This is a genomic window from Alloalcanivorax venustensis (assembly GCF_047495515.1).
Classification (GTDB): domain Bacteria; phylum Pseudomonadota; class Gammaproteobacteria; order Pseudomonadales; family Alcanivoracaceae; genus Alloalcanivorax; species Alloalcanivorax venustensis.
Genome location: NZ_CP179934.1, coordinates 3,267,805 through 3,325,475 on the forward strand (window position 1 = coordinate 3,267,805; position 57,671 = coordinate 3,325,475).

The 57,671-nt window shown below is 59.5% G+C and carries 44 protein-coding genes, 1 tRNA gene, 3 rRNA genes and 1 pseudogene (2 of these 49 only partly in view); 25 read left to right on the forward strand and 24 right to left on the reverse strand.

The genetic code is table 11. From position 1 onward, the window contains the following. The 3 genes in view from ACMG4O_RS15300 to ACMG4O_RS15310 are tightly spaced (at most 17 nt apart) and all read right to left on the reverse strand, a layout consistent with a single transcriptional unit that may run on beyond the window. On the reverse strand, nt 1-824 hold the start of the coding sequence (locus ACMG4O_RS15300; protein WP_414434104.1) for a GMC family oxidoreductase. 826 nt of this gene lie to the left of the window's left edge; the window shows 824 of its 1,650 coding nt (coding positions 1-824); the start codon lies at nt 822-824; the stop codon falls past the left edge of the window. A gap of 17 nt (nt 825-841) precedes the next feature. After that, nucleotides 842-2,254: a cytochrome P450 gene (locus ACMG4O_RS15305; protein ID WP_414434105.1), complete on the reverse strand. Its 1,413-nt coding sequence runs from the start codon at nt 2,252-2,254 to the stop codon at nt 842-844. 12 nt (nt 2,255-2,266) lie between these two features. After that, a complete protein-coding gene (locus ACMG4O_RS15310; protein WP_014994420.1) occupies nt 2,267-2,587 on the reverse strand; it encodes a 2Fe-2S iron-sulfur cluster-binding protein in 321 nt (106 codons plus the stop codon). Nucleotides 2,588-2,710: 123 nt separating this feature from the next. On the opposite strand from ACMG4O_RS15310, the gene ACMG4O_RS15315 reads away from it, so the two are divergent. The 13 genes and pseudogenes from ACMG4O_RS15315 (at nt 2,711) to ACMG4O_RS15375 (ending at nt 15,894) form a co-directional block, all read left to right on the forward strand. Further along, nucleotides 2,711-3,775 carry an AraC family transcriptional regulator gene (locus tag ACMG4O_RS15315; protein ID WP_014994419.1) on the forward strand — a complete coding sequence of 355 codons (1,065 nt, stop codon included), beginning with the start codon at nt 2,711-2,713 and terminating at the stop codon, nt 3,773-3,775. A 191-nt stretch (nt 3,776-3,966) separates the two neighbouring features. Beyond that, on the forward strand, nt 3,967-4,899 hold the full coding sequence (locus ACMG4O_RS15320; RefSeq protein WP_014994418.1) for a metal-dependent hydrolase: 933 nt from the start codon (nt 3,967-3,969) through the stop codon (nt 4,897-4,899). Then, nucleotides 4,896-5,735: an SDR family NAD(P)-dependent oxidoreductase gene (locus tag ACMG4O_RS15325; protein ID WP_116028213.1), complete on the forward strand. Its 840-nt coding sequence runs from the start codon at nt 4,896-4,898 to the stop codon at nt 5,733-5,735. The genes ACMG4O_RS15320 and ACMG4O_RS15325 overlap by 4 nt, the downstream gene beginning before the upstream one ends. 20 nt (nt 5,736-5,755) lie before the next feature. Next, the gene (locus tag ACMG4O_RS15330) at nt 5,756-6,751 is read left to right on the forward strand and encodes an alpha/beta hydrolase (RefSeq protein WP_228234744.1); all 996 of its coding nucleotides are present in this window, start codon (nt 5,756-5,758) and stop codon (nt 6,749-6,751) included. Between the two features lie 32 nt (nt 6,752-6,783). Beyond that, the gene (locus ACMG4O_RS15335; RefSeq protein WP_414434106.1) at nt 6,784-8,433 is read left to right on the forward strand and encodes a flavin-containing monooxygenase; all 1,650 of its coding nucleotides are present in this window, start codon (nt 6,784-6,786) and stop codon (nt 8,431-8,433) included. Then, the gene (locus ACMG4O_RS15340; protein WP_414434107.1) at nt 8,430-9,935 is read left to right on the forward strand and encodes an acetyl-CoA acetyltransferase; all 1,506 of its coding nucleotides are present in this window, start codon (nt 8,430-8,432) and stop codon (nt 9,933-9,935) included. Before ACMG4O_RS15335 ends, ACMG4O_RS15340 begins: the two co-directional genes overlap by 4 nt. 19 nt (nt 9,936-9,954) lie before the next feature. Further along, the gene (locus tag ACMG4O_RS15345; protein WP_089033102.1) at nt 9,955-11,139 is read left to right on the forward strand and encodes an acyl-CoA dehydrogenase family protein; all 1,185 of its coding nucleotides are present in this window, start codon (nt 9,955-9,957) and stop codon (nt 11,137-11,139) included. 10 nt (nt 11,140-11,149) lie between these two features. After that, the gene (locus tag ACMG4O_RS15350) at nt 11,150-12,025 is read left to right on the forward strand and encodes an alpha/beta fold hydrolase (RefSeq protein ID WP_232802237.1); all 876 of its coding nucleotides are present in this window, start codon (nt 11,150-11,152) and stop codon (nt 12,023-12,025) included. Between the two features lie 17 nt (nt 12,026-12,042). Further along, nucleotides 12,043-13,224 (forward strand): lipid-transfer protein, encoded by a 1,182-nt coding sequence (locus ACMG4O_RS15355; RefSeq protein WP_116028215.1) that lies wholly within the window; start codon nt 12,043-12,045, stop codon nt 13,222-13,224. 12 nt (nt 13,225-13,236) lie between these two features. Further along, the gene (locus ACMG4O_RS15360) at nt 13,237-13,695 is read left to right on the forward strand and encodes a MaoC family dehydratase N-terminal domain-containing protein (RefSeq protein ID WP_014994410.1); all 459 of its coding nucleotides are present in this window, start codon (nt 13,237-13,239) and stop codon (nt 13,693-13,695) included. After that, a complete protein-coding gene (locus ACMG4O_RS15365) occupies nt 13,692-14,111 on the forward strand; it encodes a MaoC family dehydratase (protein WP_116028216.1) in 420 nt (139 codons plus the stop codon). The genes ACMG4O_RS15360 and ACMG4O_RS15365 overlap by 4 nt, the downstream gene beginning before the upstream one ends. A gap of 38 nt (nt 14,112-14,149) precedes the next feature. Further along, nucleotides 14,150-14,974, forward strand: coding sequence for an SDR family NAD(P)-dependent oxidoreductase (locus ACMG4O_RS15370; protein WP_116028217.1), 825 nt, complete (start codon nt 14,150-14,152; stop codon nt 14,972-14,974). A 4-nt stretch (nt 14,975-14,978) separates the two neighbouring features. Then, nucleotides 14,979-15,894 (forward strand): annotated as a pseudogene (locus tag ACMG4O_RS15375) (acyl-CoA dehydrogenase family protein). A gap of 203 nt (nt 15,895-16,097) precedes the next feature. Here ACMG4O_RS15375 and ACMG4O_RS15380 read toward each other — a convergent pair. From ACMG4O_RS15380 to ACMG4O_RS15395, 4 genes are all read right to left on the reverse strand, one after another. Then, complete coding sequence (locus ACMG4O_RS15380; RefSeq protein WP_116028219.1) at nt 16,098-17,882, reverse strand: AMP-binding protein; 1,785 nt, start codon at nt 17,880-17,882, stop codon at nt 16,098-16,100. 340 nt (nt 17,883-18,222) lie between these two features. After that, nucleotides 18,223-19,842 (reverse strand): class I adenylate-forming enzyme family protein, encoded by a 1,620-nt coding sequence (locus ACMG4O_RS15385; protein ID WP_414434108.1) that lies wholly within the window; start codon nt 19,840-19,842, stop codon nt 18,223-18,225. Between the two features lie 125 nt (nt 19,843-19,967). Beyond that, nucleotides 19,968-21,011: a BtrH N-terminal domain-containing protein gene (locus tag ACMG4O_RS15390; RefSeq protein WP_414434109.1), complete on the reverse strand. Its 1,044-nt coding sequence runs from the start codon at nt 21,009-21,011 to the stop codon at nt 19,968-19,970. A 93-nt stretch (nt 21,012-21,104) separates the two neighbouring features. After that, nucleotides 21,105-22,745, reverse strand: coding sequence for a 3-(methylthio)propionyl-CoA ligase (locus ACMG4O_RS15395; RefSeq protein ID WP_414434110.1), 1,641 nt, complete (start codon nt 22,743-22,745; stop codon nt 21,105-21,107). A 686-nt stretch (nt 22,746-23,431) separates the two neighbouring features. Between ACMG4O_RS15395 and ACMG4O_RS15400 the strand changes: the two genes are divergently transcribed. From ACMG4O_RS15400 to ACMG4O_RS15425, 6 genes are all read left to right on the forward strand, one after another. Continuing rightward, the gene (locus ACMG4O_RS15400; RefSeq protein WP_221929751.1) at nt 23,432-24,712 is read left to right on the forward strand and encodes an OmpP1/FadL family transporter; all 1,281 of its coding nucleotides are present in this window, start codon (nt 23,432-23,434) and stop codon (nt 24,710-24,712) included. A gap of 35 nt (nt 24,713-24,747) precedes the next feature. Further along, entirely contained in the window at nt 24,748-27,825 is a 3,078-nt protein-coding gene (locus ACMG4O_RS15405; protein ID WP_138774255.1) for an Ig-like domain-containing protein, read from the forward strand. Between the two features lie 118 nt (nt 27,826-27,943). Beyond that, nucleotides 27,944-28,909, forward strand: coding sequence for an alpha/beta fold hydrolase (locus ACMG4O_RS15410; protein ID WP_202552920.1), 966 nt, complete (start codon nt 27,944-27,946; stop codon nt 28,907-28,909). Further along, complete coding sequence (locus ACMG4O_RS15415) at nt 28,890-30,392, forward strand: flavin-containing monooxygenase (RefSeq protein WP_080530902.1); 1,503 nt, start codon at nt 28,890-28,892, stop codon at nt 30,390-30,392. The genes ACMG4O_RS15410 and ACMG4O_RS15415 overlap by 20 nt, the downstream gene beginning before the upstream one ends. Before the next feature lie 24 nt (nt 30,393-30,416). Further along, the gene (locus ACMG4O_RS15420) at nt 30,417-31,280 is read left to right on the forward strand and encodes an SDR family NAD(P)-dependent oxidoreductase (protein ID WP_080530901.1); all 864 of its coding nucleotides are present in this window, start codon (nt 30,417-30,419) and stop codon (nt 31,278-31,280) included. A 32-nt stretch (nt 31,281-31,312) separates the two neighbouring features. Continuing rightward, nucleotides 31,313-32,224, forward strand: a complete 912-nt coding sequence (locus ACMG4O_RS15425) for a metal-dependent hydrolase (protein ID WP_194855024.1) — start codon at nt 31,313-31,315, stop codon at nt 32,222-32,224. 72 nt (nt 32,225-32,296) lie between these two features. Here ACMG4O_RS15425 and ACMG4O_RS15430 read toward each other — a convergent pair whose 3' ends face one another. The 11 genes from ACMG4O_RS15430 to lptF all read right to left on the reverse strand — a co-directional run bounded on the left by ACMG4O_RS15430 (nt 32,297) and on the right by lptF (nt 43,415). Beyond that, complete coding sequence (locus ACMG4O_RS15430) at nt 32,297-33,895, reverse strand: GMC family oxidoreductase (protein WP_233918099.1); 1,599 nt, start codon at nt 33,893-33,895, stop codon at nt 32,297-32,299. Next, nucleotides 33,888-35,000 carry an acyl-CoA dehydrogenase family protein gene (locus ACMG4O_RS15435; protein ID WP_138774259.1) on the reverse strand — a complete coding sequence of 371 codons (1,113 nt, stop codon included), beginning with the start codon at nt 34,998-35,000 and terminating at the stop codon, nt 33,888-33,890. Before ACMG4O_RS15435 ends, ACMG4O_RS15430 begins: the two co-directional genes overlap by 8 nt. Before the next feature lie 9 nt (nt 35,001-35,009). Then, complete coding sequence (locus ACMG4O_RS15440) at nt 35,010-36,170, reverse strand: acyl-CoA dehydrogenase family protein (RefSeq protein WP_089033112.1); 1,161 nt, start codon at nt 36,168-36,170, stop codon at nt 35,010-35,012. A gap of 43 nt (nt 36,171-36,213) precedes the next feature. Continuing rightward, nucleotides 36,214-37,764: a long-chain-fatty-acid--CoA ligase gene (locus ACMG4O_RS15445; RefSeq protein WP_138774260.1), complete on the reverse strand. Its 1,551-nt coding sequence runs from the start codon at nt 37,762-37,764 to the stop codon at nt 36,214-36,216. Between the two features lie 49 nt (nt 37,765-37,813). Next, nucleotides 37,814-38,209: a PaaI family thioesterase gene (locus tag ACMG4O_RS15450; protein WP_067604878.1), complete on the reverse strand. Its 396-nt coding sequence runs from the start codon at nt 38,207-38,209 to the stop codon at nt 37,814-37,816. 43 nt (nt 38,210-38,252) lie between these two features. Continuing rightward, nucleotides 38,253-38,714 carry a PaaI family thioesterase gene (locus ACMG4O_RS15455; protein ID WP_035451349.1) on the reverse strand — a complete coding sequence of 154 codons (462 nt, stop codon included), beginning with the start codon at nt 38,712-38,714 and terminating at the stop codon, nt 38,253-38,255. A 79-nt stretch (nt 38,715-38,793) separates the two neighbouring features. Then, nucleotides 38,794-39,810, reverse strand: a complete 1,017-nt coding sequence (locus ACMG4O_RS15460; RefSeq protein ID WP_204427021.1) for a BtrH N-terminal domain-containing protein — start codon at nt 39,808-39,810, stop codon at nt 38,794-38,796. Continuing rightward, entirely contained in the window at nt 39,811-40,680 is an 870-nt protein-coding gene (locus ACMG4O_RS15465; protein WP_185956922.1) for a metal-dependent hydrolase, read from the reverse strand. 395 nt (nt 40,681-41,075) lie between these two features. After that, nucleotides 41,076-41,162, reverse strand: a tRNA-Leu gene (locus tag ACMG4O_RS15470). A gap of 76 nt (nt 41,163-41,238) precedes the next feature. Then, nucleotides 41,239-42,300: an LPS export ABC transporter permease LptG gene (gene lptG / locus ACMG4O_RS15475; RefSeq protein ID WP_142949014.1), complete on the reverse strand. Its 1,062-nt coding sequence runs from the start codon at nt 42,298-42,300 to the stop codon at nt 41,239-41,241. Next, nucleotides 42,297-43,415: an LPS export ABC transporter permease LptF gene (lptF, locus tag ACMG4O_RS15480; RefSeq protein ID WP_370211875.1), complete on the reverse strand. Its 1,119-nt coding sequence runs from the start codon at nt 43,413-43,415 to the stop codon at nt 42,297-42,299. Before lptF ends, lptG begins: the two co-directional genes overlap by 4 nt. 45 nt (nt 43,416-43,460) lie before the next feature. Between lptF and ACMG4O_RS15485 the strand changes: the two genes are divergently transcribed. From ACMG4O_RS15485 to ACMG4O_RS15505, 5 genes are all read left to right on the forward strand, one after another. Further along, nucleotides 43,461-44,942, forward strand: coding sequence for a leucyl aminopeptidase (locus ACMG4O_RS15485; protein ID WP_414434111.1), 1,482 nt, complete (start codon nt 43,461-43,463; stop codon nt 44,940-44,942). 4 nt (nt 44,943-44,946) lie between these two features. Further along, entirely contained in the window at nt 44,947-45,372 is a 426-nt protein-coding gene (locus tag ACMG4O_RS15490; protein ID WP_142949016.1) for a DNA polymerase III subunit chi, read from the forward strand. 75 nt (nt 45,373-45,447) lie between these two features. Beyond that, nucleotides 45,448-48,234 (forward strand): valine--tRNA ligase, encoded by a 2,787-nt coding sequence (locus ACMG4O_RS15495; RefSeq protein WP_414434112.1) that lies wholly within the window; start codon nt 45,448-45,450, stop codon nt 48,232-48,234. A gap of 36 nt (nt 48,235-48,270) precedes the next feature. Further along, on the forward strand, nt 48,271-48,855 hold the full coding sequence (locus tag ACMG4O_RS15500; protein ID WP_142949018.1) for a TetR/AcrR family transcriptional regulator: 585 nt from the start codon (nt 48,271-48,273) through the stop codon (nt 48,853-48,855). Nucleotides 48,856-48,865: 10 nt separating this feature from the next. Beyond that, a complete protein-coding gene (locus ACMG4O_RS15505) occupies nt 48,866-49,663 on the forward strand; it encodes a class I SAM-dependent methyltransferase (protein WP_414434113.1) in 798 nt (265 codons plus the stop codon). Between the two features lie 4 nt (nt 49,664-49,667). Here ACMG4O_RS15505 and ACMG4O_RS15510 read toward each other — a convergent pair whose 3' ends face one another. Continuing rightward, nucleotides 49,668-50,354 (reverse strand): TetR/AcrR family transcriptional regulator, encoded by a 687-nt coding sequence (locus ACMG4O_RS15510; protein WP_142949020.1) that lies wholly within the window; start codon nt 50,352-50,354, stop codon nt 49,668-49,670. Nucleotides 50,355-50,430: 76 nt separating this feature from the next. Beyond that, a complete protein-coding gene (locus ACMG4O_RS15515; RefSeq protein WP_414434114.1) occupies nt 50,431-50,646 on the reverse strand; it encodes a DUF2061 domain-containing protein in 216 nt (71 codons plus the stop codon). Nucleotides 50,647-50,865: 219 nt separating this feature from the next. Between ACMG4O_RS15515 and yegS the strand changes: the two genes are divergently transcribed. Then, complete coding sequence (gene yegS, locus ACMG4O_RS15520; protein ID WP_414434115.1) at nt 50,866-51,780, forward strand: lipid kinase YegS; 915 nt, start codon at nt 50,866-50,868, stop codon at nt 51,778-51,780. 374 nt (nt 51,781-52,154) lie between these two features. Here the strand turns inward: yegS and rrf are convergent. The 4 genes from rrf to pssA all read right to left on the reverse strand — a co-directional run. Further along, a 5S ribosomal RNA gene (rrf, locus tag ACMG4O_RS15525) occupies nt 52,155-52,270 on the reverse strand. 213 nt (nt 52,271-52,483) lie between these two features. After that, a 23S ribosomal RNA gene (locus tag ACMG4O_RS15530) occupies nt 52,484-55,375 on the reverse strand. Nucleotides 55,376-55,653: 278 nt separating this feature from the next. After that, a 16S ribosomal RNA gene (locus ACMG4O_RS15535) occupies nt 55,654-57,193 on the reverse strand. The 16S, 23S and 5S rRNA genes sit together here, the layout of an rRNA operon. Nucleotides 57,194-57,632: 439 nt before the next feature. Next, on the reverse strand, nt 57,633-57,671 hold the final stretch of the coding sequence (gene pssA, locus ACMG4O_RS15540; protein WP_067608480.1) for a CDP-diacylglycerol--serine O-phosphatidyltransferase. 750 nt of this gene lie beyond the right edge of the window; only the last 39 of its 789 coding nucleotides appear in the window; the start codon falls outside the window, past its right edge; it ends in the stop codon at nt 57,633-57,635.

Here is a 57,671-nt window from a genome sequence, read left to right on the forward strand (position 1 = left end):
GGCCCGATTCCAGAAAGCATCAGCAGCTGCGGAGAATTAAACGCGCCGCCGCAGAGAACTACTTCGCGCCGGGCACGGACCTGAGCCAGCCCCTTCCCGCTCCGATATTCGACACCGGTGGCATGGCCGCCCTGGAGCAACACACGCGTGACGTGCGCTCCGCTGCGGACAGTCAGGTTGGACCGAAACGCCGCGGGTTCGAGATAGGCACGCGCATTGCTACAGCGCGCGCCGTCCTTCTGATAAACATAGTAGTAGCCCACGCCTTCCTGTTCACGTCCGTTGAAATCCGGGTTGCGCCGGTGGCCCGCCTGCATCGCCGCCTTGACGAACGCCGTGCTCAGCGGGTTGGTATAGCGGCGCTCGGTAATATTAAGCGGACCACCCCGACCATGAAACGCCGTTTCAAGAGCCGCCAGCTCCGGCTCGAAATGTTCGGATCTTCGGAAGTAAGGCAACACATCGGCATACGACCACCCTTCGCAACCGAGCCGTGCCCACTCGTCGTAGTCCCGGGCATGTCCGCGAATGTAGACCTGCGCGTTCATGCCGCTGGACCCGCCGACCATCTTACCCCGTGGCTGATACAAGGCACGGCCATACATGTGCTGTTGCGGCTCGGTATTGAACTGCCAGTTGACGCGACGACTGAAAATCAGCTGCAGAAAGCCCAAAGGCATATTCACGAACGGATTGCGGCGGCTCTCCGGACCGGCCTCAAGCAACAGCACCGAATGGCGGCCGCATTCGGATAGACGGTTGGCGACGACGCATCCGGCCGAGCCCGCCCCAACCACGACATAATCGAACTGTTCGGGTGACATCGGCTCCGGACGTAAATTCAATTTTTTGCGGTCAACTTGACCATTAGCTTGGAATAGCCCCGCACAAAGTTGGACTGCACACGCTCGGGCTCACCCACGACCTCTATGTTATCAAAGCGCTTGAGTAACTCTTCCCACAAAACCCGCAATTGCAACTCAGCCAGACGGTTGCCCATGCAACGGTGAATGCCGTAGCCAAAGGAAATATGATTGCGCGCGTCCTTGCGATCAATAATAAGCTGGTCGGGATTTTCGAACTTTCGTTCGTCCCTATTACCCGAGGCATACCACATCAACACGCGGTCCCCTTTCTTAATGGTCTGACCACGCAGCTCCACGTCCTGCGTGGCAACCCGGCGCATGTGCGCGAGTGGAGTTTGCCAGCGGATAATTTCCGAAACCATGTTCGGAATCAATTCCGGGTTTTTCTTCAGCTTGATGAATTCCTCGGGGAACTGATTCAGGGCCAGCACACCGCCGCTCATGGAGTTGCGGGTAGTGTCATTGCCGCCAACAATCAGCAGCGCCAGGTTGCCGATAAACTCCATCGGACGGTTGATCAAATCCCGGGTATCCTCGTTACTCTGTAGCATGCTGATCAAGTCGAAACCCGGAGGCTCGCCAGCCTTGCGTCGTGCCTCCTTGTCTCGCCAAAGCCTCGAGAATGACCAGGCCATGTCCGCGGCATCGTCAAACATGATGTCTTCGTCGGTAAACTCGCCACCAGTCGCCGAAGATGCTCCGGACAGTCGGTCCGACCAATCAACCAGCTTGTGACGCTGCTCGTAAGGGAAATCCAGCAACGTTGCCAACATACGCCCGGTCAACTCCTTGGACACTGCCGGCACCCAGTTGAAAGCTTTGTCCAGGGGCAGGCTGTCGAGCACCTCGGCGGCGCGCTGCCGGATCAGCCCCTCCATTTCCTTGAGATTCTGGGGTGCCACCACACCTTGGACCGCCCGGCGTTGCACATCATGTTTTGGCGGATCCATGGCGATAAACATTTCCACCGACAACCCTTCCGGAGGATCACCCAGAATGATTTGTGGCTCGGAGGAAAAGAGCTCGTGATTCTTATCGACGAACAAAATGTCTTCATAGCGTGTCACCGACCAGAATGGCCCGAACTGGCTGCTTTTCTGGAAGTGCACCGGTGCCTCATCACGTAACCGCTTGAAATAGGCACCCCACTGATCTTGCCGATACAGAAAAGGGTTGCTGGTGTCAATATCCTCAAGTGCCAGGGTATTGACGTCAGGCACGGGCTGTTCGAGAAACTTGACCTGTGGGCGTGTTGACCCCATTGCCTTTTTCTTCGCTTTCATCAGAGATTTGAGTGCCTTGATCTGTAAGTGCATAGGCACCAATCTCGATGTGGCATTAATCATCTTTGTTTGCATGGCATCGTTCGTGCCTGACTTGGTTGACATGGTGACCTCCCGCTACATCTGAAATTCAGGCAACAGAACGGTCATACCGTCCATCGCCTCAGTGGTTCGAATCTGACAGCCCAGCCGAGAAGTTTCTGCCCGCTCCGGAGTCATGGACAACATCTGCTCTTCAGCATCATTTATTTCCCCGGTCTTTCCGAACCATTCATCGGTCACTATCACGTGGCAGGTGCCGCAGGCGCATTCCCCACCGCAGTCTCCGTCGATGCCGGGCACAGCGTTATTAACAGCAACCTGCATCAGCGAGGAACCAGATTCAAACTCGGCAATGTGCTCGGTACTGTCATGCTCAATGAACGTAATCTTACCCAAGACCTTTCTCCAGCAAGTAACTTAATGACTGCATCGTGGTTGTTGATTCGCTTGCCGGGGAGGTCATTTATTGACACACTGGGGTCATTTAAAGACAGGCATGCCTATCAACGGACCGTATCAATGACACAGCAGAAAGGTGAACCGAAAGCCTCGGAAGGCGGCATTCCGTCGAACTATTCACGACTTATTGCCCGCGAGCTGGACTTAACCGTCAGCCAGCTACCCTCGTTGCTGCAAGGTACCGGTCTCGGTATCGCGCAATTTTTGGGCGAGGACAGTCTGCTCACGCCAGCTCACCAGGTGCGGATTTTACGCAATGCACTGGCGTTGTCGGGCCAGTTTGAGTTCGGCTTACGGCTGGGTAAGCGTCTGACCCCGGCGACCCACGGCGCCATCGGTTTTGCCGCCTCGAGCAGTCCGGACCTGCTCACCGCGCTACAGGCGATTCAGACATTCCTACCTACTCGGGCAAGCATCGTCGAGCTACACCTGCAGGAAGCTGAAGAACACCTGGAATGCCGACTGGACTTCCAAGTGCCGCTGGACGCGGATATCGAGCGTTGCCTGGCGGATACCATGATCGTGGTGCTGCTTGAATTCGGCGAGTTCGTTGTCGGTCGCCCACTACATGAGGCTGAAATTTGTTTTACCCACCGGACACCTGAGTACCACGCGATGTACTCGGACTACTTGCCCGGTCGCATTCGTTTTGGCTCCGATAAGTTCACACTAAAACTGCCGATGGCACTGTGCCGGGAACCGAACGCCTCCGCCAATCATGAAAATTACCGCCTGGCTCTTGAGCAATGTGAATCAATGCTTGCCGAGCTTCAGAACCACAAGCCCAGCTACCAGACCCGGCTTAAGAAGATGATGCTATCGAGACCCCCCGGTTCGCTCAGCGAAGACGAAGCAGCGGCCTCCCTTTTCATGAGCAAACGCACTCTCGCTCGCAAGCTCAAGGAGGAAAACAGTAGTTTTAGGAAAATTCGTGACGAAATCCTATCCCGGCAAGCGATCAGCTACCTGTGTGACAGCAAGCTTTCGATCGAAGCCATCGCCGCGTTGATGAACTATCATGACGGAGCCAATTTCAGGCGTGCCTTCAAGCGCTGGTTCGGTCTTTCGCCCGATCAGTACCGGCAGCACGCCGGTTCCCGGCACACTCTACCCCCTGCCCCCTAGTGGTCCGGTACCACGCTCCGGCATTCCGTTTCCTTTCTTTTGTACCGTATCTCGACCGGCTTTTCCCGCCGGTCTGACGCGATCTGTTTCCCGGCGCGCGAAGATATCCACTGACTGCTTTTTCGGGCCTTGACATTTGGTCAATCGCCCAAATAAAGTGACTCAACAGTCGAACTACTCAGGAGGTCGACATGGTGATCGCGAGCCGCAAGATTGGTTACGATGAAGTCGAACACAGGGATTTGAATTTCGGCATGAGCCCGGAGACGGTGCCGCGCCACTGGTTCAACAACGATCCGTGGATCACTCACTGGATGAACGCGATCCTGGCCGCGGTGCCGGACGGCGAGCGCTGGGTCATGCAGGCCACGAGTAAGCAACTCGAGAATCTTCACGATCCGTCAGTGCGCAAAGCCGCGATCAGCTTTATTCGACAGGAACGCTCCCATGCACGGGAGCATGACGCCATGAATGAAGCGATGGTCGCGCACGGCATTCCAATAGACCGGGCGGAGGCCGTGTTCAAGGCGATCAGAAAGCCCCTTCAACGCTACCTGGGCGGCGCCACCCAGTGCGCCATGGCCGCGAACTTCGAGCATTTCACGGCCGTGATTTCCCAGGTAATGCTCGATCATCCGGAACTGTGGGACGATACCAGGCAGGAAGTCGCCGCCATGCTGTTCTGGCACTTCGTGGAGGAGACGGAGCACAAGTCAGTCAGCTTCGACGTGTTCGGAGAGGTAAGCGGGGGCGGCGTCCGCGCTTACGCAATCCGCATGGCGACGCTCGCTCTGGGTACAGCTCTTTTCCTGCCTCTGGTGCACGGTAACTGGCTGTATTTCCTCTGGAAAGATCGGCAGCTCACGAACATCCCCTCGGCACTGCGCGCCATTAAGTGGTTGTACTTCGCACCTGGAATCTTCACCCGAGCTTTTGTGATCGATACGCTGCCTTTTCTCTCCCCCCGCTTCCATCCATGGGACGCCGATAACCGGGAAGTCATCCACGCCTGGAAGCGCGCCTACGAGGAAACCGGTGATGCCCAGCAGGCTTACCAAGCATTCCGGCAATGGCATGACGATAACAGGCGTGACACAACAGCGGAACGAGTGACGGCGGCGTGAGCGGTGCCAAGCGTAAAACACTGAAACCCTCCGAGGGGGCGGCGGCCCTGGTCACGGGGGCGGGCAGCGGCATCGGCCGCAGCTTCGCCTATGAGATCGTGCGCCGTGGCGGATCAGTGATCTGCGCGGATATAGACCGCCAGCGCGCCGAGCAAACCGCCAGCATACTCTCGGAATTGGGCGAAGGTCGGGCTGTCGCCTACCGCTGCGACGTAGGTAGTGAAAAGCAGATGGCCACGCTCGCCGACAAGGCCGAATCGCTGCTCGGACGGCCAATGACGTTGGTGGTCAATAACGCCGGGGTGGGCGTAGGCGGCCGCATCGGAGAAGTGCCGCTTGGCGATTGGCGCTGGTGCCTCAAGGTCAATCTCTGGGGTGTCATCCATGGTTGTCACTTCTTCGCACCCAAGCTGCGCGCACTGGGCTACGGCGGCATTGTCAACGTGGCTTCGGCCGCCGGTTTCGGCGCGGCGCCGGAGATGAGTGCGTATAACGTGACCAAGTCCGCGGTCCTTTCACTCTCCGAAACTCTGGCGGCCGAGCTGACCGGCACCGGCGTGCATGTTTCGGCCCTGTGTCCCACCGTGGTACCCACCAACATTCTGGACAAGGCGCGACTGCCCGAGCACCGCGGCGATTTCGCCCATGCCGCCATGCGCAAGTGGACCTTCGCCACCAGCGACCAGGTGGCACGCCGGACCCTGGACGCCCTCGATCGAAAGCAACTTTATGTGGTGCCGCAGTTCGACGGGCGTTTCATGTGGCGGTTCAAGCGCTACGCGCCGCGGCTATACGCTCGCGCGCTGGGCGAGGCGTATCGCTTGGCCGGGGGCTGATATCCGGCAGGAGGCAAATCATGACATCATTCTCGGCAAGAGTTGCCGACCGTGGTTTTCGGCTACTGATGAAACGCGAGCCGGCTAGTCCCGACGAGTTGGTGATGCGGTTACGGCGCATCGCCGCGATGGCCCGCCTGCCGGGCGGGCTGCCGTCCGGAGTCACCGCGCGCAAGACCACCATTGGCAATGAACCGGCCGTACCACCCGGCGTGCCGGCGGTGCGTGTCAGTCCCAGTCAGCCCACGGCCACCGTGCTGTATCTCCACGGTGGCGCCTTTATCAGTGGCCGTTTCCCTACTTATGCTGAGCTTTGCGGGCAGCTGGCCAAGAGACTGAACGCACGCGTGTTCTGGATCGACTACCGCCTAGCGCCGGAGGCGGCCTACCCGGCCGCCCTCGACGATGCCCACCATGCCTACAGGGCGCTGGCCGAGGACTATCCTGACGAGCCGCTGGCCCTGATCGGAGATTCCGCGGGTGGCAACCTCACTCTGGCCACGCTGCTGAGGCTGCGCGATGCGCAGGCCGCCTCGCCCGATTCCTCCCCCCGCATGCCAGCCTGCGCCGTGTCGATCTCACCCGGCGCCGATGCGGTTGGCGATACACCGTCGCGCCAGGCCAACGCGGCCAGCGATGCCATGCTGACTCCACGCATGATCAAGATGGCCACCGATCTGTATCTGGCCGGCCATGATCCCCGGGATCCCTATGTCTCACCGATATACGGCGATTTCCGTGGCCTGCCGCCTCTTATGCTCACTGTGAGCGAATCCGAGGCCCTCCGTGATGATGCCTATCGGGTAGCGCACCGTGCGCGCCAGGCCGGCGTGGCCGTGACCCTGCGCGCCCGCTGGAATATGCCACATGTGTGGCCGGTGTTTCATTCCATGTTGCCGGAGGCGCGCCAGGACGTTACCGAAATAGTCGGCTTTATGCGCCGGCATTTGTCGGCGCCCGTAGCATGCACCCGGGCCGTGGCACGGACGAAACTGCGCCTCGCGCATAGCGGCTAAGCGGCCTGCTAAAAACTGGAAGGAGGACCACTATGAATGTCGCGGAGGACCGGATTCAACAAAGCCGTCGTGGCCAGCGGGCGCCGCGCCACGGGAGCGCTGAACCCAACCACGAGATTTTGATCATCGGCGCCGGCTTCGCCGGAATGGGCGCGGCCATCGAGCTTCTCAGCCGCGGCATGAAATCCTTATCGATCATCGAGCGTGCCGCCGATGTCGGCGGCACCTGGCGCGACAACCGCTACCCCGGCGTGGCGGTGGACATCACTTCTTTCGTCTACTCTTTTTCCTTCGAGCAGAATCCGAACTGGTCGCGGGTCTTCGCGCCGGGTGACGAGCTGCAGAACTACGCCCGCCGTGTGGCCAGCAAATACGGCCTCTATCCCTACATACGTTTCGGCGTCAGCGTGAAGCGTGCCGAGTTCGATGAAGGCGAGCACTTGTGGCGGGTGACAACCGACAAGGGATGTGTCACCGCACGCCACCTAGTGTCCGCCACCGGCGGGTTGATCTCGCCGAAGATGCCGGATATCGAAGGGGTCGAGGATTTTCAGGGCGAGCGCATGCACACCGCGCGCTGGGACCACAAAGTGGATCTCACCGGCAAGCGGGTGGCGGTGATCGGTACCGGCGCCACCGCGGTGCAGCTGACTCCCGAAATCGCCCCGCGGGTGGCGCATCTGGATGTCTATCAGCGCACGCCCATCTGGGTACTCAAGAAACCGGATGTCCGTATGCCCGGCTGGATGCGCACCGTCTTTCGTTGGTCGAGCCTGGCCCAGCAGGGAGTACGTACCACCACCGATGCGCTGACCGAATCGTTGATGATCATCGCGGCGGTTTACTATCGGCGCTTTCCCTGGCTGGTGCACTGGGCCCAGCGCGCCGGCGTCAACAACATGCGCGAGCAATTGCCCGATAACCCGGAGTTATGGGGCAAATTAACCCCGCGATATGGCTTCGGCTGTAAGCGGCCGACATTTTCCAACAACTACTTTTCCACCTTCAGCCGTAGCAACGTCGATCTGATCACCACCCCTATCCAACGCATCACTCCCAAGGGCATCGAGACCATCGACGGCATTGAGCACGAGATCGATGTGCTGATCCTGGCGACCGGCTACAAGGTTTTCGAAAAGGGCAATCTGCCCTCCTATGAAATCGTGGGACGCGGCGGTGTGGATCTGGGCGAATTCTGGGAGCGGAACCGTTACCAGGCCTATGAGGGCCTGACAGTACCCGGCTACCCCAATCTCTACATCATGCTGGGTCCATACGCGCTGATTGGTTCATCCTATTTCAAAATGGTCGAGGGTAACGCCATTCACGTGGCGCGCTGCATCCAGGCCGCCCGAAAGCGGGACGCGACTTGCGTGGAGATTCGTCAAGACGTGCACGATCGCTACTTCCGGAATATCCAACGACGCCAACAAGGGACGGTGTTCCTTAACCACAATTGCGCGGCCTCTAACAGCTATTACTTCGATCATCATGGCGACGCGCCCATGCTTCGACCTTCTACCTCTTTCGAGATGCTTTGGCGAGCGAAACACCTGCCCATGGCTCATTACCATTTCAAAAAGGCCTATCCGGCAGGATGGCTATCAGATGACTCAAGGCTGACGTCCAACAGCAGGCCTTTTCCCGGAGATGATACCGTTGCGGAGGTTATTCGCCGATGACGACTCATGAGGAAACAACACCGGTGCTGGTCGGCGCCGGCCAGATCAGCGCGCGCGAACCGGATACCGAGCGCACCCCCATAGGCCTGGTCGCCGAGGCTGCCCGAGCCGCGGCGGCGGACTGCGGTGTGGCCGGGGTTCTGGGTCAGATCCAGTCGTTAACGTGTCTCAACATATTGGCGCCGTCTTATTCCGATGCCCCGTCCACCCTGGCGCGGCATCTGGGCATCGACCCCGGCGAGCGCTTCTACACACCCATAGGCGGGAACATGGGTCAATGGCTGGTCGGTTACTATGCCGATCGCATCGCCGCCGGTGGTCTCGATTGTATCTTGATCGCGGGCGGCGAGGCGCTTGCCACACAGATGCGCGGCAAGGGCGCCGGCCTGTCCGGAGTGCTGGACACCGCCACCGGCGAGGGTCCGCGACTGCTCGGCGATGACCGCGAGCCGACCAATTCGGCGGAACAACGCCACGGGCTCAATCTGCCCATCCAGATCTATCCGTTATTCGAGCAGGCGCTGCGGGGTCGCTACGGCCTTGACCCAGCCGAGCACCGACGAATGCTGGGCGAATTCTATGCCCGATTCAACGCCGTCGCGGTCGACAATCCGCGAGCCTGGCGCCGCGACCCTTTATCGGCGGCCGATATCGCCGAGCGCTCACCCAAAAATCGCATGGTCGGCGCGCCCTACACCAAGCACATGAACGCCCTCATCGCGGTGGATCAGGCCGCCGCGCTGGTAATGATGTCCGTGGCCAAGGCCCGGCGGCTGGGCATCGACCCTGAACGCTGGGTGTACCCCCTGGCCGCGGCAAACGGCCACGATCATTGGTTCGTCTCCCAGCGGGCGGATCTTTCCCGCTCGCCGGCGATCACCGCCTGCGGCGAGCGGCTGGCAGCGACCAGCGGACTCGGGATCGACGCGATCGATCACCTGGACCTGTACAGCTGTTTCCCCAGCGCTGTACAGATGGCGCGCGATGCGCTGGGTATCTCCGTGCATGATCCCCGGCCACTGACCGTCACAGGTGGCTTGGCTTACCATGGCGGGCCCGGCAACAACTATTGCACCCACGCCATCGCCGAGATCATGAACCGTATCCGCGCCGACCGAAGCACCAACGGATTGGTCAGCGGCGTGGGCTGGTACATGAGCAAGCATTCGCTGGGGCTCTACGGCGGAAGACCGCCCGTCGGCGGTTGGCGGCCGATCGATCCGGCCGGGCTGCAAGCCGAGATCGACGCCGGCCCCGTCGTGGAACTGGTGGAGCAGGCGCAGGGCAAGGCCCGCATCGAGACCTACACTGTCATGCACGACCGCGCCGACCGCCCGGTCCAGGGTATTGTGCTGGGCCGCCTGAGCGATGGCCGGCGGTTTGTTGCCAACACTCCCACCGACACGGACCTGCTCAATGCCATGACGAACGAGGAATTTCTCAATCGCACGGGCCGCGTGCACCACGATGGCAAACGCAACCTATTTACCCCGGAGGGGTGAGCGCAAGGAGGAGACGATAATGAGCATCGCGTCCGAAGCCCAGTTCGACCAAGCCCGCGTAGCCGAACGCATGCGTGACATTCGCGAGGCCACCCGCGTCGTGAGCGAAGGCTTTTCCCGGGAATACATGCGCGAATGCATCGATAATCACCGATTCCCTCAGGAGGCCTGGGAAGCGCTGGGCGAATATGGGCTGCTTGGCATCACCATTCCCGAGGACCTGGGGGGCTCGGGCGGCGGCCAGGTGGAACTGGTCGCGCTGATGGAAACGCTGGCCGAGGCCGGGCTGGTGCTGCCCATGCTGTTGCTCACTGGGTTTGCGCGAGTGCCGATCATCCGCAATGGCACACCCGGGCAAATAGAGCGGTTCGTCAAGCCGACAATCAGCGGGGCCGAGAAACTGTGCTTCGCAATCACCGAGCCGGATGCCGGGACCAACAGCTTCGCGATGTCCACGCTGGCGACACCGGATGGTGACGGCTATCGGCTGACCGGGCGCAAGGTTTTTATTTCCGGTGCGGCGGACGCCGATCGAATGCTGGTCGTGGCCCGCACCCAAAAAGCCGGCGAAGTCAAACGACGCACCGAGGGTATGTCCTTGTTCGTGGTGGATACCGACGCGCCCGGCGTGGAACTACAGCCCCTGAATATCGACGTCGGTTGGCCGGAGCGGCAATACCTGGTTTTTTTCGATGACGTCAAACTCGACGCGGGTCGCTTGATCGGCAACCCGGGACAGGGCCTGGCCGGAATGTTCGAGGCGCTGAATTCGGAGCGCCTGCTGGTCACCGCCATGTCCGTGGGCCTGGGCAATTACGCTCTCAAAAAGGCAGTGGCCTACGCCAACGAACGCAAACCTTTCGGCACCCCCATCGGGGGTTATCAGGCTATACAGCACCGGCTGGCCGAGGCCAAGGCCGAATTGGAGGCAGCACGGCTGATGATGATCCACGCGGCTGCGACGTTCGACGCCGGTGGCGATGCCGGTTCTCATGCCAACATGGCGAAATTGCTGGGTTCTCGCGCGGCGGTCAAAGCCGTCGAGGCCGCCCTGCAGACCCACGGCGGCTACGGTTTCGACCGGGACTACGACATCATCACGCTATGGCCTTCGGCACGGTTAATGGAGGTTGCACCAATCAACAACGAAATGCTGCTCAACTACATCGGAGAACATGTCCTTGGCTTACCCAAATCCTACTGAGACGCGTGACGTGATCGAGCGTGACGGATTCACTGCCCCGGACGGGCGGCAAATCGCGCTGTGGCGCTGGCCCGGATCGCGCGAACGCCCCACCCTGCATTGGGCCCATGCGACGGGCTTCCATAGCCAGGTTTACCGCTCGCTGCTCGACGAATTGGCTGACGATTGCAACGTGCTGGCCTGGGATATGCGGGGCCACGGGGCCAGCGCCGAGGCGGCCGATATTAAAACATTCCGCGGTTGGGAAACGTACTACGAAGACCTTGTCGCTTGGCTGGAAAGTCTGGATGAGCCTGTCTGGCTTGCGGGTCATTCGATCGGTGCCACGACCAGTATCATGGCCGCGGCCCGACGACCGGACAAGGTGCGGGGCTTGATCCTGGCGGAACCGGTGATCATGGATCCCTGGCAGGGCTGGCGATTGTGGTCGGCCAAGCTGCTACGCCAGTCACAGCGGTTTTCACTGGCCGCCGGAGCGGCACGTCGCCGCAGGGTGTTTGACTCGCGCGCCGCCGCACTGGAGAACTTTCGTGGCCGTGGTGGCTTCAGAACCTGGCCGGAAGCATGGCTGGAAAACTATGTTGAGCACGGCCTCGTGGCCCATGATGATCGTTTTCGCTTGGCCTGTACGCCGGAATGGGAAAGCACCACCTTTGCCCATACCGAACACAACCCCTGGCCCGCCGTCCGACGATTGCGGTGTCCGATGGTCGTACTGGCCGCGGAACGCGCCTCAACCTTCTCGCCAAGGGCGCGCCGGCGCCTACATGCCTTGCTACCCTCCGCCGAGTTGAACGTTCTGGCTGGAACAACCCATTTTCTGCCCATGGAGCGACCGGAAGTGGTGCGGGATGCAGTGCGACAAGCAATGCACGGTGATACCTAGAGGGTAAGGAGAAAAGCATGAAACACACAGCGGTGATCAGCGGCGTCGGCATGGTGCCGTTCGCGAAACCCGGCGCCAGCGCGCCCTACTACCAGATGGGTGCCGAGGCGGCGCGTCAGGCCCTGGCCGATGCCGGGCTGGACTACGCCAAGGTGGAGCAAGCCTACGTGGGCTATGTCTATGGCGATTCCACCTGCGGCCAGCGAGCGCTCTATCCAATCGGCATGACCGGCATTCCCGTGATCAACGTCAACAACAATTGTTCCACCGGCTCGACCGCCCTGTTCCTGGCGCGCCAGGCGGTGGAGTCCGGCGCCGCCGACTGCGTGATCGCCCTGGGCTTCGAGCAAATGAAGCCGGGAGCGCTGGGCAGCTACTACAACGACCGGCCGACCCCCTTCGAACCCTTTGACCGGATCTGCGAGGACCTGGTGGGACAGCCCGAGGTGCCGCTGGCGATCCGCTATTTTGGCGGCGCGGGCATGGCGCACATGGACAAGTACGGCACCAAGGCGGAGACCTTCGCCAAAATACGCGCTAAGGCGAGCCGGCATGCCGCGCGCAACCCGGTGGCGCTGTTCCGCAAGGAAGTGACAGTGGAGGAAGTGATGGACTCCCCGGTGTTGATCGGCCCAATGACCCGCCTGATGGCCTGCCCGCCGACCTGCGGCGCGGCGGCGGCCATCGTCTGCTCCGAAGCCTTCGCCAGGGCCAACGCTCTCGATCACCGAGTGCGCATCCTGGCGCAGGCGATGACCACCGACACACCGAGCACGTTCGAGGCGCGCAACATGATGCAACTGGTCGGCTATGACATGACGCGCACCGCCGCCGATCAGGTTTACGAGACCGCTGGCATCGGTCCGGAGGAGCTCGACGCCGTGGAACTGCACGACTGCTTCGCCACCAACGAGCTGCTGACTTATGAAGCACTACGGCTGGCGCCGGAAGGTGGCGGCGAGCAGATGGTCGAGGACGGCGACAACACCCACGGTGGGCGCGTGGTTACCAACCCCTCGGGCGGGCTGCTTTCCAAGGGTCATCCATTGGGCGCCACCGGGTTGGCGCAATGCACCGAGCTGGTCCAACAGCTGCGAGGACAGGCCGCGGACCGCCAGGTCGAAGGCGCGCGCATTGCGCTCCAACACAATCTCGGCCTGGGCGGCGCCTGCGTGGTGACGATGTACCAGGCCACCTGAAGAGGACGAACTATGATCGACACTAAACACATCGGGCTGCGCCTGCCGACCGTCAGCTTCGAGGTCGAGAAGGGGCGGTTACGTTTTTTCGCCAAAGCCACCGGCGAAACGCGGCCCGAGTACCTCGACGAGTCTGCGGCCCGGGCAGCCGGCTACCGTAGCCTGCCGGCACCACCAACCTTTCTGATGGGCGCCGACCTCGATGCCGGAACCATGACCACGTTGCTCGAAACGCTGAACGTGCCGATCGGACGCATCCTGCACGGCGAGCAAAGCTTCACCTATCACGCGCCGGTATGTGCCGGCGACGTGCTCAGCGTCGAGTCAAAGATTAGCGACATCTACGGCAAGAAGAGCGGTGCGCTCGAATTCATCGTCAAGGATTCGCTGATCAAGGACGCGACTGGCGAGACCGTGCTCGAGGCACGCAGCGTGATCGTCGTCCGCAACCCGCAGGAGAACGCAGCATGAACGCCCCCACTCGTGACCAGGTCAAGGTCGGCCAGGCGCTTCCGCCACTCGAGCTTCCGCCCATCACGCGCGCGACGCTGGCACTGTTCGCCGGCGCCTCGGGTGACCACAACCCGATCCACATTGACATCGACTTTGCCAAGGCCTCTGGCATGCCGGACGTGTTCGCGCACGGCATGCTGCCGATGGCCTATTTGGGCCGCTTTCTGACCCAGTGGGCACCGCAGACCCGGCTGCGCCGGTTCTCGGTCCGCTTCGCCGCCATCACGCCAGTCGGCGCACGGCTGAGTTGCACCGGCAAGATCGTTGAAATCACCGAGGACGGCCACGAAACACTGGCCCGGCTCGAGATCGGCGTGGTCGATAAACAGGGTGAAGTCAAGCTCGCCGGCGACGCCCTGGTGGCGCTGGCCTGAAACACGTCCTTTCCATCACCAACAAAGCAGGACTGCGTATGAAACTTCAAGATAAAGTGGCCATCGTCAGCGGCTCAGGGCGCGGGATAGGCCGGGAAATCGCCCTCAAACTCGCCGCCGAAGGCGCCAGCGTGGTAGTCAACGATCTTGATGCCGCCCCGGCGGAGGAAACGGTCGCGGCGATCAAGGACGCCGGCGGCAGGGCCGTGGCCTGCATCGGCAGCGTGACACAGGAGGATTTTGCCGAACGCTTTGTGAACACGGCAATCGAACAGCTGGGCGGTCTGGACATCATCGTCAACAACGCCGGCTACACCTGGGACAACGTGATTCAGAAAATGAGCGATGAGCAGTGGCAGGCGATCATGGACGTGCACGCCACGGCGCCCTTTCGCATTCTGCGCGCGGCCTCCGAATACTTCCGCGTGCAGGCCAAGAAAGAAGCCGCCGAAGGGCGCGAGGTATTCCGTAAGGTGGTCAACATCGCCTCGATCGCCGGCACCGGCGGCAACGCTGGACAGGCCAACTATTCGGCCGCCAAGGCGGCGGTGATCGGCCTGACCAAGGCGATGTCCAAGGAATGGGGCAGGCTCAAGGTGAACGTCAACTGCGTGGCCTTCGGACTGATCAAAACGCGCCTCACAGAGGCGGAAGCAGGCTCTGATGCGAGCATCGATGTGGAAGGCCGCAAGATCAAGGTGGGCGTCAACCCCGATCTGCTCAAGACCATGGAGGCCATGGTGCCGCTCGGTCGCGCCGGCACGCCGGCCGAGGCCGCCGGGGCCGTCTATCTGTTTTGCACTCCGGAGTCGAACTACATCAGCGGTCAGACGCTGCTCTGTGGCGGCGGGTTCTCAATGTGAGGCCATGGACACCATGACGTTTAATCAATCACCCTGGATGGACGAAGAGCTAACGCTGTTCCGCGACAACGTCCGGAAGTTCATCGCCACCGAAATCACCCCCTTCGAAGAACACTGGGACTCCCAGCAGCACGTCGAGCGCACGCTGTGGACAAGGGCAGGCGCCGCCGGCCTCCTGTGCACCGACGTGCCGGAGAAATACGGCGGGGCGAGAACATGTGGTCAACGGGTCGAAAACCTTCATCTCCAACGGCCATCACTGCGGCCTGCTGATCGTCGTCTGCAAGACCAATCCGGCCGAGGCCGCCAGGGGCGTCTCGCTGCTGGTCGTCGAACAGCCGGGCGAGCAGCCCGGCTTCCGCCGCGGCCGGCTTCTGCACAAGATCGGCCAGAAAGGTCAGGACACCGCTGAGTTGTTCTTCGATGATCTGCGGGTGCCGGCCGAGAACCTACTCGGCGGCGAAGAGGGCCAGGGCTTCTACCAACTTATGAACCAACTGCCACGCGAGCGCTTGATCATCGGCGTCGGCGCCATCGCTGCCGCCGAGGCGGCCCTGGAGCACACCTTGGCCTACGTGCGCGAGCGCAAGGCCTTCGGCAAGCGTCTGCTCGACTTCCAGAACACGCGCTTCCGGCTCGCCGAGCGGCGCACCGAAGTGACTCTCGGCCAAGTGTTCATCGACCACTGCATCCAGCGCCTGATCGCCGGCGCACTCGACGCGGAGACGGCCTCAATGGCCAAATGGTGGTGCACGCAAAAGCAGTGCGAGATCGTCGACGAGTGCCTTCAATTCTTCGGCGGCTACGGCTACATGCTCGAGTATCCCATCGCGCGCTTGTACGCCGACGCCCGGGTACAGAAGATCTACGGCGGCACCAACGAGATCATGAAGGAGCTGATTGCGCGGGGGCTCGATTGAATGCGATTCACGTCACCGGGCTTCCGTCAGCCGGATGGCGATATCGCCAGTCCCCGGGGCCGCCGCCGCTGGCGTTGACCCCACCTCGCGATAGATGCGCCCGTGGTTGACGTTCTCCATGATCAGCCGGGAGCCGGCCGGATCCTATACAAGATTGACAGGTCGGTAACAGCCAGAGCGCGCAAGGCATTTCCAACAGCCCGCTAACCGTGCCGGGCGACACCTTTCCAGTATTTCTCCTCAAGCTGCTTTTTCGGTAGCTTGCCGGCCAAGTTGCGGGGCAGCTCGCCAAAGTCCACGATCTTCGGCAGCTTGAAACCGTACAACCCCTCCGTCTTGCAGTGCTCGATGATCTCCTTGCGAGTGGCCTGCTGGTGCTCTTTGAGCTCAATTACCGCCGCCGGCACCTCGCCCAGGTCCTTGTCCGGCGCCCGCACCACGGCAACGTCAAGAACCGCCGGATGCCGCTTGATAACCGTCTCGATCTCATTGGGGAAAAGATTCACCCCGCCGGAGATGATCATTTCCTTGATCCGCGAAGTCAGGTACAGAAAACCATCCTCGTCCACATAACCAATCAGACCATCGTCGTACCAGAGCTTGCCCTCGACCCCGATATAATTCTCCTTCATCTTCTCTTCGCTGAGGCCGACGTAGTTCAGCGCAAGGGCCATCGGGGAGCGCACGAGCACCTTCCCTTCCTTGCCGGGTGGGGTCCAGGTGCCGGTCTCCTCGTCATAGATCCGGCATTCCGCCGCCCGCAGCTTGCCAACGCTGTCGTAGCGCTTTGGGTTCTCCTGGTAGTCCTCGCTGGCGAGAACGCTGATCAGGCCGCTCTCCGAAGCGCCGTAGTATTCATGGAAGACATCATCCGACGCTCCCTGGCGGCGGAACAGCGTGTTGATCTCGCGCTTGACCTTGGGCGGACAAGGCGCCGCCGCGCAAATGATTACCCGCATGCTGGAAAGGTCGTATTGGGACTTCAGAGCCTCGGGCAGTGCCAGGATGCGCTCGAGCATGGTCGGGGCGACGAAGGTCCAGTTGATACGCTCGTCCTGAATAAGTTTAAGCATGAGCTCGGGATCGAACTTGCTCATGGGCACCGCGGTGCCGCCGAGAAAGAACGGCAACACCGCGATCTGTACCCCGGCATGATACAGCGGCCCCGGAATCAGCGTGCGGATGTTGTTGCTGATCGGATCCCGGATTTTGCCGATCTTGTAGAAATGAAAGGCCGATATCTGCATCAACCCCAACCGGGTCACCTCCTCCTTGGAGGCGCCCCGCCGCGCCTCGGCCGAATCCGATGTCAGCCGGTCCCGGTCGATGTTGATGTATTTCGGCGTCCCTGTGGTACCGCCGCTGTAGGTCTTTGGGGCCATGCCCAGCTTGCCGCTTGGGAGTATGGACCGGCTGTCCCGGATCAGTGACTCGTAGGCGATCATACCCTCGGGCAATTCGTCAGCATCAACCACGATGAAGTGTTCGACGGTGGTCAACTGATCACGAACCGACTGTACCGCTTCCACAAAGGCGCCCCCCAATACCAGAGCCTTTGGCGAGGCCTTGTTGATACATTCCGCCAACTCCTTGGGCTGGAGATGCCAATTGAGCATCGGCATGGGATTGTCCCTGAGCGTACAAGCCAGCATCAATTCGAACCATGGCGCGCCGTTGTGCATCACCTCGGCCACCGCCTCGCCTTCGCCGATACCCAGCCGGTGCAGGCCATTGGTCAGGCGGAGAACTCGATCCCTGAATTGACCGAAGGTGACCCGACGATCACCGTCGACAATCGCCTCACGATCTCCCCAATGCTCCCATAGAGCAAGCAGGAATTGCCGCGGAAGCTCCTGTCGCTTAAGCCGGCTACGCCACGCGGCCCGGACGCCACCAATCGCCAACGCGCCCCAACCAAACTGGCCCAAAATCTCCCTGAGGGCCGCACGGGCTTCGGGCATTGCTTTCAGCTGGGCTATAGCGGACATTTCGAAGATCTCCTGACTGGTGTTATGTTGTTATGGCAGGCGCGAGACGGGGTTGGTAACCCGCCCGTTTCCGTGGTTTCCACCGAACCGGACGCGCGCGAAACTGGACCGCAACCCGTTCAAACTCGTCGACGATTTCGGTGTTGTCGAAACGCTTAAAAGTTCCTCCCACAGGATGCGCGGTTGCAATTAGGCCAGCCGGCTGTCTATGCAACGGTGGAAGTTTCAGCAGCACCATCTGTTCCCGACCATGGTTGCGTGACAGCAGCCTAGCGAGGTCATTTTTTGACAATACGGGGTCATTTGGAGACACCCTATGAGAGGCATGACGGCGAACCGGCTACAGGGCTCGCAATTCCTTCTTCAGAATCTTGCCCACCGGATTGCGGGGAATGGCGTTGATCAGTTTCATCTTTTCCGGCAGCTTGTAGACACTCATGCCCTGCTCCCTCAAGTAGTCGTTGATTTCCTCCAGGGTCGGCGGGTTATCCTCGTCAACAGGCACCACGCAGATACAGATCCGCTCGCCCATGATCTCGTCCGGTTGGGGTATGACCGCGACGTCCCGTACCTTGCCGAAGCCCAGCACCGCGTTCTCCACCTCCACACTGGAGATATTGTAACCACCCCGAATCACGATGTCCTTCTTGCGGTCATAGAACCCTAGGTGCCTGTCATCCCGCATGATGAAAAGGTCGCCGGTGCGGAAAAAGCCGTCATAAGTGAACGAAGCCGCGGTAATATCCGGGCGCTGAAAGTAGCCCGCGAACACACCCGGGCTGCGATAGCAAAGCTCGCCGATGCCACCTGGTTCGGTTATCTCCTCATCCTCATCGCCGAGAATTTTCAGCTCGACCCCGCTGACGCCGGAAGGCCATTGGACTCCTGCCTTGCCCCACCAGGGCAGGTGATCCACCCGCATCTCCAGGTCCGGCACATCGGCCGGGCCGGCTACCAGACTGGTGCCCTCGTTCTGGCCCCAGATGTTGACGATCTCGATGCCCCAGCGGCGCTTGAACTCCTGCATCGACCAGGCCGAGGGGGGCGCCGAACCAGTGGTGATGGTCCTCACGCTGGAGAGATCCAGCTGGTCCACGTTGGGCAGCTTGACAATCATGTTCAGCATTGCCGGTACCAGAATCGTGTACTCGATGTGCTCCTCGGTCAGCTGGCGCAACAGGATTTCCGGCGTAATCGGGTGATGCAGCACCAGGGTGCCCCCCGCCGCCAGCCAGGGGAGGTAGTTCACCCCTACCGCCGTCATGTTCACCAGCGGTGCCACACACAGGATACGGTCACCCTCGCGCAGGCCACAGGTGGTGAACACCAGGTTGGTCATGTACTCCCAGTTGTTGTGGCTCATGGGGCAGCCCTTGGGGTTTGACTCAGTGCCCGAAGTCCAGCACAGGGTGAAGATGTCATTGGCATCCACCGGCACCTCCGGGACCCGGCCCGGATCTCCATGGGCGATATCGGTCAGCGCCGCCAGACCAATGTAGTGCTCGAAGCCCAGCTCCTGCCCCAGGGCCCGGTAATCAAAGCCGTGGAAGCTTTCCACCGAGGCGTAGAATCTGGCGCCGGTGATCTCTTTCACATAGCCCACATCCTTGCTTCGCCATTGCAGGGGCAACGCGGAAAGCAGACCGCCGGCCTTGGCCGCCGCCAGATAGAGCATGGCCAGCTCCCAGATGTTCGGCAACTGCGCCACCAGTAGGTCGTCCTTGCCGAAGCCCCGGCGTGCCAGCTCGGCGGCGGTGGCGTCCACGGCCCGACCAAACTCGGCCCAGCTGAGCCGCTGGGGCGGTGTGCCGACCAGCTCGTCACGATTGGGTGGATCCACCACCGCTTCCCGGTCCGGGTAGGCGGCACGATTGGCGGCAAAGCGATCCAGCAGGGTTCTGTCACCCCAGTAGCCTTTATCGGAGTATTCCTCGATCAGTTCAGGTTCGTGTAAGATCATTTACCCTATTCCTCCAAGCTTATTGGCCCCAACCGAGTCCGCGCTCGCTGCGCCTTACCGCCTTGTGGTTCATGGCTGGCATCCGCGAGCGGCGGGTCGGGTCTCGCCGGCGCTCACCGCCGACTCTACGGGCTTGCCGCCTCCTCCAGCGCCTGCACCGCGCGTTGCTCGGATGACGGGAGTTGTTCGGCATGGACGACGAGCGCCCGCCAGTCAAGCTGATCGGCGGCGGCATATGTAGCAAGACGGCTCCAGGCGTTGGCGCAGTCGAGCAGGACGTCGGCGGCACGGGCAAAGGATCGATCGCCCGTGAGGCGGGCAACCTCGGCGCAGAATTCCGCTTCGAGGCGGCGGAACAAGCCACCGCCTGTGCCGGCTTTCTCGACGAAGACCGGTAAGACCCTTAGCGATGCGTTAAGCTGGTCATCAGTCAGGCTATCTCCCCAGGTGGCCAGATCGTCGACGAAGATATTGACGCCCTTCAGGCCGGAGGCGACCACACCATCGGCGGGCAGGTCCGCCGGATCGAACAGCGTCGCATCCGTGCCGCGCATATTGCGCGCCGCGCTTGCCGCTGCATCGCGCGCCACCGGCAGTAGCTCAGGCAGCCGATCAGGAAAGCGTATCGGGTAAGTCGCGTGGCGATTGGGATCGGGAAAGCCATGGGAGGCACGAGCTCGCGCCAGAGCTTTTAGGGGGACTTCCTGCACCTCCTCGCGATCGTTGTCCACCACCCGGGCGACGCCGCGCCTCTCGTCGTAGCCGATGACGACGATGTCATGACGGGTGTTGGATAAACGTACCCTGAGATACGGCAGCTCGGCGATGTCAGCCCAGATCATCACGGGACGGCCGGCGTCGATTTCGTCGGCGACCCAGCGCCAACCCTCGTCCGGATCGTCGGTTTGGCGACGCTCGGTTTCAATGCCGAGGCGGTGGCAGAAGTCGAGCTCCATGTCACCGTTGCGCCCTACCAGGTAGATGGGAGGCGTGAGTTCGGATACTCTCATATACATAAAGGACAGCCCGCCGCCGAGGCCGAACACGAGCCCCTCGCCCGGCGGCCCGTCCCAGCCAAGCCCGGCCCATTCCAACAGGTCGCGCAGTGCGCCCGAGCCGCAGTGCCCACCCATCCGGTGGGGATAGTTGGAGATTTGCACGCATTTCATTCCACTACTCCAGCTGTGTTCAAAGACCTGAGCCAACGCCGGTTGGCATACCGCGAGCTCACTCCGCCGACGAGGCGCGGATTGAGGCCTTTTTTAACCACCAACCTCTGGCAACGAATAGTCCTTGAACTGCTCGCGCAATTTGGCCTTCTGTAGCTTGCCGGTCGCCCCGTGCGGCAGTTCGTCGACGAATACCACGTCATCCGGCAGCCACCATTTCGCGACCCGCTGGCTCAGATAGTCGATCACGCCCTGCTTGTCGAGCTGGCTGTCCGGCTCGCGCACCACCACCAGAAGCGGCCGCTCGTCCCATTTCGGATGATGCACCGCTATGACCGCTGCCTCGGCGATCTCGGGATGGCCCACAGCTTCGTTCTCAAGATCGATGGAACTGATCCACTCGCCTCCGGACTTGATCACGTCCTTGGTGCGGTCGACGATCTCCATGTAGCCTTCGGGGTCGATCTTGGAAACATCGCCGGTGCGGAACCAGCCCTCGCTGTCGAAGGCCTTGGCGCTGGCTTCAGGGTTTTCGTAGTAGCCGCTGATGATCGCCGGGCCGCGCACCAGCAGCTCACCGAAGGACTTGCCGTCCCGCGGCAGCGCTTGACCGTCGTCGTTGACGATCTTCATCTCCACCCCGAACACCGCACGCCCCTGCTTGGCCTTGATGTCGAACTGCCGATCAAGCGGCAGATCGGCGTCCTTGGGACGGATCATCGAAACCGTGCCGATCGGACTCATCTCGGTCATGCCCCAGCCCTGCAAGCCTTCGACGCCGTACTTCTCCTGGAATTCGCGCATCATCGCCCGTGGCGCGGCCGAGCCGCCGATAAGAACACGCTTGAGAGAGGTGAACTTCTGCTCGGTCTTACGCATATGACCAAGAAGCCCGAGCCACACGGTGGGCACACCCCAGGCCTCGGTGACGCCCTCGTTATTAATCAGCTCGGCCAGGCTCTCGCCATCGAGCTTCGGCCCCGGAAAGACGATCTTCGCGCCCACCATTGGCGCGAAGTAGGGGACGCCCCAGGCGTTAACGTGGAACATCGGCACCACCGGCAGCACGGCACTCTCCTCGCCCAGATTCATTCCGGGGATGGTCAACACCGAGAAGGCGTGCAGCAGCGTCGAGCGGTGCGAGTACAACACCCCCTTGGGATTGCCGGTGGTGCCGGAGGTATAGCAGAGCGACGAAGCGGTATGCTCGTCGAACTCCGGCCAGGCCATTTCATCGGACTGCTCGCCGACCAATTCCTCGTAGCACATCACGTTGGGCAGCGAGGTTTCGGGCATATGAGCGCGGTCGGTCATGACGACGTAGCCCTTCACGCCTTCAAACAGACCTTGCAACTTCTCCAGCAATGGAACGAAGGTCAGATCAAGGAAAATGTACTGATCCTTGGCGTGATTGACGATGTAGCCGAACTGCTCGACCGGCAGACGCGGATTGATTGTGTGACAGATCGCCCCAATACCGGAGACCGCGTAATACAGCTCCAAGTGCCGATAGGTGTTCCAGGCCACCGTCGCGATGCGATCCCCGGCCTGGACGCCCAGCGACTTGAGCGCGTTGGCCAACTGGCGGCTACGCTTGGCCGCATCTTCGTAGTTGTAACGGTGCAGGCCGCCTTCCGGAGTCCGGGACACGATCTCCTGCTCTGGATAGCTGGCGGCCGCGTACTCGATGATATGGGAAATCATCAAAGGCCGGTCCATCATTAATCCACGCATCTGTCTCTCCTCAATCAGTCGATTTTCTCTGGCGGTTTCTGTCGGATGGCGTATTCGGAACCGCAACAGTCGACAGAACAAAATAGTATTTTTGAGCGCACTGGAGGCCCCGCGATTGTAACCGGGCGTGGCCAAGGCCCCGAACGCACCGGGAAGACGGCGATCCTTGCTCGCCCATACCCTCCCGAGCGCACCAACGACGGCGCCCCAGAGCGGTCAAGGACCACTGTCCGCGCGATGTCCCGAGCCCGTGTGCTGCTCGCGAAACCGGAGCATCACGCCGCCAGTGGCCGGGCAGCTCCAAGGTGCCGAAAGTGGCCCAGATCCACGAGGACTTCCTCCGCACCGGGACCGGCAAGGCCAGAAGCGCACCATACCCACCGAACTGCGCGACTTTTCGCTGGAGCGGAAGGCGGCTGCTGGCGACGACAACACCGTAAAACCTTAAATTTTCATTGACTGATAAGCAATTTTTCGTATTGCCTCAAAACCAAGTCCAGCGCATTGTTTGTTCGACCAAACAAAGCATGCCAAATGCCACCCCCGAATAACAAAAAGGATGATTCCCTATGACAATAATCAGGTCTCACCATCAGTCCCGCAGATATCTTTTCCTCCCCAACGCGGGGCTTCGGGTCCGTCGTGCCTTGGCCGTTCTGATAGTCGTGCTGCTCCCATGCGAGGTAATGGCCGGAGCGGGCGATGCAGCAAGCACCTACGGCCTGGGCCCCATTCACGCCGGCTCGGCCCAGGCGTTCAGCGCTTTCCACAGCGGTGCTTGGGCCACCTACTACAACCCGGCGGCACTTGCGCGCTCGCCGGAAGGTGAACTCACAGTGGTCTTTCAGCACGGTGACCAGGAGTTGCGTGCCGAATCACTTGGCGGAGCCGCACCATTCGATCGCGAAAACGATGTGCTCACGGACCAGAGTTCGGAGTTACTGCTTCTTGGTATCAAGACCCGTGTCGCCGGCGCGGCGGACTTGGACACACCGATCTATCTTGGTATTAACGTCGGCGTGGATGAGTATGCCTCCAACGCGCTGCCCTTCGCGGCCAATACCAGTCAGGAAGGCCAGTTCCTGCGTTTTGAGTCGCAACCCTTGTATCTCGCTTTTGGTGGGGCGGTTAGCAACCTCCTGCGCGGCGTTGATATCGGTGCCTCGGCAAGACTCACGCTGGCGGCCCAGGCCCGCCTTGAAGCGGTCTCCGATCTGTCCGGCAATACCGACTCCGAAGAGCTCTCTCTGGAAGCCGAACCGACATTGACGCCCTCGCTGGGCATTAACGTCAACCTGAGCGATACGCTGTGCGGTTCGAGCGCCTGCCTGCCTTTCGCGCTTAAACCGGAGCTGGCGTTGTTCTATCGAGGGGAGTCGGAGTACGACGTCAGCGTGGACGCCAACGTGGTGATTCCCGGTGTCATACCCGAGCCGGGCCTTGATCTTGCGCTGGCCACTCTCGACACGTTCCAGCCCCAGGTATACGGAATCGGATTGCTGATGCCTTTAGGTAAGTTCGAGCTGGTTGCGGCTGTAGAGCGCCAGTATTGGTCCGATCTTGAGAGTGAATTCGCCGGTGACACGGTCAGGGACCAGGCTGGGCTGCGCTTTAATGACACCACCGTTCCCCGCATCGGCGTCCGTTACACGTGGTCGGACGCTCTTAAACTTTATGGGGGTGTGGCCGTCGAGGATTCCCCACTTCAATCGACCCGGTCCCAGGATGTCAACTTTCTCGACAGCGACCGTATCGTGGTCGGTGTTGGCGCCGATTACCGCCTGAAACGCGCGCCGATAATCAATATGCCCCTTGTGATGTCCCTGGCTTATCAATACCAGCAGCTTGATGAAAGAGAGTTCAACCTCACATCCATCAACTCGCCAACCAATCCCAACCCCTACGAGACCGTTCGCGTGGATGGCGACATACACGTCATCTCGGGTTCCCTGTCACTCAAATTCTAGACCGCGATGGCGGAGCTGAATTCAGGAGAGTAGAGATGAATAAACAAATAAACATTCGGCCGCGGTACGTTTCGTTTGCCCTTTGGGTGTTCGGGCTGATGTTGATCAGTGCGTGCGGCGATGACGAAGGCAAAGTCGTCAATCCATGGCGCGCTTCGGACACACTGGTGTTCGCTTACCCCTACCCTGGCCAGCAGGAGGTGCCGACGAGCGGCAATGTCGTGCTGCGTTTCTCAACCACACTGAGTGACGAGGTGAGCGGCGATGTCGAGGACCGTCTGCGGCTCGCCGACGACGCCGGAAACGCCGTGCCCTTTACCCCCGAAGTGATCGATGGCGGCCGGGGGCTGGTACTGAAACCACGGACTTCACTGTCGCCCAATACGCATTATCGGCTGAGTGTCAGCGAGGCGGGCCTGGGGCGTATCGACGATACCGTATTCAAAAATTTTCAATTTCACACGATGGGCGCCCATGCGGGGTTCGCCGACGCCGTCGGCAGTGACGGCTTTAAGATACTTGGCATCACACCTCTGGATCCCGATCCACTGCTGGCCGGCATCGAGGATGCCAGAATAAATGATATGAGCACGCTACGCATGGTCTTCAACCGGCCGCTCGACCCGGCCACCACCGTTTATGGCAAGCAGATCACGCTTGTCGACGACCAGGGCCAGCTGATCGACGCCTCCGTGCTACTGCAGGGGCGCTATTTGATACTGGATCCGCGCCAGGACCTGGACTCGGTAGAATACACGTTAGCATTATCGGGGCTCCGCAGTCGTGATGGTTCTCTACTTCCGGAAGTCGAACGCCAGTTCACACCCATGGGCACACAGCCGCGCGAAACCACGGTCATCAAGGTCGGTTCCCTAGGCGAGCAACAGCCGGACCTGCAATCCCAGCTGACGGGAAGACCGGTCAATCAGGTGCCATTGGACAGCTTTATCATCGGTGACAGCGCCGTTACCGAACTGACGGGCTCGCTGGCCGCGGACCTGGGCTTTGTCCCGGACTTTGCCGATGCCGTCCCCCTCCGGGTGCCGGCCGGCACGGTACTGCGAGGCGCGCCGGTCGATGTCAACATTCTGGGGGAAATCCCCGCCGGTATCGATACCGGCGACCTGCAAATTACCCTTCTCAGTGACGCCAACGGCTATCTGATTCCCAATCCCTTCAGTACCGAGGCGACGGCGCCTCGCTATGCACTGCTGAGAATGGATGCGGCCATGACCGCGGAGGGAACCATCGCCAATGCCGCCCTCAGTCAGAATCTGCTCAATATCCAGGTCGTCGGTCTCGCCATTGTCGAGGATGGCAAGCTGGTGCTGGATGCGATCTCCGTGGTCGACCCCGACATTCTCGGCCTTGAAAAGGCTGGTGCCCAATTATCTTTCCGCATGGAGTCCTTCGCCGGGCAGCGAAACCCGCCAATGCCTGAGCCGGATCTACGCCCTCTGGAATTACAATCCTGGTCGCCGGGTGAGGACTTCCAGGCCAACACACGCCCGGGGGATCCGGTCATTCTGAACTTTAACAAGGCGATTGATCCCGCGTCGGCGTTTCTTGATGGCGCTATCAACGTCCAGGTTAACGGCACTTCGCTACCACCTGAAAACGTCTCGATGCGTGTCGACGGCGCCACCGTCATCCTCGAAGGCACCGGAATCGTGGAGCACAACCAGGACGTCGAAATCATACTGACCAGCCAGCTACGGGACACGGCGGGCAACCCTCTGAGCAAGGATTACACCCTTGATATGCGCCTTGACGATCTGTTTTTGCCGAATGACAACCGCGACAGCCTTCGTGCGCCCTTGGTAGCCGCTGTTTTCCCCGGATACCCCTGTGCTCTGACCGACGCCCGGCTAATCGGTGAAAGATCACAATGGCGTAACGGACGCTGCCAGGGCGGCCAGGGAAGCGACCCCCTGTTCCCCGTGGTCGGGCTTTTTCGAGAGTACCCTATACGGGTCATCTTCAACCGCCGTATAGATCCGGCAACAGTCAACGGCGACACTTTTTTCGTCGAGCGTCGCGATGCCGGTGGGGATTGGCAACCGGTGCCGGGCCACCTCGACGTGCTGGCGCAACGGGTTGAGTTTTTCCCTGACAGCCCTTGGCGAGACGGTCAGCTATATCGCTATACGTTGCGCTCGGAGCCCACCAGTCCCGACTGCGGAAACAACGCCATCTGCACACTGGACGGTGCTGCCTTGCAAACACGCCAACTGTCACAGAGCAGCGACACGGCTCCAGCGCCGCGCGAGGGAGGTCCCGATATGGTAAACCACTTTGTCGTGACCGGTGACGATCAGCGTTATACCCTCGTATCCCTGCGTTCCCTACCGACGGTCGACGTAAATGCCAATCTACAGGTCGACAATTCAGAACAAGGTGCCACCGACGACAATGGTGTCATCAAGGCGCCCGCCAACCACCTGCGGTTGGAGCTGCGGGACACCGGGGGCGTGATTACCAACGCCAACCTGGGCTGCTCAATTGGCGAGGACTGTCCGGAGAAACGCTTCGCGTTCGTCAGTACCGGCGCGTTGCAGGCCGGCCCCCGGGAATACGACTCCGCCGTCTCCATCAACCGTAGACTGATTGACGATAACCCGGACACGGATGATCGGACCACGGGCGCTGTTCGTGTTTCCGTCTTTCCAACTACGCTGACCACCACGGAGGTCTTTCTCGAAGCCAGAGCGTTAGGCCTCATCACCATTGGTCTCGAGACAGGTCCCTTGGTTCTGCGTTTACTACCCGAGGGCGATTCACCGTTTATTGAAGGCTACATCACCGAGACAGAGGACGGTCCCTGGTTCAGCACCACCTTCGACCTGTTGATAGACGCGCCTGAACTGGAACCCAGGCTGATTATTGAACTTGGGCACGATATTCGCAGCAAACGGGTTAACAACGTCACTCTCGAAGGACCGCTTCGGTTCGTCGACGATGGCAGACTGATACTCAAGGTCTCCAATCCCGACCCGCTGACCATTCCCGCCAACATCGACCTGATCGGCATCGGTCTGGCGTCGGTTGAACTTGAAGCACCTCCCTTGGGAGTGGACCTGACCTTCACGTTCCTTCCGGTGAAGGATTTTTAACGTGTTATACCCCGGCCGTTACAAACTGATCTGAAAGGGGCTGGAGAAGCATTGCCGTTGATATATTCAATCTGTAATATTGGTTGGACGACCAAATGTATTGCCGGAAGAGTTGACTATGACTGACTCTCAGACGACGACATCGTCCGCGCATTGCGGCCTTCGACGCAGTGTTCGGGTGCGATTCACTGGCAGTGAGGGGTTGAATCTGTGGGCCAGCCGCCATGGTGAAGACACGGCGCCCCCCGTATTGCTCCTGCACGGCGGCGGGCAGACCCGCCATGCCTGGTCCGACACGGCGATCGCACTGGCCGATGCCGGCTACTGCGCGTTTAGCCTGGACGCACGAGGCCACGGCGAAAGCGACTGGTCTCGAGAAGGCGACTACAGTGCCCGAGCCCTTGCAGCGGACCTCAGCGCGGTGATTCGCTCGCTACCGGCCCGGCCGGTTATCGTCGGCGCGTCCATGGGTGGCCTGACCGCTTTGCTCACGCTTGGCGAAGACACCTCCCTGGATTGCGAGGCACTGGTACTGGTCGACGTGGCGCCAAGATTGGAACCTCGGGGCGTCCGCCGGATCATCGAATTCATGCGTCATCATCAGGACGGATTCGAGACGCTGGAGCAGGTACGCGATGCTATCACCGCCTACAACCCGCGCCGCCCGCCATCAAAAGACCTCTCCGGGCTACGCAAAAACCTGCGTCAACACGGTAATGGCCGGTTTTACTGGCACTGGGACCCAGCTTTTCTCAACCACGCGAACGCGCCAACCAAGGCCGGGAGCATGTTCGACCGAGCAAGGCTGGAGCTGGCGGCCCGCCAGTTGGACGTACCGGTGCTTTTGATACGTGGCTACTACAGCGATGTTCTTAGTGACCGGGGCGCAACAGAGCTGCTCACTCTAATACCAGAGGCACGTTATGTCGTTCTGAAACAGGCCGGCCATATGGTCGCGGGAGACCGTAACAGTGTTTTTACCGAGGCGGTACTGCAATTTCTGAAAGAACGGCCAGCCGCCACTGAGCCGGAATCGTGCCGCACTGCCACTACGGAGCAACACCATGAAACACCCTTATCTTGATGTTCTGATCGTCGGTGCGGGCCTGTCGGGAATTGGCGCGGCGTGTCACTTAAAGGAAAAATGCCCCAACGTCCGTTTTGGAATCGTTGAACGACGCAAACGGATCGGAGGCACCTGGGATTTATTCCGCTATCCCGGCATCCGCTCCGATTCCGACATGTTTACCCTGGGTTATAACTTTCGGCCCTGGACCGATACCAAGATGCTTGCCGACGGCCCTTCTATCCGTCGGTATATTGACGACACCGCACGCGAATACGATGTGAAACGCCGAATCCAGTTCGGTCTGAAAGTGATCTCGCAATCCTGGCATAGCGAAAAAAAACACTGGATCGTCAAAGCCATCGACGAAGCAACCGATGAAGAGCACCAGTTCAGCACCGGCTTTGTATTCCATTGCACCGGATACTACAAATACGACTCCGGCTACACACCGGAGATTCCGGGGATCAACCAATTCCGCGGTGACGTAATCCATCCGCAACACTGGCCGGAAAACTACGATTACACTGGCAAACGGGTGGTGGTTATTGGCAGTGGCGCCACTGCCGTGACGCTGGTTCCGGCTATGGCCGACAAGGCGGATCATGTAGTGATGCTGCAGCGCTCGCCCACCTATGTAGCCACCGTGCCGGAGCAGGATCTGATATCCAGGAACCTGCGCCGCATTCTGCCGGAGATGGCCGTTTACCGGCTGGCCCGGACCCGCAATATTCTGTTGCAAAGAGCGGTATATCGACTTTCTCTGAGTAAGCCCAAGGCGATGCGACGCCTGCTTTTGGCGACAGCGCGCCGGCAGCTCGGCCCGGAGGTCGATATGCGGCATTTCCAACCCCATTACAATCCCTGGGAAGAACGCATGTGCGCCGTTCCCAAGGGTGATCTCTTCAAGGTTATCCGCGAAGGCCAGGCCTCCGTGGTCACCGACCACATCGAAGCGGTCACCGAAACCGGGATCCAATTGAAGTCCGGCGCTCATATCGACGCTGATGTTCTGATCACAGCCACTGGCCTTGATTTGCAGCTATTCGGTGGCGCGAGGTTGGAAGTCGACGGCCGTGAGGTTCATGTGGCGGACGCCCTGATGTACAAGGGACTGATGCTCGAAGGGGTACCAAATATGGCCCTGGTGTTCGGTTACACCAACGCTTCTTGGACGCTGAAGGCCGACATCGCCTCTGAATTCGTCTGCCGCCTCCTGAATCACATGCGCGATATTGGCGCCCGGGTGGTCACACCCGTCGATGGACAAGGGAGCAAGACCCAGATGAACTTTCTTAATTTACGTTCCGGATATGTTCTTCGCGCCAACGACCGCCTCCCTCGTCAGGGCAGCAGGACCCCCTGGCAGAATCTTGATGACTATTTGCGTGACCTGCCCGCATTACGCTATGGCAATCTCGAGGATGGCCACCTTCGTTTTGAGGGAAGTAGCATCAAGCGCGGAAGGAACAGCGTATTTCGCAAGTTACTGAGTGCCTGATCCGCCTACCTGTTGGAGCATATTATGAAACGTTTTTACGGGAAAGTCGCTGCGATTACTGGTGCCGGTTCAGGCATAGGTCGAGCGACCGCCATGCTGCTGGCTAAAAAAGGCTGCCATTTGGCTCTGTCGGATATTGACGAAAACAGTCTAAAAGACATCGCCATCGACCTGCGCGACTACCCGGTCAGAGTCACCACCCATGTTGTTAATGTAAGCCGAAGGAATGAGGTCTATCGGTATGCGGATCAATGTGTCAAGGAGCACGGACAGGTTAACTTGATAATGAACAATGCCGGCGTTGGACTCGGAGAAACCGTCGATGCCATGAGCTATGACAACTTCGAATGGCTTATGAACATTAACTTCTGGGGGGTGGTATACGGAACCAAGGCCTTTCTGCCTTACCTCAAGCAATCCGGCGACGGCCACGTGATAAACATCTCGAGCATCTTTGGCATCATTGGAGTCCCCACCCAATCAGCCTATAACGCCGCGAAATTCGCTGTTCGAGGGTTCACCGAGTCGCTGCGCGAAGAACTGGACATTGAGCGAAGCTGTGTCAGTGCAACCTGCGTGCACCCGGGCGGCGTCAAGACCAACATTGCGCGTAATAGCCGAATGGGTGATATGGGGAACATAGCCCCGGGCAGCAAGGAGGAAATTACGGAACTTTTCGATCGCATCGCCCGGTCCACGCCGGAACAGGCAGCCAACGCTATCCTCCACGCGGTTCGCAAGAACCGGCGTCGCGTGTTGATAGGTAATGACGCAACGATACTGGACGCCGGCCAACGCCTGATGCCGGCGGGCTATCAGCGGCCCCTCGAAGCGCTCTTTCGAATGCGACAGGGGCGGCAAAAAATGTCTAGTCAATCATCGCAATAAGCAGGATCAAACTTCAAAAAGAGGGCCGAGTCATGGCTTTAAAGAAGAGAACTAGTGCAAAGACGTCCAATGTCCTGAACGGTGCGTCAGTGGGCATCCCTCCCCGTCACATAGACTTCCAGTTTCCGGACACAACACCAAAGTACTTCTATGCGGACAACGCTACGGCAACCACATTCTTTGCCATGCTGTCGGGGTTCTTTCCACCCGGCGAGCGCTACTTCATGGATTCGGTGCGTTATTTTCGAAGCCATGTCACCGACACGCAGCAGCGAGCGGCCATTTCCGGATTCATGGGGCAAGAAGCCATTCATGGTCGCGAGCATGACCGCCTTAACGAATTGCTTGCCGAGAGGGGCTTCGACATGGACACTCCGGACCGCTTCGTAAAATTCGGCCTCCGCATTCTGAAAATGTTACCGAAGAGAACCCAGCTTGCCGCCACTACTTTCATGGAACATTTTACCGCCTTGCTTGCGGAGCAGCTATTGGAAGACGAGACGTTTCAAAGTCTGGCCGACCCGGAGATGATAAAGATATGGCAATGGCATGCTCTTGAGGAGCTTGAACACAAATCTGTTGCTTATAACGTTTACGAAATCATCGGCAATAGTCACGGTGAGCGGATCGCAGCGACGGCGGCATCCCTGGTTGTGCTCTTGCCGATGTTGGGGATCACTTGGGCATGGATGCTCGCCAAGGACGGGAAGCTGGGCAGCGTCAAGGACAATGCCATTGGATTGAACGTACTGTTCGGTCCAAAGGGATTTGTCTCCGGGATTATGCGCCGCCTTCCGGAGTTCGTTGATCGACGTTACCATCCTGACAATCACGACACGCGGGCACTGGAAGATACGTGGCGACAACGCCTGTTCGCTGAAAATGGATCACTATACCGAGCTTACAGAAACCGTCCCGACAGCGACCAAGTCAAGATGGCCTAATATCCGAATTCCGCCGCCCCAAAAGACCTGGGGACGACATTAGCACTACCGTTTGGTGGCGCTAATGTCGTCTCATCGTTGATCCTGAATGATATAACCAGCCGCTTTCTCGCCGATCATCATGCTTGCCGCGTTAGTGTTGCCACTGATCAAAGAAGGCATGACGGACGCATCAGCAACGCGCAATCCTAACACGCCCCTGACTCTTAACCGATCATCCACTACGGCCAGATCATCCACCCCCATACGGCAAGTGCCCACCGGATGATAAATAGTTTCAGCGCGCTGCCTGATATCGTCCTCAATTTGGGTATCAGTTACCACATCGCTCGCCGGTAGATCTTCTCCTCCAAAAACCTCGGCGAAAGCTTTTGTCTGGAACACCCGCCGAGCCAGTTTGACGCCCTCTCTCAGGACGCCAAGATCGTCAGCATCGGAAAGATAACAGGGATCGATGAGCGGGGCGCTGAGAGGGTTGCTATCGGCGAGACGAATCCAACCGCGGCTTTTAGGCCGCAACTGGCATACATGAATGGTGCAGCCAAAGCCTGACGTGAATTCCCTGCCATGATCGCGCAAAAATGCGGGCAGAAAATGCATCTGCACATCCGGGCGCGTCCCTTCGCCGACATTAATAAACGCCCCCGCCTCAGCCGCATTGCTGGCTAGAAAGCCGCGCCGATGGCGGAAGTACTGATAGAACGCTCGCATCAAACGCGGTAGAAAGTAAGGGGAGAAGCCAATTGACTGTTTGCTACGATCGTGAATCGAAATAGTCATATCCAGATGGTCTTGAAGATTACACCCCACCTCTGGACAGTCCACCAGACAATCAACGCCAACACTTTGTAAATGGTCACGGTCACCAATGCCTGAAAGCATCAGCAAATGGGGCGAGTTGATTGCCCCACCCGAAAGTACGACTTCCCGATTTGCCCGAACGGTGTGAGATGAGCCGGCCGTATCGCTATACTCGACGGCTACCGCACGTCCATTTTCGATCACTACCCGGGAAACCATTGCATTAGTCAGAATGGTCAAATTACCGCGGTTCCTCGCCGGATCGAGAAACGCCCTCGCGGCGCTCCAGCGTCGCCCATCTTTTTGCGTCACTTGGAATTGGCCGAAGCCGCGCTGCGATTCACCGTTGAAATCATCGTTACGCTTTTCGCCTAGTTCTTCCCCGGCGCGAATGAACAACTCAGTCAGCGGATTAGGATCCCTGACCCGAGTGACGTTCAGCGGTCCTCCGTTACCGTGCCAGGCGTCCGGCGGATACTCCTCATTGTGCTCATGCGCGTTGAAGATGGGCCGGACATCATCCCACCCCCAACCCTTCAGCCCGCTGTCCCGCCAGGCATCGTAATCCTCAGGTTGTCCACGAATATAAACCATGGCGTTGATTGAGCTACTGCCACCGAGAGTTTTTCCACGGGGCCAATAGAGCTGCCTACTGTCAAGCGCTCGTTGAGCCACTGTTTGATAACCCCAGTTACGCTTGCCCTCCCTGATCAAACCGATCACCCCGAACGGCACGTTCACAAACCCGCTGTTGTCGTGCGGACCCGCCTCCAGCAAGCAAACAGAGAATCGGCCGGACTCGCTTAGTCGGTTGGCCAGGACACAACCGGCGGATCCCGCTCCGACTACGATGAAATCATATTCATCCACGATCGCACTCCTCTCCGAGGGCGGCGATACGATCAAGATGGTAGTCACCATGGCCGTGTGTTAGGGAGCAGTACGTCATGAGACGAAAGTAATGGCCTATATCAAGCTCTTCGGTGACCCCGATACCGCCGTGAATCTGGATCGCCTGTTGCGCGATCTTTACCCCCTTGTCGGCGTAGTACGCCTTGGTGGCCGAACAAGCGTGTTCCCGCTCGAGCGTATCGTCTAGATCCGCTTTGACGGAAACCATGAACAGCATCGACTCCAACTGTTGAAGATCCGTGAACATATCCACAAGGTAATGTTGGATTACCTGGAAGCTGCCGATCGGCGCACCGAACTGCTTCCGCGTCTTTGCGTAATCAAGAGTGCGCTGATAAAGCGCGCTGGCGGCGCCATACATGCGCGCGCAATCGAGCGCCTGCAGCCAGGCGACCGTCTTGCTGACGGCGCGCTCCACCTTCACGCCACGAGAAAGAATCATCTCCTCGTCAATCACCACGTCATCGAACAGTACATCGGCAAGCCGGCTACCGTCCAAGCCCCGATAGCGGGTCACCTCGCAGCCTTCAAGCGGCACAAGGACCAAGGTCAGCTCATCTCCAAGCATCGCCGTCGTCAGCACCCTATTCGCGCAGCCACCATCAGGAACGAAATTCTTCCGTCCAGACAATTTGCTACCGTTAATCGACAGGGATGGCTTCAAAATATTGTATCCGGCGTGATAGTCATAGAGCGCGCATGCCACTCTCTCATCATCATCGACAATGGATTGCAATACCTTCAATGCCCGCTCAGTACCCAGATACTCGAGAAGTTTTCCAGGACCGATCACCAGATCGACATAGGGATCCAGACACAAGACGGCGCCGGCTTCCCTAACAATCATCGCCACGTCGATCAGATCGCCGCCATAGCCTCCGACCGACTCAGGAAACGGCAGACCAAACCAGCCTAGCTCGCGCATCAACTCCCATCGTGATGGATCACAATGATTGAGTTGGTTGAGTTGTTGCATGTAGGTATCAAAACCATAGTGATCCTTGAGATACCGCCGCGCCGTATCGGCAACCATGGTCGTGTTATCGGAAAGATTGAATTCCATTATGACCTCTCATAAACCTAACAGCATCTTGGCAAGCACGTTCTTCTGAATCTCGTTCGATCCGCCATAAATCGTGCAGGCACGAAGAAAATTGTACCGACGAGGGGAATGATTAAAGCTTTCATTACCCACCGCTGATGAACTATCCCAGACAAGCGACATCAACCCGCCCATCTCGACCATCGCTTGGGACATTTTCTGCTGTAGCTCGGTACCCTTGATCTTGAGACCGGAAGACTCCGGTCCAAAAGGTCGGCCCTCGTCTGTCGCGGCAACGGTCCTAAAGTTGGTGTACTCCAACGCCATCAGTTCGACTTCCAGCTCGGCCACACGTCGTCGCGCCTGTTGCTTATCGATGTAATACGGAGCTTCGTCAATAGCCATCTTCATGCGCGCCAATGCATAGTGACTGTCGGCAACGCCGGCGATCGTTGTGCGCTCATGCGTTAACAAAAACTTGGCGATCGTCCACCCCATACCCTCCTTCCCCACCAGATTGTCCAGCGGCACCTTGACATCGGTGAAATACACTTCGTTGAGGTGATGGTGCCCATCAATGGTATAAATGGGACGAACCTCGATACCCGGCGTGTTCATATCTATTAGCAGGAAAGAGATGCCCTGTTGCTTCTTGGCATCGGGGTCGGTTCTGACAAGACAGAACATCATGTCCGCCCAATGCGCTTGGGTGGTCCAAATCTTCTGGCCATTGACCAGGTAATGGTCCCGTTTGCGCTCGGCGCGGGTTTTAAGGGATGCGAGGTCCGATCCGGCATTGGGCTCGGAATAACCCTGGCACCAAAGCGTCTCGCCGCTGGCTATCCCGGGCAGCCATCGCTCTTTTTGTTCCGCGGATCCGAACGTGTAGATCACAGGGCCTACCATGGCGACACCGAAGGGACTTACCGGAGGCGCCCCAGCCATGGCCCTCTCAAGATCAAAAAGATAACGCTGTGTCGCGGTCCATCCCGGACCTCCGTATTGTTCAGGCCAAGTTACCGCCAGCCAACCCTGTTTACCGAGCCGTTTCTCCCATTGCTGTTGCTGCGATTTTTCCGGCATTTCGCCAAGCGCGGAAATACGACTAATCTCTTCAGGAATATTTTCCCGCATCCATGCGCGTATCGTCTTTTGAAACTCCTGCTCTTCCTGCGTAAATTGCAAGTTCATAATTTTCCTCATCCAAGCAAGTGGTTTTGACAAGAATGATAAATCAGGTAACCGATCGGCCCATCCGCTCCCAGTAGGGTGCACGCAGCTCATTCTTGAGAATCTTGCCGGCGCCACTTATCGGCAATGGTTCACTACGGAACTCGATACTACGTGGAAGTTTGTAACCGGCAATCAACTCCCGGCAATGACTCAACAGCTCGTCTTCCGTGAGCACATGGCCTTGGCGAGGCACGACGATTGCATGCACCGTTTCAACCCATTCATCGTGGGGAATCCCCACCACCGCGCATTCCTGTACCGCGGGATGACTATAGATAGCACTCTCAACTTCGACCGAGAATATATTCTCCCCACCACTGATGATCATGTCCTTGACGCGATCGACGATGAAGACAAACCCGTCTTCATCCATATAACCGAGATCGCCGGTATGCAACCAGCCGTTACGCAGGGCCTCAGCGGAGGCTTCCTCCATTCCCCAATAACCCAGCATGACGTTCGGACCTCTGGCGCAGATCTCGCCAACTTCGCATCTCGGCCGCTCGGTATCATCCTTGTCAAAAATGGCAACCTCGACTCCCAGCGCGGCTCTGCCCGCGCTTCGAAGTTTGTCGCCTCCAGGGACATGGAAATCGGGTGGCAAGGCGGTGATGATGGGTGACGCCTCCGTCTGTCCATACCCTTGAGCGAACAGAGCGTCCGGCATCTGCTTCATGGCGCTGATCAATACTGACTCAGGCATGGCCGACGCTCCGTAGAGCATGCGCTTGACGCTACTTACGTCGAATTCCTTTATTCTTCCGGAGGACACCAGCAGATTGATCATCGTTGGCACGAGTAAGGCATGTGTAACTCTTTCACGCTCAATAAAAGAGAGCACATCGTCTATGTCGAAACGAGGTACGATGCCGTGCGTGCCACCAGCTAGCGTCACGGCAAAAGTGCTTGCCATATCGGCCAAATGAAACATCGGAGCCGCATGCATGTAGATCGTGCCGGACCCATAATCCATTTCCGGCACCACATTAAGCGCATTGAAGACAAGGTTGTCATGGCTCAGCATCACGCCTTTCGACCGCCCGGTGGTCCCCCCGGTATAGAACAGTCCGGCAAGCTCGCTCCCTCCTTCGCTGATATCCCGCATCGGATCGGATTCAGCGATAAGCGACTCATAGTCGACACAACCGTCCGGTAAACTACCGTCGCCCATGAAAACCACATGTTGAACGGTCTCAAGCAGCGGCCGCAGTTTTGACAGCATGTCGCTGAATGCATCATCGACAAACAGGATGGACGATGCGGAATCGTTCAGACTGTACGCGATCTCCGGCGGTGCCAGGCGGATATTGACGGGATTAAGAGCCCCGCCGGCCCATGGCACGGCGTAAAAATATTCTAGGTAGCGGTCGCTATTGAGTGACAAGATCGCGACGCGATTCCCTCTTTCCGCTCCCAAGGCGCGAAGGCCCGCGGCCAGGCGCGCAACACGATTCTCAAAAGCGCGCCATGACCGCTTTCTATCTTTGTAAATCGTGGCGATGCCGTCAGGATTTTGCTGGACCGCACGACGTAATGTTTGCGATATGATCATGGTATTTTCCCAGGTGGTTCAAAAAGCATCAGCCCCCAGTTGAAAATACTTAGCGGCTATAGATAAAGCGCCCGATTGACACAAGCGTTTTATCCAGATAAACGTCGACGGAAACGACTACGAAACGTCTTCCTGCACGGACAATACAAGGCTCGGCACGAATTGTGCCCGCAAACGCGGGCCGTAAATAATCAAAGGTCATACTACTGCATAACGGCTCTTCGACTAGATTAAGCGATTCCATCAAATAGAGAGCTGCCGTTATTTCGGCAAAACTGGCGAGGATTCCGCCATGAAAGGTACGCAACAGAGGGTTACCGATATGCTGTTCTCGAAAGCACAACCGGCAAGAGAACCCCTCATCAGAGGTCAGCGCCTCAAGACCTAGAAACTCCACAAATGGAGTATTTTCAAGCATTTCTTTTTGCGCTTTATTCAGAGCCATGTCGGCCAACCCGTCATCTGGCGATTCAAAAGCGATCGCTCTTTCATACTTTCCCCTCCCCTTTCATGGCTGAATCGAATGCAGGCCCGAGAGTACCGACGGCAAACGAACCGAATACCGTTGCCAGCAAGTTATGATCGGAATAAGCGCAACCTTGTCCGCGCACATAGGCGATATCACCTCGTACCGCGTAACACTCCACCTCGCTGTAGATTCCCTCCCCCGCGGGTACGGGGCGAATGAAATCCACACGCAGATCGATGGTCGCAATCGGACGCATGTCACCAAGTCGGGAAAATATTGCCAACCCGCAATTGGTATCCAATAGCGTGACAACAACTCCTCGGTGAAGCCCCCCGTGTCGATCGCAAAGCGCTGGACGGCAGGAGAGGCTCATGGCGGCACGCCCTTTGCCAACTTCCTCCACTTCCACGCCGAAGGCGTTGAACAAGGGATGGGATGTGCCAAAGAAGGTCTTGGCCATGGTTAAATAACGATCTGACATCGAATCGCTTCCCCCTTTCCATTGGCCTGGCTCACTCAAGAGCCAGTGTATCGCTCCGGGTCCGGTCGCTTTTATCTAATCAGCCCAGAGCATCTAGTACACACTTCACATAACGCGACTCGTGTGATTTAACCCGATTAATAGCCAACTCGATATCGCCGGAAGGAAATGTCGTTGCCTCGGAAGCCATTTTCAAAACAGCCGCCAAGCCGGACCAAGCCGCTGCCGCGCCTCGCATGAGCTCCACTAACTTCGCATCTCTCACCACGGTAAGCCGTGCACTGGCCTCTTCCAAAAAATCGGCGTACAGGGTACGAAATCCGGCTCCCCCAGTACCGCGCTTTTCGATCACCTGGTAAGCAAAACGCAACGACCAGCGCCAGTTTTCGTCAGCCGCCCAATGTGACAGCCGGTCAATCCAAGTATCCAGCGCCGCGAGACCGCTAAAACGATCGCCGTTCGCCAGAGCATAGGCATTGTCAAAGATAGCCCTCCGAATACGTTCCGGAGTTACGCTGGCTTTGATAGCTTCGGGGGCAAACAGGTTTCCGTTATGAATGAAAGGGGGCGCAGTGGAGAAGCGTGCGTCGGCCAAATCAGCCGTAGATACCGCGATCAATCCCGGGCGTTCGGTATCACTGACCAACACCTCGTCCCGCTCCTCGTCATATAACCATGCCACGATGGCGTGCCCTGCAAAATGTGTGCTGCTTTGGAAGTAGGGCAAATGGAAAATGTCAGTTAACAACAGTGCGGGTCGATTTTCATTCAGCACCCGTTTGAGATCCGTATTGGCGGACCGTTGATCGCGATAGCTGCGCCAGGAAAAGGGAACATCCAAAGTATTGAATACCTTTTCCTCGAATTCCATTGAACGCACATGCACGATGAAAGGGGTATTGGAGGCTGCAGTCTCCACATAGGTAATGCCGAGTCCGGCCCCAAGACCAAAACAGCAAGCCTCGCTCATCACCAAGCCGTGGAACTCAAGCAAGTCCCGGATGGCCGAACTGCCACAGTGCCTGCCCGGCCTGTGGCAGTGACGCGCCCCGATCTTTGGCCTTACAGCCGTTTCAGACACTTCTCCGCCGACCATTCAGGCGGCCTCGCTCACCGGCTCGGTTTCATATACGGCGGCCGATGCCCGCATCGGATCACCATGCTCTCCGTACTCCTTCAACCATGCCGCGACTTTCTCCGGCATGCCCGTTTCCCAGGGGTGGAATCCCGGACGGAACCACGCAACAAACTCGGGCAACATACGGGTCAGAATACCGCGACGACCGTAGAGCCGGTTTAGACCACGCAGCACTACCGTCGGCCGTCGCATCGCACCGTCAAGACGCAACATATTCACGAACACCGGTCCGACGACCAGGTGCACCATCAGCATGGCAACCACCAGGGCCGAAGCGCGAGTCAAATAACCTCCGCCTGCCGCGGTTCGGTATACATCGTACGCCACTGCCTTGTGCTCAACCTCTTCCACACCATGCCAGAGAAACATCGCCCGCATTACCGGATCCGCATCTCGGAACATATCCGTTTCATCCTTGAGCATCGCCTCGCCCAGAGTGGCGGTAAAATGCTCGAAAGCCGCGGTCATCGCCAGTTGATACTTTTCCGGCATGTATTTCTGTGTCGTACGAATAAAACGACGCAGGTTGCGGGTAATCTGATCGACATCGATTCCCTGCGCCTCCATCACGTCATTGAAACGATCATGGACGATACCGTGCTGGCCCTCCTGACGAATGAAATGGCGGATATCTTCACGCAAGCGCTGGTCCGTCACCTGATCCTGGAAATGGCGCACCGACTGGATAAAAAACCGCTCACCCTCGGGAAAATGCACCGACAAGGCGTCAAAAAAACGGGTTACCACAGGATCACCGCCATTCCAGTGGCGCGGCACAGAGGACACATCAAAATCTACTTTACGGGGCTGAATTGAGATTGCACTCATCAGAACCTCCTCTAGAGAACTACAGCATGAAGTATACGTTTACAAAGATGCTATTGGTTAACCAACCAAAACTCAATAAGAACTTTTTCTTAAAGCTAATTTATCTTTTGCCGTGACAGGACACTGCCGTTTGAAGCAGCAGCGCACACGGTGGGGCGCCGAAACCTCCGCGGAATCAGATTCTTCGTTTGACAAGGTAGTCGTGCGGTTCAAGGGAAGAGAGAGGGCAACCACCGATTAGGGCTGCCCGGCTTGCAACCAGATGAAGAGGGGGATGTTTGCAGCAGCCCCAACTGGCTAGTCGAAGGAGCAAGTTGAACGGGCGTCCTAACGAATCCAGAAAGGGAAATCCCAGTGACGACGCTGCGTCGGAAGTCCATTCCCGACATAATGTTTGGTACCAGAGGCCGGACTTGAACCGGCACGCCCTCGCGGGCAACGGATTTTGAATCCGTCGTGTCTACCAATTCCACCACTCTGGCTTTGGCTTACCGCTGGACAGCGAACCCGCTGTCTCGGGCGGCGAGTATACCAAGCCCGGCCAACATTGCCAGCCGTTCAACGCACCCGCAGCAGCAGCCAGACGCCCAGTATCAGGCACAGCAGCGGCGGCAGCCCCGCCGCCATCAGCGGCTCGGTGCGGAACACCAGCGACAGATGCCCAAAAAACTGCTGACCGTAGTTGAAGGCCAGCCCGGCGACGATGCCGGCGGCCATGCGCAGCCCCATGGTGACTTCGCGCAGGGGGCCGAAAATAAAGGAAATGGCGATCAGCACCATGCCGATGGTGGCCACCGGCATCAGCAGTTTTTGCCAGAACGCCAGCATGTAGTCCGCGCTTTGCAGCCCCTGCTCTTTCATATAGCGGGTGTAGTTCCACAGCTTGGCCATGGCCAGCCGCCGGGGCTCCAGGACCACGATGCTCAGCAGTTGCGGGGTCAGGCTGGTGTCCCAGCGGCCGCCGCCTTCGGTGTAGGTTTCGGTGCGGTCGTCGCCGAAGCGGGTGCCCTGGATGTTCTGCAGCGTCCAGTGGTCGCCCTGGTAGAGCGCCCGCTCCACGAACTGGCTCTCTTCCAGCTGGTGATCGTCGTTGAAGCGGTAGCGGGTGAGGCCGTAGAGCACCCCGTTGGGCTGCACCGTATTGATATGGATGAATTCGTCGCCTTCCCGGTGCCAGAAGCCGTATTCGCTGCGCAGGGCCTCGCCGCCGCCCTCCTGCAGGGAGCGGTTGCTCTGCGCCACCTGCTCGGTATACGGGGCCAGATACTCGCCCACCGGCACCGACAGCAGCATCAGGAAAATCACCGGGCGCAGCACCATCCAGCTGACCTGCAGGGTGGACACCCCGGCGGCGCGGATCACCGACAGCTCGCCGCTGTTGGCCATCAGCCCCAGGCCGATCAGGGTGCCGAGCAGAATCGCCATGGGCAGATATTCATGGAAGCGGCGCGGCACCGTGGTGAGCACGAACTGCAGCGCCTGCATCACCTGGTAACCGCCACGCAGGAACTCCAGCTCGTAGATAAAGCTGAACAGGCAGTCCAGACCGACGATGATCGCCACGATGGCCAGCGACGGCAGCAGCACCGAACGCCAGAAATACCGTTTGAGCAGGGTCATGCGCGGGCCCTCCTCGGCTTGAGCCGGTCACCGAAGTACAGCATGAAGACCGCGAACCCGGCGATCAGATGAATCCAGACCATGGAGTAGTACCAGGGCCGGTCGCTGCCCGGCACTTCGGCGATCCAGCTGCGCATGGTCAACAACAAGCCGACGTAGAGCATGTAGCCGAGCACCGCGGGGATCATGCGCAGAAACCGGCCCTGGCGAGGATTAACCCGGGACAGCGGCACGGCGGCGAGACACATGATCGGCACCGTCAGCACCAGCGACCAGCGCCACGCCAGTTCCGCCATGGCCTGATTGCCGCCGTCGTCGATCAGATCCAGGGTGGAACGGCCCCGGACCTCCGGCGGGCGGCTGCTGGAACGCTCGCTGCCGATGCGCACGCGGGCTTTCTCGAAGGCCACTTCGCGGTAATCCGCCTCGCCGGGCTTACCCTGGTACTGGTAGCCGTCGGTCAGTTCCAGGTAGCTGATGCCGTCCTGCTGCACCAGGTTGCCGCTGCGCGCCCAGACCGTAAGCAAGCGGCCGGCTGCCTCACTGGAGAAGCTGGCGTCGGCCACGAACACGTTTTCCAGTACGCCTTCCTCGCGGTTGAGGCTTTCCGCGTAGGTGGCCCGCTGGTTGTCGTCGTCGCCTTTGACGTGGAAGCGCCCGGGGGTCAGCAGCTCGAGCACCGAGCGCCCCTTCTGTTCCTCGAAGATGCGGTTTACCTCGGCGTCACCTTGCGGGGTGACGTAGAGCGCGAACAGGGCGATCACACTCATCGCCACCAGAGCGGGTACAATCAAGGAACGCACCACCCGGCCGTCGCCCTGCCCGCCGGCGCGCAGCACCACCATCTCGTTGTCCATGTGCATGCGCCCCAACACCAGCAGGATGGCGATGTAGAGGCTGAGCGGCAGGATCATCTGCAAGAACTCGGGGAGCCGGAACGCCATCACCAGAAACAGGGCGTCCGCGGCGATCTGCCCGGCGGCGGCCTCGGCTAAGTACTTGATAAAGCGGCCACTGACCAGCACCATCACCAGAATGAAGGTGACCAGTACCGTGGTCATGAATACCTGTCGATTTATATAGCGGTGTAATATCAACGTCGGCCCCGCCCGCACTTAACCTGCACTGAAAGTGTGCGGCATTGTAACTCAGGAGACAGCATGGAGTACGCCATTAGCCATTCCGCTTTAGCAAAAATCAAAGCGGATTGCGTGATTCTTCCCTTGAGCAGCGACGCAACCCTGCCTGAAAACCTGCCCGATGAGACACGCGAAGCGGTCAAGGCGTTCATTAAGGCCGGAGATTTCTCCGGCGACAAGGGCCAGACCGCGTGGTTGCATCAGCCGCCGGGGCTGACCGCCAGCCGCCTGTTTCTGGTCGGCTGCGGCGACAAGAGCGAGCTGGACGGCAACGCCTTCCTGAAACTGGTCGGCCAGGTGAGCCGCACGCTGCAGCGCGGCCCGGCCAAGCAGGCGGTGTGGGTGCTGGGCTCGGTGGCCGTGGCCCGGGACATCGAATGGCAGGTGCGTGAAGGCACCCGGGTGGCGGAAGAAGCCGCCTACCGGTTCGACCTGTACCGCAGCAAAGCGCCCAAGGCGGCGACACTGAAGAAGTGGACCTTCTGGGCGGCCGAACGCAATAACGGCCTGAAGAAGGCCTCCAACGTGGGCAAGGCGGTGGCCGCCGGGTCCGCGCTGGCCAAGGATCTGGGCAACATGGCGCCCAACGATTGCTACCCGGAGTACCTGGCCAAGCGCGCCCGTCAGCTGGCCAAGGACTACGAGAAAAAGCTGTCCGTGAAGGTGATCAGCCACGCCCAGGCGGAAAAAATGGGCATGGGCGCGTTTTGCGCCGTGTCCCAGGGCAGCAGCCGCAAGGGCTGCCTGATCGTGATGGACTACAAGGGCGCCACCGGCAAGCCGGTGTCCCTGGTCGGCAAGGGCATTACCTTCGATACCGGCGGTATCTCCCTGAAGCCCGGCGCCAGCATGGACGAGATGAAGTACGACATGGGCGGCGCCGCCAGCGTATTCGGGGCGATGAAGACGGTCTGCGAGCTGGGGCTGCCGATCCACCTGGTGGCCGTGGTGGCGGCGGCGGAAAACATGCCCGACGGCGAAGCCACCCGCCCCGGGGACATCGTCAAAACCCTGTCCGGCCAGACCGTGGAGATCCTCAACACCGACGCCGAGGGCCGGCTGGTGCTGTGCGACGCCCTCACCTACGTGCAGCAGAAGCACAAGCCGCACACGGTGATCGATGTGGCCACCCTGACCGGGGCCTGCGTGATGGCGCTGGGCAGCCACGCCCAGGCGGTGTACAGCAACGACGACGCCCTCAGCGAGGCACTGCTGGAAGCGGGCCGGGACACCGGCGACCGGGGCTGGCCGATGCCGCTGTGGGAGGACTACCAGACTCAGCTGGACAGCCCGTTCGCGGACATGCAGAACATCGGCGGCCCCAAGGGCGGCTCGATCACCGCGGCCTGCTTCCTGCACCGCTTTGCCCGCGACGTGAAATGGGCGCACCTGGACATCGCCGGCACCGCCTGGAACAGCGGCGGCAAGGAGAAGGGCTCCACCGGCCGGCCGGTGCCGATGCTCACCCGCTACCTGATCAATCTGGCGGAGCGTAAAGGCTGACCCCTTGACGGAAATACTGTTCTACATCACTGAACAGGCCGGCGAAGGCGTGCAAACCGCCCTCGCCCGCCGCATCGCGGAGAAGGCTTGGCGGCAGTCCCGGCGCATTTATGTGCACTGCCGGGACGACGCCCACGCCCGCGAGGTGGATGCCGCTTTCTGGGCGCAGCCGGCCACCGGCTTTCTGCCCCACGATCTGGCGGCGGACACGCCGATGGCAGAGACGCCGGTGGTGGTGGGGCACGGCGACGACCCCGGCGACCACCACGATGTGCTGATCAACCTGGCGCCGGAGGTGCCGGACTTCGCCACCCGTTTTCAGCGGGTGGCGGAAATGATCACCGGTGACGGCCCGCTGCGCGAGGCGGGCCGGGCCCGTTTCCGCTTCTACCGCGACCGCGGCTTCCAGATTCAGAGCCACCGTCTCTGAACCACGGAGCGCGACGGCGGCGCCCCCTTTCGCTATAATTCGCCCTTCGTTTTTGCGGTGAAGACAGCGGAGATCATGGATAAAACCTACCAACCCGACAGCATCGAGCAGGCCTGGTACCAGACCTGGGAAAAGGCAGGCCATTTCCGCCCCTCCGGGGAGGGCGAATCCTTCGCGATGATGATCCCGCCGCCGAATGTGACCGGCAGTCTGCACATGGGGCACGCCTTCCAGGACACCATCATGGACACCCTGGTGCGCTATCGCCGCATGCAAGGCCGCAACACCCTCTGGCAGGTGGGCACCGACCACGCCGGCATCGCCACTCAGATGGTGGTGGAGCGCCGCCTGGCGGCGGAAGGCACCGACCGCCACGAGCTGGGCCGCGAGCGCTTCCTGGACAAGGTCTGGGAGTGGAAGGCGGAATCCGGCGGCACCATCACCCAGCAGCTGCGCCGCATGGGCAGCAGCGTGGACTGGTCCCGGGAACGCTTCACCATGGACGACGGCCTGTCCAACGCGGTGCGCGAAGTGTTCGTGCGCCTGCACAGCGAGGGCCTGATCTACCGCGGTAAACGCCTGGTGAACTGGGACCCGGCCCTGCACACCGCGATCTCCGACCTGGAAGTGGAAAACCGCGAAGAACAGGGCCACATGTGGCACTTCCGCTATCCGCTTTCCGACGGGTCCGGGCACCTGGTGGTGGCCACCACCCGCCCGGAAACCATGCTCGGTGACACCGCCGTGGCGGTGCACCCGGAAGACCCGCGCTATAAGGATCTGATCGGCCAGACCGTGCGTTTGCCACTGGCCGACCGCGATATTCCGATTATCGCCGACGATTACGTGGACCCGGACTTCGGTTCCGGCTGCGTGAAAATCACCCCGGCCCATGACTTCAACGACTACGAAGTGGGCAAGCGCCACGATCTGCCGCAGATCAACCTGTTCACCATCGAGGCGCATCTGAACGACAACGCGCCGCAAGCCTACCGCGGCCTGGACCGGTTCGACGCCCGCAAGAAAGTGGTCGACGATCTGGACGCGCTGGGCCTGCTGGAGAAGGTCGAGGACCACACCCTGCAGGTGCCGCGCGGCGACCGCTCCGGCGTGGTGATCGAACCCTATCTCACCGACCAGTGGTTCGTGGCGGTGGAATCCCTGGCCAAGCCGGCCATTGAAGCGGTGGAAAACGGCGACATCCAGTTCGTGCCCAAGAACTACGAGAACATGTACTTCTCGTGGATGCGCGACCTGCAGGACTGGTGCATTTCGCGGCAACTGTGGTGGGGCCACCGGATTCCCGCCTGGTATGACGAGGACGGCAACGTCTATGTAGGCCGCGACGAGGACGAGGTGCGCCGCGAACACGACCTGGGCGACCGTCCCTTGAGCCAGGACGAAGACGTGCTGGACACCTGGTTCAGCTCGGCGCTGTGGACCTTCTCCACCCTGGGCTGGCCGGAACAGACCGAAGAACTGAAAACCTTCCACCCCACCGATGTGCTGGTCACCGGTTTCGACATCATTTTCTTCTGGGTCGCTCGGATGATCATGATGACGCTGAAGTTCACCGGCCAGGTGCCCTTCAAGCAGGTGTACGTGCACGGCCTGGTGCGCGACGCGGAAGGCCAGAAGATGTCCAAGTCCAAGGGGAATGTGCTGGACCCGCTCGATCTGATCGACGGCATCGACCTGGACACCCTGGTGGAAAAGCGCACGCGCGGGCTGATGCAGCCGCAGAAGGAAAAGCAGATCGCCAAGCGCACGCGTAAGGAGTTTCCGGACGGCATCAACGCCTACGGCACCGACGCGCTGCGCTTTACCTTCCTGTCGCTGGCCTCCACCGGTCGCGACATCAAGTGGGACATGGGCCGCATCGAAGGCTACCGCAACTTCTGCAACAAGATCTGGAACGCGGCGCGCTACGTGCTGATGAACACCGAGAACCAGGACTGCGGCCTGGACGCGGACAGCGGCGAAGTGACCCTGTCCCTGGCGGATCGCTGGATTGTCAGCGCGCTGCAGCGTGCCGAAACCGAAGTCACCGAGGCGCTCGACCAGTTCCGTTTCGACGTCGCCTCCCACGCCGCCTACGAGTTCATCTGGAACGAGTACTGCGACTGGTATCTGGAGCTGTCCAAGCCGGTGCTCTACGGCGACGAATACAGCGAAGCGGAAAAACGCGGCACCCGGCGCACGCTGGTGCGGGTGCTGGAGGCGATCCTGCGCCTGGCCCACCCCTTCATGCCGTTCATCACCGAGGAGATCTGGCAGAAGGTGGCCCCGCTGGCGGGCAAGACGCCGGCGGCGGAGGGCGCCGATGCCACCATCATGCGCCAGCCGTTCCCGGTCAGCGACAGCGCGCGCCTGGCCCCCCAGGCAGAGAGCGACATCGAGTGGATCAAGGCGGTGATCACCGTGATCCGCAACATTCGCGGCGAGATGCGCATCCCGCCGGGCAAGGCGCTGGACGTGTACCTGCACAACGGCAAGGACATCGACCGCGAGCGCCTGGCCGCCAACCACAACTTCATGTGCCGGCTCGCCAAGCTGGAGCGCATCACCTGGCTGAACGCCGAGGATTCCGCCCCGGCGTCCGCCACCGGTCTGGTCGGCGACATGGAAATCCTGGTGCCGATGGCCGGCCTGATCGACAAGGACGCGGAGATCGAGCGTCTGGGCAAGGAGATCGACAAGCTGCGCAAGGAAGTGGCCCGTGGCGAGAGCAAGCTGCGCAATCCCAACTTCGTCGATAAAGCCCCCGACGAAGTGGTCGCCAAGGAGCGCGAGAAACTGGACGACCACCGCTCGCAACAGGCCCGTCTGGAAGAGCAGATGGAGAAGATCAAGTATCTTTAGGCGCGCGCCGAGCACGCCGCGTCAGGAGGCACGGCCTTGACCGACAATGACCCGCGCCGGGCGCGCATACTCGCCACCGCCCGGGATGTGTTCGCCGAACAGGGGTTCCGCCGGGCGGAGGTGAAAACCATCGCCCAGCGCGCCGGTGTCGGCAAGGCCACCATCTACCGCTTCTTTCCATCCAAGGACGCGCTGCTGCTCACCGTGGTGGAGGAGAACCTCACCGCGATCCGCGACCTGGTGCTGGGCGAACTGCTCAACGGCGCGCCGCCGCTGCAGCGCCTGGAGAATGTGTGCCGCGCCGTGGCCCGCTTTCTGGAAAGCGAGCGCGATTTCTCCCGGCTGCTGATCCAGGAAGCCGGTGAGTTTCTCGGCCCGATCCAACAACGCTATCTGCGCCTGGTGGAAGACAACCTGCCGGTGGCCGACGCCTTCTTCAACGAACTGCGTAACGACGGCTACTTTGTTGCACTTTCCACCCGGGACACTATTTTGATGATGGTGAATCTGCTGGTGGGCACCACCTACACCTGGGTGCTCACCGGCGAAGGACGGCTTGAGCACCAGGCCGTCAGTTACATGGAAGTGCTGGTGCGCGGCCTGCGCGCCGGCGACGCCTGAAGGAGGCCGCATGCGCATCTCAACGCTTTTTGTTCTCGCCACTCTGTGGCTGGCCGGCACGGCCGTGGCCGCGCCGCTGGAACAGATTCTGGAAAGCCCCCACCGCGAGGCGGACAACAGCCGCGACGGCGATCGCCACCCCGCCGAGACCCTGGCGTTCTTTCAGGTCGAGCCGGATATGACGGTGGTGGAAGTCTGGCCCGGGGGCGGCGGCTGGTATACCGCCATTCTGGCGCCCTGGCTGCGCGACCACGGCACCCTCTACGCGGCGCAGTTTCCCGCCGACAGCGGCGTGGATTTCTACCAGCGTGCCCTGCAGCGCTACCAGGAGAAGCTGGCGGCCCGCCCGGCGCTCTACGACCAGGTGAAAATCACCCATCTGGGGCCGCCCGAGCACACCGACATCGCGCCGGCCGGCAGCGCCGACCGGGTGCTCACCTTCCGCAACGTGCACAACTGGGCCAAGGCCGGCACCGTCGAGGCCGCCTTTGAAAGCTTTTTCCGGGCTCTGAAACCGGGCGGCGTGCTGGGGGTGGTGGAACACCGGGCCCCCGCCGGCCGGCCGCTGGAAGAGCAGATCGAGTCCGGCTATATGACCGAGGCGTACGTGATTGAGCAGGCGGAGAACGCGGGCTTCGAGCTGGAGGCCAACGCCAGCATCAACGCCAACCCGGCGGATGACACCGAGCACCCGGCCGGGGTCTGGACCCTTCCGCCCACCCTGCGGCTGGGGGAAGAGAACCGGGCGCGCTATCTGGAAATCGGTGAAAGCGACCGCATGACGCTGCGGTTCCGCAAGCCGGAGTAGCGCTTCAGCTCTGTGGCCGCTCCAGCATGCCCGGGGTAGCGTCAGCGCCCAGCACCACCGATTCGGCGATGCCGATCATGGTGCGGCGGCACTGCTCCAGACGCTGAGCGGAAAATTCGCCGTTCTCGAAGATGTACAGGGAGTAGTTTTCCAGAATCCATAGCATGGTGCGCATCACCAGCGGCTCCATATCCCGCTGGGTCAGCCGGCTGATCTCCGACGACAGCACTTCCGCGGCAATCTGCTGGGCACGCACCCGGTGGGGGGCCAGCGCCGAGTTGGAGGAGCGGGCCTCCTCCATCATCAGCTTGATCACCGGCCCCATGCTGACGTGGTAATTGAAATACACCTCGGTGGTGTTGGTGATGATCTCCTTCACCGACTGGGCCTGGCGCATTTCCTGATGGAAGTGGAGCAGCATGTTATCGATGAAAATCCGGTAGATGCTCTCCAGCACGTCCATCTTGTTGCGGAAGTACTTGTAGAAGGTGCGCCGGGACACTTTGGCGGCGTCCAGCAGGTGCTGCACGGTGGTCCTGGCCAGCCCGCGCTGGGCGAACACATACATGGAGTGGATCAGAATCTCCGCGCGCGCCTGGGAGCGCTGGCCGCCCTCCTCTTCCGCGTGGGCCTCCAGGACCTGATTGACGACCTGACGTATGGCGTCCAGATCTTCCGGTGTGCGTTGCACGTGATTTTTCCCCTGTTTTTGTTTACCCGGCTGGCTAGCTTAACCAAGGCCATCCGGGCCGTAAACAGGCAGTCTATCACGCCGCTATCAGCGTTCCCCCGCCACCACCGGACGACCCTTTACCCTTTTTCAGGCGCTTCCAGACTTTCTCGTGGAAGTGGTACGCCACGGTGTTCACGCAAGGTTCCACCAGCGCGGTGGCGCCACCGATGCGCCAGTCTCCGGTCATCGCCCAAACCACTAGGAAGGCGATGCTGATATGCATGATGCCAAAGCTGAATGTTTTACCCATGGAGCACCTCCTAGATGATGGGTAAATGATATCCATTCTCGCCAATAGGTAAAGCACGCATTTTCTCATTGCGCCGATAGGTCCGATCTATTCAGCTTTCAGGGCGGAGCGGTTAATTGTTGTAAAGGCACCTGTCGCCTGGGTGCGATTTCCTCCTCCACGGCCTAAGCTAGCAGCACGCCCCTCGGGGCGCCCCATTCACCAGCCAAGGACTCTTGCATGGAGCGTAAAGCGCTACTGATTCTGCACGGCAAACAGGCGGCCCATCAGGCTCTCAGGGAAGCGGTGATGAGCCGCCGGGAAGACGGCTGGGACCTGACGGTAAGAGTCACCTGGGAAGGCGGCGACGCGGAACGCTATGTGGACGAGGCGCTGTCCCTGGGCTACCGCACGATTGTCGCCGCGGGCGGTGACGGCTCGGTGCGGGACATCACCCAGGCGATGATGGCGTCCGGGAAGCCGGACCTAACACTGGCCATAGTCCCCATGGGCACCGCCAACGACTTCGCCACCGCCGCCGGCATACCGGAAGACCCCGCTGAAGCCCTGGCGCTGCTCGATCACGCCCCCCGGCCGGTAGACGTGATCCAGGTGAACGACAGCTATTTCCTCAACATGGCCACCGGCGGGTTCGGCACCGAGGTGACCACCCAGACGTCGGAGGACCTGAAAGAACTGCTGGGCGGGGCCGCCTATTTGCTCACCGGGCTGACGCGGTTCGCGGAAGTGCGTCCGGCGGAGGGGCATTTCCGGGGGCCTGATTTTGAGTGGCAGGGTGAATTCCTCGCCCTGGGGCTGGGCAACGGCCGCCAGGCCGGCGGCGGCCAGCGGCTGTGCCCCGAGGCCTGCATCGATGACGGCCTGATGGATGTGGCGATTCTGCCTTCGGATATGGATCTTCTCGCCGGCGTGCGGGGGCTGTTCAACAGCGACAATGGCAACGGTAACGGCGAGCGTGAGGGATTGTTCGTGCGTGCGCGGGTGAGTGAGCTGGAGATCGAGACGCCGGAGCCGATGCATTTGAATCTGGATGGCGAGCCGTTGAAGGATCAGCGGTTTAAGTTGAAGGTGCTGCCGGGGGCGATGGGGCTGGTGGTTGGGGAGGAGTGTCCGATGATGGGGGTGGAGAAATAGGTTTAGGACGGGCTCGAGGTCTGGGTTTGTGGGAGCGGGCCCTGCCCGCGAAAGGCCGGCTCTGCCGGCCGGCAGGATTCCAGAGAGGTTTGGAGTGGGGCTGACCTGCTTTAGGTCGCTTTGCTGGTAGCGGAGGCTTGGCGTGGGCTGACCTACTTTAGGTCGCTTTGCCGGGAAGATTGGTGTGGTGCGTGGAGATGACCTACTTTAGGTCGCGAGCTTGCTCGCGATCGCTTCGCGACGCCTTCGGCGCCTGCTCCCCGTTCCTTTGGAACAGGGTCGCTCACATGGGCCTTGTAGGGAGAGGAGTTCATCGTATCCTAAATATAAAAAACCCCCGCCACTTTCGTGACGGGGGTTTTTTATATTTAAGAGCCTGACGATGACCTACTCTCACATGGGGAAGCCCCACACTACCATCGGCGCTGAGTGGTTTCACTTCTGAGTTCGGCATGGATTCAGGTGGTTCCCACTCGCTATGGTCGTCAGGCAAACCGGTTGGTGCGTGATGTTCCACTCACCTAATGGGGTTGCCCTGCCTGCCTTTCGGCACGCAAAGCCAATTCTGGGCAATGAGATTGTCCGCGTTAGAGCGTCTCCGACACTCGCGCTATGGTGCGTATCGATATCGTTACGACCGCGCCTGGGCTCCGGTGTTTGTCTGCGGGTTTCGCAGGGCACACCGTGACCGCTTTGGCGTTATATGGTCAAGCCGCACGGGCAATTAGTACGGGTTAGCTTCACGCCTCACAGCGCGTCCACATCCCGCCTATCAACGTGGTGGTCTTCCACGGCCCTTTAGGGGCATCAAGTGCCCAGGGAGATCTCATCTTGAGGGAGGCTTCCCGCTTAGATGCTTTCAGCGGTTATCCCGTCCGAACGTAGCTACCCGGCAGTGCCACTGGCGTGACAACCGGAACACCAGAGGTTCGTCCACTCCGGTCCTCTCGTACTAGGAGCAGCTCCTCTCAAATCTCCAACGCCCACGGCAGATAGGGACCGAACTGTCTCACGACGTTCTAAACCCAGCTCGCGTACCTCTTTAAATGGCGAACAGCCATACCCTTGGGACCGGCTTCAGCCCCAGGATGAGATGAGCCGACATCGAGGTGCCAAACACCGCCGTCGATGTGAACTCTTGGGCGGTATCAGCCTGTTATCCCCGGAGTACCTTTTATCCGTTGAGCGATGGCCCTTCCATACAGAACCACCGGATCACTAAGACCTGCTTTCGCACCTGCTCGACTTGTGGGTCTCGCAGTCAAGCACCCTTCTACCTTTACGCTCATTGCACGATGTCCGACCGTGCTGAGGGTACCTTTGTGCTCCTCCGTTACTCTTTGGGAGGAGACCGCCCCAGTCAAACTACCCACCACACAATGTCCCCGACCCGGATAACGGGCCTGGGTTAGAACCTCGAACATGCCAGGCTGGTATTTCAAGGACGACTCCACGATGACTGGCGTCACCGCTTCAATGTCTCCCAGCTATCCTACACAAGCAGGCTCAAAGTCCACTGTGAAGCTATAGTAAAGGTTCACGGGGTCTTTCCGTCTAGCCGCGGGTACACAGCATCTTCACTGCGATTTCGATTTCACTGAGTCTCGGGTGGAGACAGTGCCCCCATCATTACGCCATTCGTGCAGGTCGGAACTTACCCGACAAGGAATTTCGCTACCTTAGGACCGTTATAGTTACGGCCGCCGTTTACCGGGGCTTCGATCAAGAGCTTCGCCGAAGCTAACCCCATCAATTAACCTTCCGGCACCGGGCAGGCGTCACACCCTATACGTCCGCTTACGCGTTTGCAGAGTGCTGTGTTTTTAATAAACAGTTGCAGGGGCCTTTTCACTGCGACCACTCGGTGCTTACGGGGCAAGCCCTTCACACCAAGTGGCGTACCTTCTCCCGAAGTTACGGTACCACTTTGCCTAGTTCCTTCACCCGAGTTCTCTCAAGCGCCTTAGAATACTCATCCCAACCACCTGTGTCGGTTTGGGGTACGGTTCCTTGTAACCTGAAGCTTAGAAGATTTTCCTGGAAGCAGGGCATCAACCACTTCCCAGCCGCAAAGGGCCGGTGGTCTCGACTCTCAGCCTTAGGATCCCGGATTTGCCTAAGATCCCAGCCTACGGTCTTTCCCCGGGACAACCAACGCCCGGTAGGCCTAGCCTTCTCCGTCTCTCCATCGCAGTTACAAGAAGTACGGGAATATTAACCCGTTTCCCATCAGCTACGCCTTTCAGCCTCGCCTTAGGGGCCGACTCACCCTGCGCCGATTAGCGTTGCGCAGGAAACCTTGGTCTTTCGGCGTGCGGGTTTTTCACCCGCATTATCGTTACTCACGTCAGCATTCGCACTTGTGATATCTCCAGCATGCTTCTCAACACACCTTCACAGACTTACACAACGCTCCCCTACCCAGTATGCCTAAGCACACTGCCGCAGCTTCGGTATCCAGTTTGAGCCCCGTTACATCTTCCGCGCAGGCCGACTCGACTAGTGAGCTATTACGCTTTCTTTAAAGGATGGCTGCTTCTAAGCCAACCTCCTAGCTGTCTAAGCCTTCCCACATCGTTTCCCACTTAACTGGAATTTGGGGACCTTAGCTGGCGGTCTGGGTTGTTTCCCTCTCCACGACGGACGTTAGCACCCGCCGTGTGTCTCCCGTACTGCACTCACCGGTATTCGGAGTTTGCATCGGTTTGGTAACCCGGGATGGGCCCCTAGCCGAAACAGTGCTCTACCCCCGGTGGTGATATACGAGGCGCTACCTAAATAGCTTTCGGGGAGAACCAGCTATCTCCGGACTTGATTAGCCTTTCACTCCGACCCACAGCTCATCCCAGCATTTTTCAACATACTTGGGTTCGAGCCTCCAGTGCGTGTTACCGCACCTTCACTCTGGCCATGGGTAGATCGTCCGGTTTCGGGTCTATTCCCAGCAACTAAACGCCCTATTCAGACTCGGTTTCCCTACGGCTCCCCTAGATGGTTAACCTCGCTACTGAGAATAAGTCGCTGACCCATTATACAAAAGGTACGCCGTCACCCAACAAAGCGGGCTCCGACTGCTTGTACGTGCACGGTTTCAGGATCTATTTCACTCCCCTCTCCGGGGTTCTTTTCGCCTTTCCCTCACGGTACTGGTTCACTATCGGTCAGCCAGGAGTATTTAGCCTTGGAGGATGGTCCCCCCATGTTCAGTCAAGGTTACACGTGCCCCGACCTACTCGTTTTCACTGAATCAGATTTTCGGATACGGGACTATCACCCACTATGGTCGGCCTTCCCAGACCGTTCTCCTAATCCGTCATCAGCTTAAGGGCTAATCCCCGTTCGCTCGCCGCTACTCAGGGAATCTCAATTGATTTCTGTTCCTACGGGTACTTAGATGTTTCAGTTCCCCGCGTTCGCCTCACCGACCTATGGATTCAGTCGGTGATACCCGCCTTACAACGGGTGGGTTGCCCCATTCGGAGATCTCCGGGTCAAACGGTTGTTTGCCACCTAACCGGAGCTTATCGCAGGCTACAACGTCCTTCATCGCCTCTGGCTGCCAAGGCATCCACCGTGCACGCTTCGTCACTTGACCATATAACCCAAAACAGTCATACAGCCGCAACGATTAACGATACGCACCAAATAGACACAAGTGTCAGATAAACTTCTAACGCTTGTATTCCATTGGAATACTTGGACTTTCTCATTTCCCAGATTGTTAAAGAGCTTCCCGAAGGTGAACTTCAGGACCGGATTAAAAAACCGGTAACAAATAATTCAGACGAATCACTTGTTACCGGCTTCTTTTATGCCGGACAACAACAGACAAGCAAACGTGTGGGTCCCTGCTTGGGCAGGTACTCAAGTCGTTAAGGAGGTGATCCAGCCGCAGGTTCCCCTACGGCTACCTTGTTACGACTTCACCCCAGTCATGAACCACACCGTGGTGACCGTCCTCCGTAGTTAGACTAGCCACTTCTGGTGCAATCCACTCCCATGGTGTGACGGGCGGTGTGTACAAGGCCCGGGAACGTATTCACCGCGGCATTCTGATCCGCGATTACTAGCGATTCCGACTTCACGGAGTCGAGTTGCAGACTCCGATCCGGACTACGACTGGCTTTAAGGGATTAGCTTCGCCTCGCGACTTCGCAACCCTCTGTACCAGCCATTGTAGCACGTGTGTAGCCCAGGTCGTAAGGGCCATGATGACCTGACGTCGTCCCCACCTTCCTCCGGTTTGTCACCGGCAGTCTCCCTAGAGTTCCCACCATGACGTGCTGGCAACTAAGGACAAGGGTTGCGCTCGTTACGGGACTTAACCCAACATCTCACGACACGAGCTGACGACGGCCATGCAGCACCTGTCACTCGGCTCCCGAAGGCACCAAGGCATCTCTGCCAAGTTCCGAGGATGTCAAGACCTGGTAAGGTTCTTCGCGTTGCATCGAATTAAACCACATGCTCCACCGCTTGTGCGGGCCCCCGTCAATTCATTTGAGTTTTAACCTTGCGGCCGTACTCCCCAGGCGGTCTACTTATCGCGTTAGCTGCGCCACCAAAGTCACTAAGGACCCCGACGGCTAGTAGACATCGTTTACAGCGTGGACTACCAGGGTATCTAATCCTGTTTGCTCCCCACGCTTTCGCACCTCAGCGTCAGTGTCAGTCCAGGAGGCCGCCTTCGCCACTGGTGTTCCTTCCGATCTCTACGCATTTCACCGCTACACCGGAAATTCCACCTCCCTCTACTGCACTCTAGCGTGCCAGTATCGGATGCAATTCCAAGGTTGAGCCCTGGGCTTTCACATCCGACTTAACACACCGCCTACGCGCGCTTTACGCCCAGTAATTCCGATTAACGCTTGCACCTTTCGTATTACCGCGGCTGCTGGCACGAAATTAGCCGGTGCTTCTTCTGCAGGTAACGTCAAGTACTCACCCGTATTAGGGGTAAGCCTTCCTCCCTGCTGAAAGTGCTTTACAACCCGAAGGCCTTCTTCACACACGCGGCATGGCTGGATCAGGGTTGCCCCCATTGTCCAAGATTCCCCACTGCTGCCTCCCGTAGGAGTCCGGGCCGTGTCTCAGTCCCGGTGTGGCTGATCATCCTCTCAGACCAGCTACGGATCGTCGCCTTGGTGAGCCTTTACCTCACCAACAAGCTAATCCGACGCGAGCTCATCCATCAGCGCAAGGCCCGAAGGTCCCCTGCTTTACCCCGTAGGGCGTATGCGGTATTAGCCCGAGTTTCCCCGGGTTGTCCCCCACTCATGGGTAGATTCTCACGCGTTACTCACCCGTCCGCCGCTCGACGCCTCCTAGCAAGCTAGGATCGTTTCCGCTCGACTTGCATGTGTTAGGCCTGCCGCCAGCGTTCAATCTGAGCCATGATCAAACTCTTCAGTTCAAAAAAGCGTTTAAAGTGCCTGCGCACTTAAATCATGCTCAGCTCGAAACAAATTCAACTAGGTTGACTTGTTCAAAGCCGATATCTTTTTGAGATACCTACTCCAAACAGGTCCCACACGTTTGCTTGCCTGATTGTTAAAGAACGTTGGAAGCGGTTCGTTTCGCTTCCCGACTGGCCTTTGGCGTTTCGCCGTGTGCCGTCGTTGTGGGGGCGCATTCTAGAGATTTGCGGTGACCCGTCAACACTTTTTTCATGAGTTCTTTATCAAACGGTCACCTTTTGAGCGGACACTGGTTGCCTGCGCGAAAACGACAACAATAAATCGATTAAAAACAAAGACTTACAATCCCTGATCAAGAACCGATCAAGGACAAAAAGAATCGGCCGGAGGCGCACTCCGGAGACAAGAAAGGCGCCTTGCGGCGCCTTTCTTTGTTCACGCTTGCGGCGTGCCCTTGCGTATCCGCCAGAGGCT

Bases quoted from the DNA above. Each gene is read 5' to 3' on its own strand.
- ACMG4O_RS15305 (WP_414434105.1), bottom strand. From the start codon at position 2,254: ATGTCAACCAAGTCAGGCACGAACGATGCCATGCAAACAAAGATGATT.
- ACMG4O_RS15315 (WP_014994419.1), top strand. From the start codon at position 2,711: ATGACACAGCAGAAAGGTGAACCGAAAGCCTCGGAAGGCGGCATTCCG.
- ACMG4O_RS15320 (WP_014994418.1), top strand. From the start codon at position 3,967: ATGGTGATCGCGAGCCGCAAGATTGGTTACGATGAAGTCGAACACAGG.
- ACMG4O_RS15330 (WP_228234744.1), top strand. From the start codon at position 5,756: ATGACATCATTCTCGGCAAGAGTTGCCGACCGTGGTTTTCGGCTACTG.
- ACMG4O_RS15335 (WP_414434106.1), top strand. From the start codon at position 6,784: ATGAATGTCGCGGAGGACCGGATTCAACAAAGCCGTCGTGGCCAGCGG.
- ACMG4O_RS15340 (WP_414434107.1), top strand. From the start codon at position 8,430: ATGACGACTCATGAGGAAACAACACCGGTGCTGGTCGGCGCCGGCCAG.
- ACMG4O_RS15345 (WP_089033102.1), top strand. From the start codon at position 9,955: ATGAGCATCGCGTCCGAAGCCCAGTTCGACCAAGCCCGCGTAGCCGAA.
- ACMG4O_RS15355 (WP_116028215.1), top strand. From the start codon at position 12,043: ATGAAACACACAGCGGTGATCAGCGGCGTCGGCATGGTGCCGTTCGCG.
- ACMG4O_RS15360 (WP_014994410.1), top strand. From the start codon at position 13,237: ATGATCGACACTAAACACATCGGGCTGCGCCTGCCGACCGTCAGCTTC.
- ACMG4O_RS15365 (WP_116028216.1), top strand. From the start codon at position 13,692: ATGAACGCCCCCACTCGTGACCAGGTCAAGGTCGGCCAGGCGCTTCCG.
- ACMG4O_RS15370 (WP_116028217.1), top strand. From the start codon at position 14,150: ATGAAACTTCAAGATAAAGTGGCCATCGTCAGCGGCTCAGGGCGCGGG.
- ACMG4O_RS15380 (WP_116028219.1), bottom strand. From the start codon at position 17,882: ATGTCCGCTATAGCCCAGCTGAAAGCAATGCCCGAAGCCCGTGCGGCC.
- ACMG4O_RS15385 (WP_414434108.1), bottom strand. From the start codon at position 19,842: ATGATCTTACACGAACCTGAACTGATCGAGGAATACTCCGATAAAGGC.
- ACMG4O_RS15390 (WP_414434109.1), bottom strand. From the start codon at position 21,011: ATGAAATGCGTGCAAATCTCCAACTATCCCCACCGGATGGGTGGGCAC.
- ACMG4O_RS15395 (WP_414434110.1), bottom strand. From the start codon at position 22,745: ATGCGTGGATTAATGATGGACCGGCCTTTGATGATTTCCCATATCATC.
- ACMG4O_RS15400 (WP_221929751.1), top strand. From the start codon at position 23,432: ATGGCCGGAGCGGGCGATGCAGCAAGCACCTACGGCCTGGGCCCCATT.
- ACMG4O_RS15405 (WP_138774255.1), top strand. From the start codon at position 24,748: ATGAATAAACAAATAAACATTCGGCCGCGGTACGTTTCGTTTGCCCTT.
- ACMG4O_RS15410 (WP_202552920.1), top strand. From the start codon at position 27,944: ATGACTGACTCTCAGACGACGACATCGTCCGCGCATTGCGGCCTTCGA.
- ACMG4O_RS15415 (WP_080530902.1), top strand. From the start codon at position 28,890: ATGAAACACCCTTATCTTGATGTTCTGATCGTCGGTGCGGGCCTGTCG.
- ACMG4O_RS15420 (WP_080530901.1), top strand. From the start codon at position 30,417: ATGAAACGTTTTTACGGGAAAGTCGCTGCGATTACTGGTGCCGGTTCA.
- ACMG4O_RS15425 (WP_194855024.1), top strand. From the start codon at position 31,313: ATGGCTTTAAAGAAGAGAACTAGTGCAAAGACGTCCAATGTCCTGAAC.
- ACMG4O_RS15435 (WP_138774259.1), bottom strand. From the start codon at position 35,000: ATGGAATTCAATCTTTCCGATAACACGACCATGGTTGCCGATACGGCG.
- ACMG4O_RS15440 (WP_089033112.1), bottom strand. From the start codon at position 36,170: ATGAACTTGCAATTTACGCAGGAAGAGCAGGAGTTTCAAAAGACGATA.
- ACMG4O_RS15445 (WP_138774260.1), bottom strand. From the start codon at position 37,764: ATGATCATATCGCAAACATTACGTCGTGCGGTCCAGCAAAATCCTGAC.
- ACMG4O_RS15450 (WP_067604878.1), bottom strand. From the start codon at position 38,209: ATGGCTCTGAATAAAGCGCAAAAAGAAATGCTTGAAAATACTCCATTT.
- ACMG4O_RS15455 (WP_035451349.1), bottom strand. From the start codon at position 38,714: ATGTCAGATCGTTATTTAACCATGGCCAAGACCTTCTTTGGCACATCC.
- ACMG4O_RS15460 (WP_204427021.1), bottom strand. From the start codon at position 39,810: ATGGTCGGCGGAGAAGTGTCTGAAACGGCTGTAAGGCCAAAGATCGGG.
- ACMG4O_RS15465 (WP_185956922.1), bottom strand. From the start codon at position 40,680: ATGAGTGCAATCTCAATTCAGCCCCGTAAAGTAGATTTTGATGTGTCC.
- lptG (WP_142949014.1), bottom strand. From the start codon at position 42,300: ATGACCCTGCTCAAACGGTATTTCTGGCGTTCGGTGCTGCTGCCGTCG.
- ACMG4O_RS15485 (WP_414434111.1), top strand. From the start codon at position 43,461: ATGGAGTACGCCATTAGCCATTCCGCTTTAGCAAAAATCAAAGCGGAT.
- ACMG4O_RS15495 (WP_414434112.1), top strand. From the start codon at position 45,448: ATGGATAAAACCTACCAACCCGACAGCATCGAGCAGGCCTGGTACCAG.
- ACMG4O_RS15505 (WP_414434113.1), top strand. From the start codon at position 48,866: ATGCGCATCTCAACGCTTTTTGTTCTCGCCACTCTGTGGCTGGCCGGC.
- ACMG4O_RS15515 (WP_414434114.1), bottom strand. From the start codon at position 50,646: ATGGGTAAAACATTCAGCTTTGGCATCATGCATATCAGCATCGCCTTC.
- yegS (WP_414434115.1), top strand. From the start codon at position 50,866: ATGGAGCGTAAAGCGCTACTGATTCTGCACGGCAAACAGGCGGCCCAT.